Source organism: Bradyrhizobium jicamae, assembly GCF_018130215.1.
GTDB classification, from domain to species: domain Bacteria; phylum Pseudomonadota; class Alphaproteobacteria; order Rhizobiales; family Xanthobacteraceae; genus Bradyrhizobium; species Bradyrhizobium jicamae_A.
Genome location: NZ_JAFCKQ010000049.1, coordinates 1 through 56,007, shown reverse-complemented (window position 1 = coordinate 56,007; position 56,007 = coordinate 1). Strand labels below are relative to the sequence as shown.

General features: G+C 60.5%; 59 protein-coding genes and 1 pseudogene (1 of these 60 only partly in view). 28 read left to right on the top strand and 32 right to left on the bottom strand.

The window, feature by feature from the left end:
* On the bottom strand, positions 1-697 hold the 5' portion of the coding sequence (locus JQ586_RS33445) for an ABC transporter substrate-binding protein (RefSeq protein ID WP_212398890.1). The gene continues 530 nt to the left of window position 1, outside the view; only the first 697 of its 1,227 coding nucleotides appear in the window; its start codon is at positions 695-697; its stop codon lies off the left edge, out of view.
* Positions 698-1,502: 805 nt separating this feature from the next.
* A complete protein-coding gene (locus tag JQ586_RS33440; protein ID WP_249148510.1) occupies positions 1,503-2,429 on the bottom strand; it encodes a DUF808 domain-containing protein in 927 nt (308 codons plus the stop codon).
* Between the two features lie 103 nt (positions 2,430-2,532).
* On the opposite strand from JQ586_RS33440, the gene JQ586_RS33435 reads away from it, so the two are divergent.
* On the top strand, positions 2,533-2,712 hold the full coding sequence (locus JQ586_RS33435; protein ID WP_212398888.1) for a hypothetical protein: 180 nt from the start codon (positions 2,533-2,535) through the stop codon (positions 2,710-2,712).
* 248 nt (positions 2,713-2,960) lie between these two features.
* Here JQ586_RS33435 and JQ586_RS33430 read toward each other — a convergent pair whose 3' ends face one another.
* The 6 genes and pseudogenes from JQ586_RS33430 to JQ586_RS33410 all read right to left on the bottom strand — a co-directional run bounded on the left by JQ586_RS33430 (position 2,961) and on the right by JQ586_RS33410 (position 7,128).
* Positions 2,961-3,728: a crotonase/enoyl-CoA hydratase family protein gene (locus JQ586_RS33430; protein WP_212398887.1), complete on the bottom strand. Its 768-nt coding sequence runs from the start codon at positions 3,726-3,728 to the stop codon at positions 2,961-2,963.
* Positions 3,729-3,759: 31 nt separating this feature from the next.
* Positions 3,760-4,542, bottom strand: a complete 783-nt coding sequence (locus tag JQ586_RS33425; RefSeq protein ID WP_212398886.1) for an SDR family NAD(P)-dependent oxidoreductase — start codon at positions 4,540-4,542, stop codon at positions 3,760-3,762.
* A gap of 19 nt (positions 4,543-4,561) precedes the next feature.
* Positions 4,562-5,812 carry an acetyl-CoA C-acetyltransferase gene (locus JQ586_RS33420; RefSeq protein ID WP_212398903.1) on the bottom strand — a complete coding sequence of 417 codons (1,251 nt, stop codon included), beginning with the start codon at positions 5,810-5,812 and terminating at the stop codon, positions 4,562-4,564.
* A 114-nt stretch (positions 5,813-5,926) separates the two neighbouring features.
* Complete coding sequence (locus JQ586_RS33415) at positions 5,927-6,307, bottom strand: helix-turn-helix domain-containing protein (RefSeq protein ID WP_212398885.1); 381 nt, start codon at positions 6,305-6,307, stop codon at positions 5,927-5,929.
* Positions 6,308-6,658: 351 nt separating this feature from the next.
* Positions 6,659-6,828 (bottom strand): annotated as a pseudogene (locus tag JQ586_RS40805) (carotenoid oxygenase); the annotation flags it as partial.
* Positions 6,829-6,900: 72 nt separating this feature from the next.
* Positions 6,901-7,128, bottom strand: coding sequence for a hypothetical protein (locus JQ586_RS33410; RefSeq protein ID WP_212398884.1), 228 nt, complete (start codon positions 7,126-7,128; stop codon positions 6,901-6,903).
* Between the two features lie 406 nt (positions 7,129-7,534).
* Here JQ586_RS33410 and JQ586_RS41650 point away from each other — a divergent pair, with 406 nt between their 5' ends.
* The 8 genes from JQ586_RS41650 (at position 7,535) to JQ586_RS33370 (ending at position 16,704) form a co-directional block, all read left to right on the top strand.
* A complete protein-coding gene (locus JQ586_RS41650) occupies positions 7,535-7,735 on the top strand; it encodes a hypothetical protein (RefSeq protein WP_409411035.1) in 201 nt (66 codons plus the stop codon).
* 247 nt (positions 7,736-7,982) lie between these two features.
* A complete protein-coding gene (locus tag JQ586_RS33400) occupies positions 7,983-8,831 on the top strand; it encodes an AraC family transcriptional regulator (RefSeq protein ID WP_212398902.1) in 849 nt (282 codons plus the stop codon).
* Positions 8,832-8,936: 105 nt separating this feature from the next.
* Positions 8,937-11,930, top strand: a complete 2,994-nt coding sequence (locus tag JQ586_RS33395; protein ID WP_249148509.1) for a xanthine dehydrogenase family protein molybdopterin-binding subunit — start codon at positions 8,937-8,939, stop codon at positions 11,928-11,930.
* Positions 11,927-12,742: a xanthine dehydrogenase family protein subunit M gene (locus tag JQ586_RS33390; RefSeq protein ID WP_212398883.1), complete on the top strand. Its 816-nt coding sequence runs from the start codon at positions 11,927-11,929 to the stop codon at positions 12,740-12,742. Before JQ586_RS33395 ends, JQ586_RS33390 begins: the two co-directional genes overlap by 4 nt.
* A complete protein-coding gene (locus tag JQ586_RS33385) occupies positions 12,739-13,260 on the top strand; it encodes a (2Fe-2S)-binding protein (RefSeq protein ID WP_212398882.1) in 522 nt (173 codons plus the stop codon). The genes JQ586_RS33390 and JQ586_RS33385 overlap by 4 nt, the downstream gene beginning before the upstream one ends.
* The gene (locus JQ586_RS33380; RefSeq protein WP_212398881.1) at positions 13,253-14,800 is read left to right on the top strand and encodes an AMP-binding protein; all 1,548 of its coding nucleotides are present in this window, start codon (positions 13,253-13,255) and stop codon (positions 14,798-14,800) included. The genes JQ586_RS33385 and JQ586_RS33380 overlap by 8 nt, the downstream gene beginning before the upstream one ends.
* 25 nt (positions 14,801-14,825) lie before the next feature.
* Positions 14,826-15,629 carry an enoyl-CoA hydratase/isomerase family protein gene (locus JQ586_RS33375; protein ID WP_212398880.1) on the top strand — a complete coding sequence of 268 codons (804 nt, stop codon included), beginning with the start codon at positions 14,826-14,828 and terminating at the stop codon, positions 15,627-15,629.
* Between the two features lie 211 nt (positions 15,630-15,840).
* Entirely contained in the window at positions 15,841-16,704 is an 864-nt protein-coding gene (locus tag JQ586_RS33370) for a helix-turn-helix domain-containing protein (protein WP_249148508.1), read from the top strand.
* A gap of 61 nt (positions 16,705-16,765) precedes the next feature.
* Here the strand turns inward: JQ586_RS33370 and JQ586_RS33365 are convergent, their stop codons facing one another.
* The 12 genes from JQ586_RS33365 to JQ586_RS33310 form a co-directional block, all read right to left on the bottom strand.
* Positions 16,766-17,998, bottom strand: coding sequence for an ABC transporter substrate-binding protein (locus JQ586_RS33365; RefSeq protein ID WP_212398879.1), 1,233 nt, complete (start codon positions 17,996-17,998; stop codon positions 16,766-16,768).
* 164 nt (positions 17,999-18,162) lie between these two features.
* Positions 18,163-20,034, bottom strand: a complete 1,872-nt coding sequence (locus tag JQ586_RS33360; protein WP_212398899.1) for a long-chain fatty acid--CoA ligase — start codon at positions 20,032-20,034, stop codon at positions 18,163-18,165.
* Between the two features lies 1 nt (position 20,035).
* Positions 20,036-20,815 (bottom strand): enoyl-CoA hydratase/isomerase family protein, encoded by a 780-nt coding sequence (locus tag JQ586_RS33355; protein ID WP_212398878.1) that lies wholly within the window; start codon positions 20,813-20,815, stop codon positions 20,036-20,038.
* Positions 20,816-20,846: 31 nt separating this feature from the next.
* The gene (locus tag JQ586_RS33350; RefSeq protein ID WP_212398877.1) at positions 20,847-21,977 is read right to left on the bottom strand and encodes an LLM class flavin-dependent oxidoreductase; all 1,131 of its coding nucleotides are present in this window, start codon (positions 21,975-21,977) and stop codon (positions 20,847-20,849) included.
* A gap of 196 nt (positions 21,978-22,173) precedes the next feature.
* Positions 22,174-22,941, bottom strand: a complete 768-nt coding sequence (locus JQ586_RS33345; RefSeq protein ID WP_212398876.1) for a creatininase family protein — start codon at positions 22,939-22,941, stop codon at positions 22,174-22,176.
* Entirely contained in the window at positions 22,942-23,709 is a 768-nt protein-coding gene (locus JQ586_RS33340) for an enoyl-CoA hydratase/isomerase family protein (RefSeq protein ID WP_212398875.1), read from the bottom strand.
* Positions 23,710-23,913: 204 nt separating this feature from the next.
* Positions 23,914-24,633 (bottom strand): ABC transporter ATP-binding protein, encoded by a 720-nt coding sequence (locus tag JQ586_RS33335; protein ID WP_212398874.1) that lies wholly within the window; start codon positions 24,631-24,633, stop codon positions 23,914-23,916.
* Entirely contained in the window at positions 24,626-25,351 is a 726-nt protein-coding gene (locus tag JQ586_RS33330) for an ABC transporter ATP-binding protein (protein ID WP_212398873.1), read from the bottom strand. Before JQ586_RS33330 ends, JQ586_RS33335 begins: the two co-directional genes overlap by 8 nt.
* Complete coding sequence (locus JQ586_RS33325) at positions 25,348-26,379, bottom strand: branched-chain amino acid ABC transporter permease (RefSeq protein WP_312017050.1); 1,032 nt, start codon at positions 26,377-26,379, stop codon at positions 25,348-25,350. Before JQ586_RS33325 ends, JQ586_RS33330 begins: the two co-directional genes overlap by 4 nt.
* Positions 26,363-27,232 (bottom strand): branched-chain amino acid ABC transporter permease, encoded by an 870-nt coding sequence (locus JQ586_RS33320; protein ID WP_212398872.1) that lies wholly within the window; start codon positions 27,230-27,232, stop codon positions 26,363-26,365. Before JQ586_RS33320 ends, JQ586_RS33325 begins: the two co-directional genes overlap by 17 nt.
* Before the next feature lie 29 nt (positions 27,233-27,261).
* Positions 27,262-27,768, bottom strand: coding sequence for a flavin reductase family protein (locus JQ586_RS33315; RefSeq protein ID WP_249148507.1), 507 nt, complete (start codon positions 27,766-27,768; stop codon positions 27,262-27,264).
* A 79-nt stretch (positions 27,769-27,847) separates the two neighbouring features.
* The gene (locus tag JQ586_RS33310) at positions 27,848-28,198 is read right to left on the bottom strand and encodes a VOC family protein (RefSeq protein ID WP_212398871.1); all 351 of its coding nucleotides are present in this window, start codon (positions 28,196-28,198) and stop codon (positions 27,848-27,850) included.
* A gap of 396 nt (positions 28,199-28,594) precedes the next feature.
* Here JQ586_RS33310 and JQ586_RS33305 point away from each other — a divergent pair, with 396 nt between their 5' ends.
* Positions 28,595-29,218 carry an Lrp/AsnC family transcriptional regulator gene (locus tag JQ586_RS33305; protein ID WP_212398870.1) on the top strand — a complete coding sequence of 208 codons (624 nt, stop codon included), beginning with the start codon at positions 28,595-28,597 and terminating at the stop codon, positions 29,216-29,218.
* A 209-nt stretch (positions 29,219-29,427) separates the two neighbouring features.
* Here JQ586_RS33305 and JQ586_RS33300 read toward each other — a convergent pair whose 3' ends face one another.
* Positions 29,428-30,222 carry an enoyl-CoA hydratase/isomerase family protein gene (locus JQ586_RS33300; protein ID WP_212398869.1) on the bottom strand — a complete coding sequence of 265 codons (795 nt, stop codon included), beginning with the start codon at positions 30,220-30,222 and terminating at the stop codon, positions 29,428-29,430.
* Between the two features lie 189 nt (positions 30,223-30,411).
* Between JQ586_RS33300 and JQ586_RS40800 the strand changes: the two genes are divergently transcribed.
* The gene (locus JQ586_RS40800) at positions 30,412-30,660 is read left to right on the top strand and encodes a hypothetical protein (protein ID WP_249148506.1); all 249 of its coding nucleotides are present in this window, start codon (positions 30,412-30,414) and stop codon (positions 30,658-30,660) included.
* The gene (locus tag JQ586_RS33290) at positions 30,626-31,000 is read left to right on the top strand and encodes a nuclear transport factor 2 family protein (RefSeq protein ID WP_212398868.1); all 375 of its coding nucleotides are present in this window, start codon (positions 30,626-30,628) and stop codon (positions 30,998-31,000) included. The genes JQ586_RS40800 and JQ586_RS33290 overlap by 35 nt, the downstream gene beginning before the upstream one ends.
* A gap of 114 nt (positions 31,001-31,114) precedes the next feature.
* On the opposite strand, the gene JQ586_RS33285 is transcribed toward JQ586_RS33290, so the two are convergent.
* From JQ586_RS33285 to JQ586_RS33275, 3 genes are all read right to left on the bottom strand, one after another.
* The gene (locus JQ586_RS33285) at positions 31,115-32,305 is read right to left on the bottom strand and encodes an ABC transporter substrate-binding protein (protein ID WP_212398867.1); all 1,191 of its coding nucleotides are present in this window, start codon (positions 32,303-32,305) and stop codon (positions 31,115-31,117) included.
* A 268-nt stretch (positions 32,306-32,573) separates the two neighbouring features.
* Positions 32,574-32,756, bottom strand: a complete 183-nt coding sequence (locus JQ586_RS33280; protein ID WP_212398866.1) for a hypothetical protein — start codon at positions 32,754-32,756, stop codon at positions 32,574-32,576.
* Complete coding sequence (locus tag JQ586_RS33275) at positions 32,756-33,649, bottom strand: LysR substrate-binding domain-containing protein (protein ID WP_212398896.1); 894 nt, start codon at positions 33,647-33,649, stop codon at positions 32,756-32,758. Before JQ586_RS33275 ends, JQ586_RS33280 begins: the two co-directional genes overlap by 1 nt.
* Before the next feature lie 108 nt (positions 33,650-33,757).
* On the opposite strand from JQ586_RS33275, the gene JQ586_RS33270 reads away from it, so the two are divergent.
* From JQ586_RS33270 to JQ586_RS33210, 13 genes are all read left to right on the top strand, one after another.
* Positions 33,758-34,507, top strand: coding sequence for an SDR family NAD(P)-dependent oxidoreductase (locus JQ586_RS33270; protein WP_212398865.1), 750 nt, complete (start codon positions 33,758-33,760; stop codon positions 34,505-34,507).
* A gap of 20 nt (positions 34,508-34,527) precedes the next feature.
* Complete coding sequence (locus JQ586_RS33265; protein WP_212398864.1) at positions 34,528-35,376, top strand: transketolase; 849 nt, start codon at positions 34,528-34,530, stop codon at positions 35,374-35,376.
* Positions 35,373-36,392, top strand: a complete 1,020-nt coding sequence (locus JQ586_RS33260; RefSeq protein ID WP_212398863.1) for a transketolase family protein — start codon at positions 35,373-35,375, stop codon at positions 36,390-36,392. Before JQ586_RS33265 ends, JQ586_RS33260 begins: the two co-directional genes overlap by 4 nt.
* 50 nt (positions 36,393-36,442) lie before the next feature.
* Entirely contained in the window at positions 36,443-37,468 is a 1,026-nt protein-coding gene (locus JQ586_RS33255) for a TRAP transporter substrate-binding protein (protein ID WP_212398862.1), read from the top strand.
* On the top strand, positions 37,465-39,330 hold the full coding sequence (locus tag JQ586_RS33250; RefSeq protein WP_212398861.1) for a TRAP transporter large permease subunit: 1,866 nt from the start codon (positions 37,465-37,467) through the stop codon (positions 39,328-39,330). Before JQ586_RS33255 ends, JQ586_RS33250 begins: the two co-directional genes overlap by 4 nt.
* An 86-nt stretch (positions 39,331-39,416) precedes the next feature.
* Positions 39,417-41,414 (top strand): transketolase, encoded by a 1,998-nt coding sequence (gene tkt / locus JQ586_RS33245; protein WP_312017049.1) that lies wholly within the window; start codon positions 39,417-39,419, stop codon positions 41,412-41,414.
* 43 nt (positions 41,415-41,457) lie between these two features.
* Entirely contained in the window at positions 41,458-42,438 is a 981-nt protein-coding gene (locus JQ586_RS33240) for a D-2-hydroxyacid dehydrogenase (protein WP_212398859.1), read from the top strand.
* Between the two features lie 192 nt (positions 42,439-42,630).
* On the top strand, positions 42,631-43,338 hold the full coding sequence (locus tag JQ586_RS33235; RefSeq protein WP_212398858.1) for a L,D-transpeptidase: 708 nt from the start codon (positions 42,631-42,633) through the stop codon (positions 43,336-43,338).
* 450 nt (positions 43,339-43,788) lie between these two features.
* Positions 43,789-43,986 (top strand): hypothetical protein, encoded by a 198-nt coding sequence (locus JQ586_RS33230; protein WP_212398857.1) that lies wholly within the window; start codon positions 43,789-43,791, stop codon positions 43,984-43,986.
* Positions 43,967-44,182, top strand: a complete 216-nt coding sequence (locus JQ586_RS33225) for a hypothetical protein (protein WP_212398856.1) — start codon at positions 43,967-43,969, stop codon at positions 44,180-44,182. The genes JQ586_RS33230 and JQ586_RS33225 overlap by 20 nt, the downstream gene beginning before the upstream one ends.
* A 356-nt stretch (positions 44,183-44,538) precedes the next feature.
* Positions 44,539-44,706 (top strand): hypothetical protein, encoded by a 168-nt coding sequence (locus JQ586_RS33220; RefSeq protein ID WP_212398855.1) that lies wholly within the window; start codon positions 44,539-44,541, stop codon positions 44,704-44,706.
* Between the two features lie 38 nt (positions 44,707-44,744).
* Positions 44,745-45,068, top strand: coding sequence for a hypothetical protein (locus tag JQ586_RS33215; RefSeq protein WP_212398854.1), 324 nt, complete (start codon positions 44,745-44,747; stop codon positions 45,066-45,068).
* A 183-nt stretch (positions 45,069-45,251) separates the two neighbouring features.
* Positions 45,252-45,449: a hypothetical protein gene (locus JQ586_RS33210; RefSeq protein WP_312017048.1), complete on the top strand. Its 198-nt coding sequence runs from the start codon at positions 45,252-45,254 to the stop codon at positions 45,447-45,449.
* Positions 45,450-46,289: 840 nt separating this feature from the next.
* Here JQ586_RS33210 and JQ586_RS33205 read toward each other — a convergent pair.
* Positions 46,290-46,532, bottom strand: coding sequence for a DUF6471 domain-containing protein (locus JQ586_RS33205; protein WP_249148505.1), 243 nt, complete (start codon positions 46,530-46,532; stop codon positions 46,290-46,292).
* A 105-nt stretch (positions 46,533-46,637) separates the two neighbouring features.
* On the opposite strand from JQ586_RS33205, the gene JQ586_RS40795 reads away from it, so the two are divergent.
* Positions 46,638-47,231 (top strand): transposase, encoded by a 594-nt coding sequence (locus JQ586_RS40795; RefSeq protein WP_249148504.1) that lies wholly within the window; start codon positions 46,638-46,640, stop codon positions 47,229-47,231.
* Positions 47,231-47,443, top strand: a complete 213-nt coding sequence (locus JQ586_RS33195; RefSeq protein ID WP_212398853.1) for a hypothetical protein — start codon at positions 47,231-47,233, stop codon at positions 47,441-47,443. Before JQ586_RS40795 ends, JQ586_RS33195 begins: the two co-directional genes overlap by 1 nt.
* A gap of 979 nt (positions 47,444-48,422) precedes the next feature.
* Here the strand turns inward: JQ586_RS33195 and JQ586_RS33190 are convergent.
* The 7 genes from JQ586_RS33190 to JQ586_RS33160 all read right to left on the bottom strand — a co-directional run bounded on the left by JQ586_RS33190 (position 48,423) and on the right by JQ586_RS33160 (position 54,389).
* The gene (locus JQ586_RS33190) at positions 48,423-48,821 is read right to left on the bottom strand and encodes an Hsp20/alpha crystallin family protein (protein ID WP_212398852.1); all 399 of its coding nucleotides are present in this window, start codon (positions 48,819-48,821) and stop codon (positions 48,423-48,425) included.
* 12 nt (positions 48,822-48,833) lie between these two features.
* On the bottom strand, positions 48,834-49,256 hold the full coding sequence (locus JQ586_RS33185) for an Hsp20/alpha crystallin family protein (protein WP_212398851.1): 423 nt from the start codon (positions 49,254-49,256) through the stop codon (positions 48,834-48,836).
* A 1,465-nt stretch (positions 49,257-50,721) separates the two neighbouring features.
* The gene (locus JQ586_RS41370) at positions 50,722-51,159 is read right to left on the bottom strand and encodes a hypothetical protein (RefSeq protein ID WP_212398850.1); all 438 of its coding nucleotides are present in this window, start codon (positions 51,157-51,159) and stop codon (positions 50,722-50,724) included.
* Between the two features lie 1,892 nt (positions 51,160-53,051).
* Entirely contained in the window at positions 53,052-53,225 is a 174-nt protein-coding gene (locus tag JQ586_RS33175; RefSeq protein ID WP_212398849.1) for a hypothetical protein, read from the bottom strand.
* On the bottom strand, positions 53,218-53,541 hold the full coding sequence (locus JQ586_RS33170) for a hypothetical protein (RefSeq protein ID WP_409334577.1): 324 nt from the start codon (positions 53,539-53,541) through the stop codon (positions 53,218-53,220). The genes JQ586_RS33175 and JQ586_RS33170 overlap by 8 nt, the downstream gene beginning before the upstream one ends.
* 9 nt (positions 53,542-53,550) lie before the next feature.
* A complete protein-coding gene (locus JQ586_RS33165) occupies positions 53,551-53,871 on the bottom strand; it encodes a hypothetical protein (RefSeq protein ID WP_212398848.1) in 321 nt (106 codons plus the stop codon).
* A gap of 68 nt (positions 53,872-53,939) precedes the next feature.
* Entirely contained in the window at positions 53,940-54,389 is a 450-nt protein-coding gene (locus JQ586_RS33160; RefSeq protein ID WP_212398893.1) for an Hsp20 family protein, read from the bottom strand.
* Positions 54,390-54,604: 215 nt separating this feature from the next.
* On the opposite strand from JQ586_RS33160, the gene JQ586_RS33155 reads away from it, so the two are divergent.
* Positions 54,605-54,799 carry a hypothetical protein gene (locus JQ586_RS33155; RefSeq protein WP_212398847.1) on the top strand — a complete coding sequence of 65 codons (195 nt, stop codon included), beginning with the start codon at positions 54,605-54,607 and terminating at the stop codon, positions 54,797-54,799.
* Positions 54,800-56,007 lie beyond the last annotated feature (1,208 nt).

The following is a 56,007-nucleotide window of genomic DNA, read 5'->3' as shown; positions in this document are numbered from 1 at the left end:
CGGCGCCGGCCGCTTTCAGGTTGACGATATGCGACTCGATAGTCGGTTCGGTCGTTTCGTAGCTCTCTTCCTTTACGATCATGGAGACCTTGGAGCCAAGTCCGTCCTTCAGACCCTTGAGGTAATCCTTGCCGTAGTCGTCGTTCTGATAGAGCACGCCGATCTTGGCGTTCGGATAATTCTTCAGGATGTATTTGGCATAGATCTGCGTCTCGCTCTGGTAGCTGGGCTGCCAGCCCATGGTCCACGGGAAGTCCTTGGGATCGTTCCACTTGGTGGCGCCGGTGGCGACGAACAGCTGCGGCACCTTCTTCAGGTTCATGTATTTCTGGATCGCCGAGTTTGGCGGCGTGCCGAGCGAGTTAAAGATCAGCAGCACCTCGTCGCTCTCGACGAGTTTGCGTGCCTGTTCGACCGTCTTCGGTGGCGAGTAGCCGTCGTCATAGGAGATGAAGTTGATCTTGCGGCCATTGATGCCGCCTTCGGCGTTGATCTTGTTGAAATAGGCGGCCTCGGTCTTGCCGATCACGCTATAGGAGGACGCGGGTCCGCTGTAGGGCATGATGTTGCCGATCTTGATCTCGGTGTCGGTCGCACCGATGTCGTATTGGCCTTTTTGCGCAAAGGCGGAGGTCGAGGCGAGGGCGATTGTCAGGGCAGCCGAAAGCAGCCCCAATCGCATGCGGATAGCAGGCATTTCTGTCTCCCTTGGTTGATGTGTCCCTTTGTTGGAGTGGAAGCACTTCGCGGCCCCTACACTCATCCAATTCCCTTCTTCTCATCACCGCAACGAAAAGCGCTCCTACGGCAGAAATAATGGGTCATCACTTAGTCGAAACAGGAGGCCACTACTTTCGTTTAGTTGAGCCATCACTTCTTGAGCTGATGATTCGACCAACAAGCCAGATCGACGTTCTGGAATTTGAACGGCCCAGACAACGTGTTGAGTTCGGGGTGTTGAACGTCGCCGCAGCAACGTTGATTTCTAACCTGCGCTTCAAACTCTCTGCGACTCTCGTCCTATTGTGTTGTCCGATGCCTGCGCTAGAGTATCGACGATGCACACAGGCATTGTGCGTCTTCAAGACCGTTTACTTTACCCCGCTTATGGTCGAACCCATGCAGCGGGGTTTTTACATCTAGAGCCGTCGTGAGTTATTTCCTGTGTGGGAAGGTATGCAGCGCTCATTTTTCCGACGGACCGACGGACAAATGGCAAGTAGGTCACGATTACTTACAGAGTTCGCCGCCGGAAGCGTTCAGTGCGTTCGAGAGCTCCGCCAAGCTTCGAACGCGCAATGAAAAGAGGGCGTTGCCGAATGGTCGTGCCGAGCGATCACATGAGCCAAGCAGCTTTGCAGGCTGTTGCGTCATTCCTTTAGCAGGCGGACGCGACTTCATCGCGTTGTGTTTCTCCATGAAAATCGCATCCGCCCAAAGCCAATCCGTTGAGGATCGCGTGCTGCAAGGACGCGCCACGGCCGCGGACAATTCCAGCCAATTCATCCAATTGCCGAGATTGATATTGCCCCGATGCATAATCCAACCAACCCGGACAAAAACGCGGTGATGAGCCATCTCATCAGCCCGGCAGCGAATGGAAGGATTTGAGCTGCCGCATCGGCAGTTGAGCTGATGGCTTGACCAGCGAAGTGCACCCCATACGCTTCGAGACCGTGCAAGATGATGCCGCCCCCAACCCAAACCAGTGCGGCGGTTCCAGTTGCGGCGAGAATTTTGAGAAAGCCTGGCATCCCGAGAACGAGAGAGCGTCCAACTGCACTGCCAATACGACCGACGATCGAGCCGTCGTTGTTGGCTACAAGAGCTAAGCCAACGTCGTCGGTCCTTACTATCAGCGCAACTACGCCGTAGACCGCAGCTGTGATCGCAATCCCCACGGAAGCCAACACAAACGCCTGCATGAAAATGCTCTCGTTGGAAACAGTCGCGAGCGTAATCGCCATAATCTCCGCCGACAGAATGAAATCGGTTCGGATGGCCCCGGCAACCTTCTCTTCCTCCAGCTCACGCATGTTTAAGGGCGTTGAGACGGACTGGCTCTCGCGCGCATGGGCCTGATGCGGGACAACGGCTTCAAAAATCTTCTCCGTTCCTTCGTAGCAGAGATAGACGCCGCCAAATATGAGAAGCGGTGTAATCACCCAAGGCAAGAAGTAGCTGAGAGCTAGGGTGGCGGGGAGCAGAAGGAGTAGCTTGTTGCGAAGCGATCCCAAGGCGATTTTACCCACAATCGGCAGTTCGCGCTTGGCATCGAAACCGACCACATAGCCTGGAGTAATCGCAGCATCGTCGATGACTACGCCTGCCGCCTTGACGCCTGCCTTTGCGGCCAGGGCCGCAGCATCGTCAACGGAAGCCGCGGCCAGCTTTGCGATCGCCGCCACATCGTCCAAAAGAGCGATCAAACCGCTACTCACATGAGAACCCCATCCGTGGCGGCCAACGCATCACGCCCATGCGCAACCTGTTGGTGACAAACAGAATAGAACTCGATACGAGCAGTCGGCAATGACCATTCGACACGATGAGCAAACGCAAACCGCTTTGCAGTATTTGACTTGGGCGCTCGAAGCGATCGAAACGGTGGGCGATCAACGAGCAGCCCATCATGCCCGCCTGGCATTGGAAGCGCTGCGCGAGAGTTTGTACCGGGCTGGTGACGAAGACGCGACGAGCCCGACTTGCTGAGTGCGGGCGCCAGGCGGCTCTTCACAGCGAGCGTCGGTTAGCTGATCAACTCCGGTCGAATTCGAAAGCGGACAACGGAATATGCCCGAAAGCGCAAAGCAAGTGGGCGGTGATTGCTGCGGGCCAATCACCACGCTAGCCAGCCGCACGCTCCACCAAAGCGCGAAACGGCCTGCGTGTAGGGGCATTCACACAAAAGACGGAGCGTCGGTTCTGACTCACTGACGCTCCGTCATCGAAGCAGCCGTTTACTTGCCCTTCCAACTCGGAGCGCGCTTTTCCGCAAAGGCAGCCGCGCCCTCGCGGGCGTCCTCGGATACGAAGACAGGACCGACGATCTCCTGCTGCCTTTTCCACATCTGGTCTTCCGGCCAGAGCCGGGATTCGACGATCACCTGCTTGGATGCCTTCACGGCGAGCGGGCCGTTGGCGCCGATCGCTGCTGCAAGCTCAAGCGCGGCGTCAAGGGCCAGGCCATCGGTCACGCGATTGATGATGCCTAGTTCGTAGGCCCGCTCTGCGCCGAAGAACTCACCCGTCAATGCGAACTCCATCGCCACACGGAACGGCATCTGGCGCGGCATGCGGATCAGCCCGCCGGCCGCTGCCGCCAGCCCGCGCTTCACCTCGGGAATCCCGAACTTGGCGTTGCGGTTCGCAACGATCATGTCGCACGACAGCGCGATCTCCATCCCGCCGGCGAGCGCGTAGCCGTCGACGGCCGCGATCAGCGGCTTCTTCGGCGGCGCCTCGGTGAGGCCGGCGAAGCCGCGGCCGGGGATCGACGGCCGCTCGCCCTTCAGGAACCCCTTGAGATCCATGCCCGAGCAGAATGTGCCGCCGGCGCCGGTGATGATGCCGACGCTCAGCGCATCGTCGGCGTCGAGCCGGTCGATCGCTGCGGCCACGCCTTTGGAGAGCGCGAGGTTGGCCGCATTCTTGGCTTCCGGCCGGTTCAGGGTGATGATCAGGATAGGACCGCGGACTTCAGTGAGGACCGGAGTTTCTTCGGACATTGCTTTCGTCTCCTGTTGTCCTACGCGATCGCTAACGCGGGGCCATGCGGATGGCGCCATCGAGGCGGACGTCTTCACCGTTGAAGTAGCCATTGATGATCATAGTCATCGCCAGATGCGCATACTCCTCCGGCATGCCGAGACGCTTCGGGAACGGCACCGACGCGCTGAGCGCGGCCTTGACGTTCTCAGGCGCCCCTTGCAGCAGCGGCGTGTTGAAGATGCCCGGCAAGATGGTGTTGACGCGGATGCCCTCGGCCATCAGATCGCGCGCGATCGGCAGGGTCATGCCGACGACGCCGGCCTTCGAGGCCGAGTAGGCCGCCTGCCCCATCTGGCCGTCCTCTGCCGCAACCGAAGCTGTATTGACGACCGCTCCACGCTCGCCGTCCTCCAGCGGAGCCAGCGACAGCATGCCCTGCGCCGACTTCGCAATGCAGCGGAACGTGCCGACGAGGTTGATCTGGATGATGCGGTTGAAGGCGTCGATCGGGAAGTGAGTGGGCACGCCGGTCTTCTTGTCTCGGCCGGCGGTCTTCACTGCGTTGCCGGTCCCTGCGCAGTTCACCAGGATGCGCTCCTGGCCGTGCGCCGCACGGGCCTTGGCGAAGCCCGCATCGACCTGTTCGTCGGAGGTGACATCGACCTTGCAGAACACACCGCCGATTTCCTTGGCGATGGCTTCGCCCTTTTCTTCGTTGAAGTCGAAGATCGCGACCTTGACGCCTTGGGCAGCGAGCGCACGCGAGGTGGCTGCGCCGAGGCCAGAAGCGCCGCCTGTGACGACGGCGGCGATCGATGAATCGAGTTTCATGCCGGTATCCTTTCGAGATTTAGATGCGTTCGATGATGATCGCCGGCGCCATTCCGCCAGCAGCACACATGGTGACGAGACCGTAGCGTCCGCCGCTCCGCTCCAGTTCGTCGAGCGCGGTGCCGATCAGGATCGATCCGGTCGCACCGATCGGGTGGCCGAGCGCGATCGACCCGCCATTGATGTTGACCTTCTCGCGATCCAGTTCGAGGTCGCGGATGAACTTCTCGGCGACGACCGCGAAAGCCTCGTTGATCTCCCAGACGTCGATGTCGTCCTTGGTCAGACCGGCCTTGGCGAGAACCTTCTTCGCCGCCGGAGCCGGCGCGTTGAGCATCAAGGTCGGGTCGTCACCCTGGTTGGCATAGGCCACAATGCGGCCGCGCGGCTTGAGGCCATGCTTCTCGGCATATTCCTTCGAGGTGATCAGCACCGCGGCGGCCCCGTCCACCACGCCCGAGCTGTTGCCGGCATGATGCACGCCCTTCCATTCGAGGCCCGGATAGCGGCGCTGGATCTGCTTCTTGAACGTCACTCCGTTGCCGAGATCAAAATTGGCTAGCTGTTCGAAGCTCGGCTTCAGCAAAGCAAGTCCTTCGGCAGTGGTCTCGGGACGAGGGAATTCCTCACGATTGAGGGCGACACTGCCGTCGTCGTTCAAGACGGGAACCGTCGACTTGGCGAAGCGGCCTTCGTCGATTGCCCTCTTGGCCCGCTGCTGGCTAACCAATGCCAGAGCATCGCAGGCCTCCCGGCTGATCCCTTCGTTGGAGGCGATTGCATCTCCGCAGACGCCCTGGTGAGACTGCGGGTGGATGGCATCGAGCGCCGCGTTGCCTGAACCCATCATGCGCGCGGGTTGGCCGGCCTGCGACCGCTCGGCTGCCAAGGTCTGTTGATAGCTCATCATCTCGGTTCCGCCCGCGATGACGCAATCCTCCATCCCCGACATCACCGAAGCGGCCGCCAGGTTCACTGACGTGATGCCACCGCCGCAGAAGCGATCCAGCGTCGTGCCGCTGGCGTTGATGTCATACCCGGCGGCGAGCGCCGACATGCGTCCAAGATCGCCGCCCTGCTTGCCTTCCTGGGTCGACGTCGACCAGATGATATCGTCCACCGTAGTCGTATCGAGCTTGTTGCGTTCTTTGAGCGCTTTGAGCACCGTCGCGGCCAGGTGCTGCGGGTGCAGGTGCGACAGCGCCCCCTTGCCCGGCTTGCCGATGCCCCGCGGCGTGCGAACGGCGTCGATGATGTATGCCTCAGACATGCCTTTTCCTTCGTTTCGCATTGAACTAGTGACTATGATGCTGATCGCGCACGCCACGCCGGGAATGTCGTTGAAGCCGGCCCGACGGATGCGTCGCGCTGATCATCCAAGTACTCAGAGCGCGAGCCCATCTCCCACAACATCGATGCGCGGGCTCCTATGGAGTTGTTGCTCGCCGGCTAGGGGCGCCTGATCGCAGCTCTCCGCAAGTCGCGGAGTGCCGAGCGCGATGGCATGGGGCCCGAGAGCATATTTCTGCTCTTGCGGCAGATAGGCCAGTTGGCCGATCTGGGTCAGCGTCATCACAAGACGAGAGACCGTTGATCGAGGAAGGCGACAGCGGTCGGCAATTTCCCGATTGCCCAGGCTAACGCCTGGACCCTCGAAGCAGCGCAAGATGTCGAATGCGCGAGATACGACCCGTATCACGCCTAAGTTGTCGACGCCGCCCTCATGCCTCTCTAGCGCGATCAGTTTCTCCGCTCGACGTCCCATCGCTTGCGCTCCCCGATCTGCATCCTGCGCGGAAAGAGCGCCGGCTACGCGCGCGCTTCCCTTGGACTTGTCTAGACTTAATTAAGTGATTAATTAGTTAGCCGGGTGATTAAGATGACCGAGGCTCGGTGTCAACCGTATTTGGTTGCAGCGCGCTGTCCGGCGGACGCCCCGCCTGAGATGCCCTTCTTCTACCTACCGGGCCCGTGGTCGCGGGCTTGGCGTTGGTAGCCGAACGCCCCCTCACGCGGGTTTTCTCCGACTAGAGCAGAGTCAGGCAGACTTCCGCCGGTGTCTTGCCGCCGGCTTTTTCGCCGCCGTCTCCTTAGCCGGCTTCTTGCCAGGTATGGGTTCGCTACAGTTTTCCCGCGCGCGCCACACCACCGCGAGCAACCAACCGTAGCCTTCGGAGGCAGCCGAGCCGCGCTCGACAAATACAGGCTCCGAAAACGGCGGTCGTCGATGCGCGGAAATTCGCCGAAGAGATCGTCAAGATAGGTCTGCGTAAAGCAGTCGGTGTTGGTTCATGGCAATCAGGGCCGATCGGTATGCTCCGGTACGCGACGACCGGCTGACGCGCGGCGAGTAGTGTCTCAGTTTGAATTATCGGACTCCGTGTAGCCCGGCGGTTCCGTTGCGCCGGCCGCAATCATTTCACGGAACATCTTGCAAGCGCGCCGTCTCGCGCGCTCGGAGAGTTCGGCAGCTCGCTCTGCTGTTCCGCTCTTGATCTCCCGTTGCACCAACGTGTTCAGATGGTTGATGCGAAGGCAAGTTTCTGCCCATTCGGTCAACTGTTTCTGGCCTATATCGGTCAGCACGACCGCCACTCCCTTGCGTAGCTAAGCGTCCGGTACTCTGTTAATACTGTCCCAATTTGGACACACTTCCGAACGAATTCGAACACTGACTAAGTAAGTCATTTCGGGAACCGGAGACTCACACTACACTTCGAGCACTGGGCGCGTTTTTTCATTTCCTAATTTTATGGCCCAGCGGTTTTTAAAGGCTAGGCGGATCGGAAAGCGCGGCCCCAGCTAGTGACCTCCAGCTGGGGCCGTTTCCCTTGCCCAGAGGGCCAAAAAGGCGAGAAGCGCCCCGGTGCCGTGCAAAACAAAAGCGCCGCGCCCGAGATGTCTGGCGCGGCGCTTTTGTTTGAATGGGAAGACTAGTTGTGGATCAGCTTGCCATTGTGGTGATGCGTAGGGCGAACCGACGAACATCATCATGGGCGCTTTTGCAGGCCATTACGACATCAAACAAGTCGTTGTGGTCGACACCGACGTCGATATCGACGATTCCGATGAAATCGAATGGGCGGTGGCCACGAGGTTCCAGGCCGACCGCAACCTATTGATCCTCCCGCGAGCCCAGGGATCGAAACTCGACCCATCGTCCGATGACGGAATTGGCGCTAAGATGGTCTGAATGCACGAAGCCCGTCATCACCGGCCCCTTGGAATTCAAACGCATCCACGTGAAGGGCACCGAGACCGTTGACCTGACGACTGCGCTGCAAAAGGATCCGCAAGCCGCGTTGTCGCGGATCATCGCAGGTTAAGCGACTGGCCGAAGGCCAGCGAACTGGGACGGAAACGACTACGGTTGTGTGCGCACGACCGTCGCTCTGTGGCGGTCCGACCGCGAGCCGGACGCGTCGCTGATGGAGGTGACGATGTCGAAGGCATTGTGCATCGCGCACGGAGCATTTGGACGGGTCGCGCTTCTCGACATGGACTGCTCGCTGGTGCGTCACGCGCATCCGCACTGTCACGTCCTGCTTAAGGTCGAGGGCGCCGACACGCAGTTCCAGGTCGATGATGCGATGTATCCGCTGACCGATCGGGCTGCCGTTCTCGTCAACGGCTGGCAGCCGCACAGTTATGTCCACGTGCCCGATCGCCCGCGAACGCTGATCCTCGCGCTTTACATCGAGCCCGAGTGGTTGCAGAATTTTCGGCCAGGTTGGGTGGCGAGCGGTAGCCCGGGCTTCTTCAACCAACCCGCCGGCGAACTTTCGCCGCGCATTCGCAGCCTTGCCATCAATCTGGCGACTGACATGATGGTGCGCCCCGACTGCCGCATCGCACACGAGAAGACGTTGTCGGATTTGATGATCTCCGTCATCGAACGCTTTGCGCCATGGCGCAGCTTCCCGGCTTCGCTTCGCGAATTGCGCAGGGCATCGGAGACGGCAGACTGGCGTATCCGCCGCGTGATCACGACGATGCGTCGGGCGATCAATCAACCCGAGAACATCGACGGATGGGCGAAGCAAGCCGGCCTGTCGCGCGCGCATTTTTTCCGGCTGTTCGAGTCCACGATTGGCGTTCCGCCAAAAGTCTACATGAACGTGTTGAAGCTGGAGCGCGCAGTCAGCCTCGTGCTTAATCGCCCGTACTCACTCTGCGAGATCAGCTCGGAGCTGGGCTTTGCCGAGCCTGCGCATTTCACCCGGTTTTTTCGCAATCATGCGGGCGTCGGCCCGCGTGAGTTCCGCAACGTCTCCCGTCTCGCCCATTGAGCTGCATCAGCCCAAAATGAGACGCGTTGGTAAGTTTTGAGACGGACCGGCATGGCAAGCGCGTCCGGCTCCTGAATAGGTTTCTCCCCAAGTGCGGAAAGCACGATGAGGGAGGTCTCCGGGATGGATGCCAACGCCGCAGCGGGCGCACCAGCGGCCAGATCCTGGATCGGGCAATCGATCCCTCGCGTCGAGGACAAGGCGCTGCTTTCGGGCCGAGGAAGGTTCATTGACGACCTCGGTGTGCGGCCGGGAACACTGCATGCCGCTATCCTCCGCTCGCCTCACGCCCATGCGAACATTGTTTCGACCGATGTCGACGCGGCAAAGCTGGCGCGCGGTGTCATTGCCGTCCTGACCGGCCAGGATATCAAGGCACTGACTGCCAGCCTCGTCGTCGGCGTCAAGGCGCCAGTCGAGTGCTGGCCGATCGCAGTCGGCCGGGTTCGGTATGCCGGCGAGCCCGTCGCCGTCGTCGTCGCGGAAAGCCGTTACCTCGCCGAGGACGCGATCGATCTGATCGAGGTCGAATATGAAGCGTTACCCCCGGTCATCGATCCCATCCGCGCCATGGATGCGGACTCCGCACTGCTGCATGACGGATTTCCGAACAACATCGCGAGCGACCGCTCGTTCAAATATGGCGAACCGGATCAAATCTTCGCCGAGGCTGAACGCATCATTGGGATTTCGATCCGCTATCCCCGCAACTCCTGTACCCCGATCGAAACCTACGGTGTCGTCGCCGAATACGATCCTGGGGAGCAGGCCTTCGACGTACTCGCCAATTTTCAGGGGCCGTTCAGTATTCACGCGGTGCTTTCGCGTGCCTTGAAAGTGCCCGGCAACCGGCTACGGTTACGAACGCCGCCGGACTCCGGCGGAAGCTTTGGTGTCAAGCAGGGGGTCTTTCCCTATATCGTTCTGATTGCGGCGGCCGCGCGCGCAACGGGGCGTCCCGTGAAATGGATCGAGGATCGGCTCGAGCATTTGACGGCATCAGTATCGGCGACCAATCGCGCAACTACGCTACGCGCGGCCGTTACCGATGACGGCAGGATTCTCGCGCTGGATTGGGACCAGGTCGAGGACTGCGGCGCGCATCTGCGAGCACCAGAGCCGGCGACACTTTATCGCATGCACGGCAACCTCACCGGGGCTTACGACATTGCCCATGTCGCCGTGCGCAACCGTGTCGTCGTCACCAACAAGACACCGACCGGGCTGAACCGCGGCTTCGGCGGCCCGCAGGTGTATTTTGCGCTGGAACGCCTGGTACACCGCATCGCCGTCGAGTTGAAGCGTGACCCCGTCGACGTGATATCATGCAACCTTGTCCCTGCCGGTGCTTTTCCCTATCGAACCGCGACCGGCGCCTTGCTCGATTCTGGCGACTACCCAACGGCGGTCGCCCGCGCCGTCAGTGAAGGCGGATTGGCCGAACTGAAAGCACGGCGCGAGAAGGTGCGAGCTGAGGGGGGCATCTATGGGATCGGCTACACGGCCGTGGTCGAGCCCAGCGTTTCCAACATGGGTTACATCACGACTGTGATGACGCCAGCGGAACGACGAAAGGCCGGCCCCAAAAGTGGCGCGCAGGCCACCGCGACCGTCTCAATCGATCCGGTTGGCAGCGTCTCCGTGCAAGTCGCTTCCATCCCGCAAGGCCAGGGCCATCGCACCGTGCTCGCCCAGGTCGTCGCTGACGTTTTGGGACTGACGCCCACCGACATCAGGGTGAATGCAGAGATCGATACCGCCAAGGACGCCTGGTCGATCGCGTCGGGCAACTATGCCAGCCGCTTCGCGCCGGCCGTGGCCGGCACCACCAAGATCGCGGCCGAACGGCTGGCAGGAAAGCTCGCGCGCGTCGCCGCGGCAGGTCTCAATACCGAGAGCGACGATATCGTCTTTGCCGGCGGCTTCGTACTGTCGAAGCGCAATCCGGATAACAAGGCGCCGTTTTCTCGGATCGCGGCGCTCAGCCATTGGTCGCCGGGCGCGCTGGCCGACGACGTTGGTCAGACCATCCGCGAGACCGCGTTCTGGACGCCGTCGGAGCTGTCGCCGCCAGACGACCATGACCACATCAATTCGTCGCTCTGCTACGGATTCATCTTCGACTTCTGCGGCATCGAGGTCGACCGCGTCACGTTGCAGCCGCGCATCGATTGTTACGTGACCATGCATGATTGCGGCACGATCCTGCATCCGGCCATGGTCGACGGCCAGGTTCGCGGCGGGTTCGCGCAGGCGGTAGGCGCGGCGCTCTACGAGGAATATGCCTACGCGCCCGACGGCTCCTTCCTCGCCGGAACGTTCGCAGACTATCTCTTGCCGACCGTTGCCGAGGTGCCGGAGCCGTTGATCCTGCACATGCAGAGCGCCTCGCCCTTTACGCCGCTTGGCTCCAAAGGCGTGGGCGAAGGCAACTGCATGTCGACGCCGGTCTGCATCGCGAACGCCGTCGCGGACGCGCTCGGTATCGCGGATGTCGAATTGCCGCTCGTACCCGCACGTCTTGCCGAAGTATTGCGGGGTGCCGAAGCGGCGGCTCCATCGAGCCGGAGTGCAACACGGCCGGGGGAGCGGAAACTGTCCGGCGAAGGCAGTGCAATGGTTGCGGCCACGCCGCAGCAAGTCTGGTCGATGCTGCTCGATGCGACGACGCTGTCTGCAGTGATCCCCGGCTGCAACGCCGTGAAGAAGATTTCCGACACGGATTTCAAGGCCGACGTCACGGTCAGGGTCGGACCGGTCAAGAGCAATTATCGCGCGCGGGTTACGCTGATCGACCTCGACCATCCGAACGGCGTGACGTTGATAGGCACTGCCGATGGTGCGTTGGGATTTGGCGCCGGCAAGGGCCGGATCACCCTTGCTCCGGTCGCGGGCGAAGGAACCAGCGTCCACTATCGCTATGAAGCCGAAATCGGTGGCAAGATCGCCAGCATCGGCGGGCGCCTGCTAGACGGCGCTGCGCGCGTCATCATCGGCCAGTTCTTCATCGCACTCGCACGGCAGACCGCTCGCAGCGCGACGGGTGGCGATCGTTCGATCTGGACCAAGCTGCGCGGATGGCTGGGAGGCCGGCGATGAAACCCGCCGCCTTCGATTATGTCCGCGCGGAAAGCCTCGACGAGGCGCTGGAGGTGCTCCGTCACGAAGGCAGCGACGCCCGCGTTATCGCCGGCGGGCAGTCGTTGATGCCGATGTTGAACATGCGGCTCTCCAAACCGCGTGTGCTGGTCGATATCATGCGGCTCGAGGAATTGCGCAAGGTCGAGCCCCGTCAAGGCAGAATCGTCATCGGCGCCGCCGTCCGCCAAGCGGAACTCCTGGAATGGCCCTCGCTCGCTCGCGAACTGACGCTCTTGTCACTTGCGCTGCCCTGGACTGGTCATGTGCAGACGCGAAGCCGCGGTACCATCTGCGGTTCAGTTGCACATGCCGACCCCAGCGCCGAACTGCCACTAACGCTATTGGCACTCGACGGTGAGATCATCCTGCGCAGCGCAAGGAGGCAGCGGCGCGTGGCAGCCCGCGATTTTTTTCGCGGCGTCATGGCGACTGACCGCAACGACGACGAACTCATCGAAATGGTAGAGTTACCAACCACCAACGGAAAACGCTGTGCCTTCCGTGAAGTCGCGCGACGGCACGGCGACTTTGCTATCGTCGCCTGTGCCGCGGTCGAGACCGACCGTGGCGCGAGGCTGGCCATCGGTGGCGTCGCGGACACGCCTGTCGCGCGCGAGTTCGACAGGCTCGGAGGCAGCGCGCTCGACGACGCGCTTAATGCGCTCGCCTGGGACCTGGACGCTCGCGACGATTTCCATGCCACCGCGCGCTATCGACGCGACCTCGTGAGGATGATCGGCCGCGACTTGATTGCGGAGGTAACGAGATGACGCGAATGAGCGCCGAGCAACGTCACCGCGTCCGCTTCATCCTCAACGGCGAGCCGGTCGATCGCATGTGCGAACCGCGGGTGCTCCTGACGGACTTCATTCGCCACGAGATTGGCGCGACCGGTACCCATGTGGGCTGCGAGCACGGCGTTTGCGGCGCCTGTACCGTCGAGATCGACGGGTGGCCCGCGCGCGCCTGCCTCACTCTCGCCCTACAGATCGATGGCTGCAAGGTCAGAACGGTCGAGGGCCTTACCGGCAAGCAAGGACGGCTTGGCGTGCTCCAGTCGGCCTTTCGACGCAACCACGCGCTGCAATGCGGTTTCTGCACCGCAGGCATCCTGATATCGCTCGATATACTGCTTGCCCGCGATCCGCGGGCTGATGAAGCCGAAATCCGCGAAGTGCTGACGGGCCATTTGTGCCGCTGCACCGGTTACGCCCCGATCGTCAAAGCTGCGCTGGAAGCGGCGGCGGCGTTGAGGGGAGACACCAATCGTGAGGCAATCGATGCTTGACCTCGGAACCAGCTTCCTCGCCAGCGTCGCGCGCGATCCCCAGGCATTAGCCTTGGTCGATGGTGAGGTACGCTTCACCTATGCACAATGGCTAGATAAGATATCAGCGTTGGTTGCGGCCTTCGATCGGCTGGGTCTGAAACCCGGCGATCACCTTCTGACGGCCCTGCAAAACGGGTGGCAATCCGCGACCGTACACTGGGCCTGTCAGTTGGCAGGTTTGATCATCACGCCGATCAATTGGCGGGTGAATGCCGACGAACTCGATTTCTGCATCGAGAATTCGGAAGGCCGAGCCCTCGTCTATCAGGATGTCTCTGAGCCCTCGGTTCGCGCGTCGATACTTGCGGGTGAACTCGTCATCCTGCGTGCCGGATCAACAACGAGGCCCGGTGAATTCTCGCTCGACGCGTTCTGCAACGAGAAAGCGCCCGAAGCCGTCGCCCGCATCTCCGCCGAGGCGTGGTCGGTCATGCTCTATACGTCAGGGACGACGTCGCGCCCGAAGGGCGTACCGCGTCGTCACCGGGCGGAACGCGCGGCCGGCATCGCCCATGTCGCGCAGAACCTCTATCACCGCGGCGAGCGAACGCTCGGCGTGATGCCGCTCTACCACACCATGGGCGTGCGCTCCCTGATCGCAATGTCACTGATCGGCGGCACCTTTGTTTGCTTGCCGCGCTTTGACGCGAAGCGCGCACTCGACCTGATCGCGTCCGAAGGCATCACCAATCTGTATCTGGTGCCGACGCTCTATCACGATCTCGTCTATTGCGACGACTTCGCACGATCGGACGTTTCCAGCGTCCGAAAGCTTGGCTTTGCGGGTGCGTCAATGACGGACGGGCTGTTGCAGAAGCTCGCGGAAGCATTCCGCCCGGAGCTTTTTGTCAATCACTATGGCAGCTCGGAAATCTACACCTTCACCATCGACCAGAATGCGCCGGCGAAGCCGGGCTCAGCTGGCAAGGCCGGCATCAACCAGCTGGTCAAGACGGTCAAGCTCAACGCGGCCTCGGTCAACGACGTTGCCTCCGCCGGCGAGGAAGGCGAGATCGTGGCGTTGCTGGGAAGTGACGAATCGTTCGAGGGTTATTGGCGGCGGCCCGACGCCGATGCGCGTGCGCTGCGCGACGGTTGGTATTTTACCGGCGACACTGGTTATGTCGACGCCGCCGGCGATCTCTTCGTCACCGGCCGTGTCGACGATATGATCATCACCGGCGGCGAGAACGTCTCGCCGGTCGAGATCGAGAGCTGTCTATCGCTGCATCCGGCCGTACTTGAAGTCGCCGTGGTCGGTCTTCCCGATGAACGCTGGGGCAAGGTCATTGCCGCCTTCATCAAACGATCGCGACGAGTGAGCGAGGAGGAGCTCGACAAGTTTTGCCGCGAGTCCGGGCTGGCCGCCTTCAAGCGCCCTCGCTGCTTCGTGTTCGTGGACACCATCCCGAAATCTCCGGTCGGCAAGCTGCTGCGGCGGCTTCTGGTCGCTGGCGAATATCAAGTCGAACTAATGCCGCCGTCGAATGCGGTGTGACTCTCTCACAAACCAGGAAGAAGACATGACCGGTTACGAATTCGTCGATCACCGCCTCTCCAAGCTAGACGGTTTCCAGGTTGAGATCGATCCGGCGCATGAACGGGCCGATATCATCCTCAATCGCCCACCTTTCAACATCGTGTCGATGCCGCAGCGCGACCAATTGCGGCTGGCATTCGAAACACTCGAGCACGACCAGCGCGTCCGTGTCATTGTCGTGCGCGCGATCGGCGAGCATTTCTCAAGCGGCGGCAATATCGCCGGCTTCATGGAAGCGACGCCGGAAACCGTGTCCAAGCTCGCCTGGAACATCGCCTCGCCGGCACGCTGCTCGAAGCCTGTCATTGTCGCCAATCGCGGCTATTGCTTCGGCGTCGGATTCGAGTTGTCGCTCGCCTGCGATTTCCGTATCGCTTCCGACACTGCGCAATTCGCCCTGCCCGAGCAGAAGCTCGGCCAGATCCCGGGTTCCGGCGGTTCGGCGCGGCTGCAGAAGATGATCGGCATTACCCGGACCAAAGATATCGTGATGCGCTCCAGACGTATTCCGGCGCGACAGGCCCTCGAATGGGGCATCATCACCGAATGTGTCGCCGACAAAGACCTCGAGGCGGCCACCGACAAGTTGGTCGACGAATTACGTACGTTCGCGCCGCTAGCACAGCGTACGGCCAAGAAACTGCTCAATGACACCGAAGACTCGACCCTGACGATCGCAATCGAACTCGAGGGCCATTGCTACAGCCGGTTGCGCCAGTCAGACGACTTCAAGGAAGGCGTCGAAGCCTTTGATGCAAAGCGACCGCCAAAGTTCGTCGGCCGCTGACCTGATTTTAAAGCAGTACAGGGAATTTCGAGAGAAAGCTGCACGTCAGCATGCCCCTGCTTGGAGGTGTGGCGCCGCTCCTCGCCCGGTTCCGTACTCGACTTTTCCGTGACGAACATCGCTCCGCGAACTATCATCAGCGATGGGAGGCGACGCGAGGCCTATCGCCCGCCCGGAAAATTTGAACTGGAACCACTCACGAGCGAGTTCGATGAACACGTTCCCCATTTCCGACGTCGACCACGGCCTGGCCAGAATGGTTCTGCCGGATCTTCGGATCAACTACGATCCGGTCGATCCGGACCAATTCGACCGGCCAATCGTCTCCTTTTGCATCGAGACGGGTGAGGATAACGACGAGCTTCCGCTGCACTCGCACAAGAAGGGGCAGCTGGTGGTCGCCTCTCATGGATCGGTCATGTGTCGATCGCCGAACGGATTGTGGATCGTGCCTCCCCAAGGCGCCGTGTGGATCCCCGCCGGCGTCATGCACAGCAATTGTGTCTCGGACAACGGAAAGGTCTATGTTGTCTTTATCGACCCGCAGGCGAGCATGCTTCCCAACACCTGCTGCACTTTCACGATCTCGTCGCTGGTCCGCGAGTTGATCCATCGGCTCGCCGTGTTTCCACCGCTATACCCGGTTGACGGCCCCACCAGCCGGCTGGGGCGCGTCCTGCTCGACGAATTGGTGCAGATGTCCACCGAGCAGATGTACCTGCCGATCTCCACCGACAGCCGGCTGCAGCATCTCGCGACGTCGCTGCTCAACGATCCCGGCGACCGCAGCACGATCGAGGAATTGGCCGCCCGATATGCGATGAGCGTGCGCACCTTCGCCCGCCTCGTGTTCAAGGAAACCGGAATGACGTTTGGACGCTGGCGACAGCGCCTTCACATCTTGGTTGCGCTCCAGCGACTATCGACCGGGTCCTCGGTCCAGGCCGTCTCGCTCGATCTCGGCTATGAAACGCCGAGCGCCTTCATCACGATGTTCAAGAAGACAATGGGCAAGAGTCCTCGCCGTTTCCTCTCCGAGCGTTCCGGCTTTGTCGCTCGCGAGCCGTCCGCATAGAGGCCTTGCCCGGAAGATTGCGGCCCCAGCGCTATCCGCCGAGGCCGCAGCCCGCGCTGCCTTACCTTGAATTGAACGGAGCCAGCGGGTATTGGAACCCGGCTTCGGCCACTGCTTGCGGCGCGATGGCCCGAGGCCTGCCGTTCTGCCCTTGCAGGATAGTGACGTCGCCTCCCATGTTCTGTCCATTGGCATCGAACTTGATTCTACCGCTGGACATCAGGATCGGCGTCATGTCGGTAGCCTTGAGCGCGGCATGGACGGCGGCAGATTCGGCAGACCCCGCGCGGCTCACGGCATCCGCAACGATTTGCACCGCCTCGAACGCGCATCCGGAATTTGCATCAAGCCAATCGTTTGGATAGTCGGATGCAAACTGCCTGAGTATCGCCGCAGCGTCGGGAGCCTTCGGATTGTACCAGAACGTCGAAAGGATCGCGCCGTCACCGTATTTGCCCAGCGCGTCGTAATACGCCTTGTCCTGTACGCCATTTGAGTTGGGGGAGAAGATCATTTTCGGATTCCACCCCTGCTTGACGCATTCACGGACGATCATGATGGCGTCGTTGACGCGCGTCACCGATACCAGCGCGTCGGCTCCCGAGGCTTTCGCCTTGGCGACTTCGACCGACAGATCCTTGGCCTTCTCGTCGTATGGAATGTACTGGCTGATCTTCAAGCCGACATCGACCTCCTTCCAGGCCTGATCGATGCTTGCCGCGGTAGATTGCCCCATCGTATTGTTGAGATGCATGATGGCCACACTCGTCGGCGCATCCTTGATCGACGACAACAGCGCCTTCAGCTCAAGCAGGGACTTCCTGACGACCGTCAGCGACGTAGGATAGTAGCGAAACACCTGGGTGAAGCCCTGCGACGTGATCTGGGTCGCGCTCGCGATATGCACCACCATCGGAACCTTTGCCGCTTCCGCGGCCTGCAGCGCAGATATGGTCGCGCCCGAGTCCCAGGCCCCGATGAGGACCGTGCAGCCCTGCCGGATCAGGTTCTCGGCGACAATTCGCCCGTTCTCCGGTCTACTTTGAGTGTCCGCGTGAATGATTTCCATGTCGATCCCGAACTTCCCCCTTGCGAACTTGGCGCCAAGGTCGATGCCGCGTACGCACGCCTGGCCCGGAAACGCCAGAACGCCGCTGCTCGGATTGATCGCACCGACCCGCACCCTGCCGGGAACGGCTGCCGTTACCGGCCGCGATACGAGCCCGACGGCGGCGCCAACGCTACTGCCGAGCAGTGCGCGGCGCGTTAGGCCAGTTCCATTGCGATTCCTCATCTGACGTTCCCCTCGGGTTGGCTACACACAATTTGCTGGCGAGCCGTTGGAAAGCTCGGCAGTGATGGCACACACGACGGTGCGGCGAGCACGGGTTCACACCCGCGGGCCCCCGCGACGCGGCGGTCGCGCGTGCGCCTTGCAGTCGACCGCGGCCGTCCAACTCACGTCTTCATTTCAGCTTTGACGAGCTTGTCTTCACTCTCGTCATAAAGCGTATCGATCAACGACCGATACCTCTCCATGATCTGCTTCCGGCGCTTCTTCCGGGTCGGCGTCATCACGCCGTTCTCGGGGGTCAGTTCTTCCGGCAGTATCCGGAATGCCTTGATCTGCTCGGCTCTGGCCAGCTTGCTGTTCGCCTTGCTGATCTCCCCTTCAATCATCCGGACGACGATTTCGGAGTTCGCCAGATCGGAGTACTGCGCAATCCGAAGGTCGCGCGATCTCGCCCACTCCATCGTCGCGATCGCATTAACTTCGATCAACGCAGTGAGGTACTTCTTCCCTTCCCCGATCACCGCAGCCTCGGAGATGAACGGACTGTGCCGGATCTCGTTTTCGATCTGCGTCGGGCTGATGGATTTTCCATTGGAGGTGTTGATGATCTCCTTTTTCCGATCGACCAGCTTGAAGAGGCCCGTCGGGCCGACGTCCACGATGTCTCCAGTGTAGAGCCAACCGTCGCGTAGCGCAGATTTGGTCTCTTCCGGCTTGTTCCAGTACCCGACAAAGAGCCCCGGTCCCCGGACGATCATTTCGCCGTCTTCGAGAACCGCCGTCTCCCAGGCGGCATCACGCACGGGCACGCCGACCGTGCCGGCCTCCGGCCATTCCGCCATCTGGACCAGGTTGGCTCCGACCAGTTCCGTCTGGCCGTAGCACTCCTTCAACTGCAGCCCCCATAGCTGCCATAACGACATAAGTTCTGACGGCATCGCAGCCGACGACGTATAGCAGACCGTGAGATCCTCAAAGCCGACTTCGGCAAGCAGAGGATGGAAGATCTGGTCCTGGCACACGGCAAAGAGAGCCGATATCAGGGGATCCGGCGTGCCGCCGGCCTGGCGGTCATCCAGCGCCTTGCGGGCGATCGTCATCGCAAACTGGTAGTCCTGCTTCTGTTTCGCCGATCCGGCGTGGACCCTGCTGAGGATTTGCGTGGCAAATCGCTGATAGAAGCGCGGCGGCGCCGTGAAGTAGGTCGGCCTCACCTCCTTGATCGTCTGGGCGAACTCCGCGCTGGTCTCGCCGAAATGCGGCACCATCCGGGCGAGCAGAGGCAACGTCGTTGCTTGTGCGCGCGCGACCGTATGCGACATCGGCAGGTGCACGACGAGGCGATGCGTGTCGGAACGCATCCTCGGGGTGAATGTCGTCACGCTGTGCGCGCCGGCGAGCAACGACAGGTGGGTCAGCATCGCGCCCTTCGGAAAGCCCGTGGTGCCGGATGTGTATCCGATGCTGACCAGATCGCCCGCCTTTGCCTTTGCAACCTGCGTTCGAAGGAATACATCGGCGTCGACCGACGTCTTCCCGCAAAAGGTCTTGAGAGAGACGACGTTGCCGGCCGCACCGGTTCCGCTCAACTCCGGATCGAGCACGATGATCTTGCGCAAGCCATCGGCCTGGCCGGACGCCAGGACGATGTCGAGTTGAAGCTTACTGCCGACGAAGATGAACGATGCGCCGGAATCCCTGAGGTAATAGCCGACTTCTTCCGGCGAGGACGTAAAGTACACGCCGACCATGACCCCGCCGGCGCAGATCGTCGCCATGTCGGCGAGAAGCCATTCCTGGGACACGTCCCCCATGATGGCCGCACGATCACCGCGCTTGAATCCCGCGTTGCGCAGGGCGACCGCCAGATTGGCCGCTTGATCCGAGTACTGCCGCCAAGTCGTGGCGATCCATTCGCCGCGGCGCTTTTGCTTGTATGCGACCATCTCGGGCCGCTCGGCTCTTCGCGCGCTCAGGAGTTGCGGAATGGTCACGTCGACGAGTTGGGCTCCCGACGTCAAGGATTCGACGTCCATCTTACCGCTCCGCGAAGCGCTTCCGCTTCTCAGCGAAGGCGGCGACAGCCTCGCGGCGCTCGGGCAACGCGAAGGTAAGCATCTCCAGCGCGGCCGAGGTATCGAGCACCAGATGCGCGTACTGCTTGATGATCTTGTTGACGCTGTACTTCGTCCAGATGATCGATTCCCGGGGACCGTCTGCCAGCAACTCGGCGTATTCGATCGCGGCATCCTTGACGTCCCTGTTGGAGACGACCTCATTGATCATGCCCATGGCGGCCGCCTTCTCCGCGGATATGAACTCTCCCGTCATGAGGTAGTGCTTCGCACGAACCGGCCCCATCAGCAGAGGCCAGATCACGGCGCCGCCGTCGCCCGCGACCACGCCCGCCGTCACATGCGTATCGGCAAATCGCGCGGTCGGATTTGCGAAGATGACATCGCAAAACAGCGCAAGCGTCGCCCCGAGCCCGACGGCAACGCCGTTGACGGCAGCAACGACGGGCACCTCTACCTCGAGCATGTTGCGGATCAGGTGACGTCCACTCCGCGTCGGCGACGGCAGCGGGCCCTTGTCGAGCGACTTCTGATCGCCGCCCGAGCAGAAGCCGCGCCCCGCGCCGGTCAGCACGATCGCGCGGACGTCCTTGTCGTGATCCAGGTCGACGAAAACCCGCTCAAGCTCCTCGTGCATGTCCCAATTGATGGCATTGAGACTTTCGGGCCGGTTCATCGTAACGACGGCGACGCCGCTCGCTCGCCTTTCGACGAGCAGATATTTGTAGCCTTGCTGTGGCATTGGATTCTCCGTTTCCTGTATTTCCATGCGTTCACTTCTGCGGCCGCATGGCGCGGATTTGCGCCAGAATGTCGTCCGTCGGTCGCACGACGTTGTTCCTGTCGTTGAAGTGCGGAATGATGTAGCGACCACACATTTCGATCGCTTCCATGATCTTCTCGTGGTTCACCGAGTCGAGATGGAGCAACACCTCGTCAATTCCGAGCGCCTGGAACTTCTCGATCTGGCGAATGACGGTGTCGGGACTCCCGCAAACGGTCGTCGCCGAGTGGTTAAGCAGGTAGTCCCAGTCTCTTCCCGCGCGCTCCATCGCCGGCACGCTTTCGTTCATGTACGCGTAGTCATCGGCAAGCTTCGCCAGGCGGGGATAGGCGTCGGTGGAGATCCTCGCGTAGTGCATCAGCGCTTCGGCATAGTCATCCTTCGCTTTCTGATCTGTCGGGCCGATGCCGAAGAACAGCGGAAGGCCGACGCGGGGCCGCGTGAGTGGCCCCTGCTCGTCACGCTTCCAGGCGCGACGATACGTATTGAGAAGCCTGTCCTGGACTTCCCACCCCTGGTAGATCGAATTGCTCATCACGGCGAGGCCTTCGGATCCGGCCCAGCCGTGACTGCGCTCGCTGGTAGCGGCGATGCCAATGACCGGGTGCGGCTTCTGCAAGGGTTTCGGCACGAGCATCCGCGGCGGGATCTGGTAGTACTTGCCTTCAAACGTGAAGATGTCTTCGCGCATCGACTTCTTCAGCAGCGCGATGCCCTCTTCCATCTGGGCAAGCGTCTCGTTGGGATCGACGTTGAAGGCACGCATCGCGATGGTCGTGTTGGCGCGGCCGGCATAAAACTCCATGCGGCCATGCGACAGGATATCGGTCACGGCCAGCCGCTCCGCGGAGCGCAATGCATGATTGATCTTCTGCGGCATCAGGGTGACCGCTGATCGCAGCTTCACGCGCGACGTCACCGCGGCAAGATAGCCGTACACCACTTCGGGAGCGGAACTCGAGATGCCGCCGAGCGCCACGTGTTGCTCCGAAAGCGCGACGCAGTCGAACCCCATCTTCTCCGCGAGGCGCACCTCGTCAACCAGTTCATGAAGCCGGCGCGCGTAGCTCTGCCCGACCTGGGTTTCCTGCTCCGACCAGAAACCGAACGAAAGTGCCATCTTCTAAGTCCTCTGGGAAATTCGAGATGGCCGAGCGTCTCACAGGAGCGGCAACATTTTCGTCCGAATGCTGGGCATGCCCGCACGACTTTCCACATTTTGTGCTGTCGGCGGGCGCATCACATCCGGTCGCTGACCAGCGCGCGCTTGCAGCTTCGCGCACCTGACGGGACGGAGGAGATGAAACCGGGTCGCTTTATTTGCCGAACGAGGCGGCCAGAAGGTCCGCTACTGCCGCGAGGCACCGCTCGCCGATCTCTGCGGTCGATCCATGCGGATCACCAATAATGCCGTTGCGCGTGACGGACTGGATCCCGCGCTTCCACATCAACTCAAGCTGCTCTTCGGATAGAGCGCCCAAGTGCCCGACTTCAAACCGATCCAGCCGCACGCTTTCGGGGCGGAGTCGCATCATCAGGGACGTCTCGGCAATGTCGGCATGGCCACCGACCGCATTGGGGTCGCCCCCGGCATCTCTGACGGCATTTCGCCACCTGTCGATCCAGGTAATTGAATCGCAGAACGCGTCGATCTCAACCTCCGGCGAAACTCCGTGCCTCAGCCGAGGAAGCATGTCGCGCAAGACGGGGAAGTTTCCGATATGACCGGAGAACAGCAGAATCCGCCTGAAGCCATGCCGCGCGAGACTCGTGCAGTAGTCGAGACAGATTGCTTCAAAAGTCTCCGGTCGAAGGGAGATCGTGCCTGACAGGGCAAGATGGTGGGCGGAACAGCCGACCCTGATCGTGGGAGCGATTAGGGTCCTGCCGAGATGCCGCGCCACTTTTGCCGCGAGCGCATCCGCGTGATCGGCATCCATACAGAGCGGAAGATGCGGTCCATGCTGCTCGATTGCCCCGCACGGTATCAGTACCGTCAAATATCCCTGCGCCAAGGCGGTCGACACTTCCTCGAAGCTCATGAGTTCCAGGCGAACTTCTTCAGGGGATGCCGACTCGGCCATTCATGTCTTCCTTGAATTCTTCGACAGGAAGCGGGCACGGGCGTCCGCCGAACTACTCTCGGTCAAATAGGCACCGAGATCCTCTATCGTCACCGCTTCGAGGGAAGCGTCATCCATCTGTCCCGTCAAGTTCAACGAGCGCTTGATCGCCACGAACAGCTTTTGGTCCTTGCCACGAAGATGCCTGCATACCTCCACGGCACGGGACATTACATCCGCACCAGCCGCGATCTCGTTGATCGCGCCGATTTCGAGCGCCTTCCGGGCGTCGCACAACTCTCCCCAATAGAGCAGGGCCTGCGCTTCCCGAAGTCCGAGCTTCCGGACTGCCTGCCGCATTCCCTTGGCCGCAGGCAGGAGGCCGTGGTTTATTTCCGGAAACCCGACCATGCACGCGCGATCCGCGACGACATAATCGGCGTGAAGGAGAAATTCCAACGCGCCTCCGACCGCGTACCCGCGGACCGCGCACACGAGCGGGCCCGGATATCGGTCCATCTCGCACAAAAGCCCATGGAAATCTCGCATGCGGGGCCTCGATATCTCGAGGCCGGCCACTTCCTTGATATCGCCACCCGCGCTGAAGAAGCGATCGCCACCGCCGGTCAAGACGACGCCTGGTGGCGATGCTTGCGCGGAGAGTGCACGAATGGCGTCCAGCAAACGCCTGACCAGCCCGTTGTTCAGGGCATTTGCCGGCGGCCTGTTCATGGTCATCGTGACTATGTCGAGGTCGCGCTCGACCAGAAGGCTATCGTCGTTGTCCATAGCAAGAGCCTATGCGACGCGCCTCGGAATTGGTTGCCATACAGCGCTTCCCTTTCCGCCCGCGGCGACACAAATTGCCGCCGGAGCGCGATATCGCAGCATTCCGTGCTCGAGAGCTCCGGTGCCCGTCACCCCCAAAGCAGATCAGCTGGGCGAAGCAGAACCTCCCTCACCCGCAGACCGCCGCGATAACGGCAAAGGCCGTTACATTCCGAGATATGCGCGCTGAACCTCGGGGTTGCTCAGCAATTCACCGCTTGATCCATGGAGAACGATTGAGCCGTTCTCCAGGACATAGCCACGATTGCTCAACGCGAGGGATTTCGCGACATTCTGCTCAACCAGCAGCACCGTGATCCCCTCCTCGTGCAAGCGCTTCACCACGCCGAACATCACATCCGTCAGGGCGGGCGACAACCCGATGGACGGCTCGTCGAACATGACGATTTCGGGCTTCGACATGATGGCGCGTCCGATGGCCACCATCTGCTGCTCGCCGCCGGACAAGGTCCCGGCAAGCTGCCGCCGGCGCTCTCGAAGCCTCGCAAATAGCCGATAGACGAATTCGAGGGTTTCGAGCTGGCCGGCCTTCGCGCGCTTGAGCGATCCCCCCAGCAGCAGATTGTCCTCGACGGAAAGGCCTCCAAAAATCTGTCGGCCTTCGGCGACCTGCGCAATACCGCGCTCGCAGATCTCCCACGGCGGCATGCCCGTAATATCGACGCCGTTCATCTTCACAACACCACTCGAAGACGGAACTATGCCCGAGATCGACCGGATCAGCGAGGTCTTTCCGGCGCCATTGGCACCCACGACACAGATCAGCTCGCCCCTGTGGATCTGCAGGGAGACGCCGTTCAGGGCATTCGACCCGTCGTAGGCAACACAGAGCCCGTCGATCGACAACAGCGCCGCGTCAAGCATGGAAGCCCGTCCCCAGATAGCTTTCGAGGACCTTGGGGTCAGCGACCACCTCGGCCGGGCTCCCTTCTGCGATTTTCGCGCCATGGTGGAGCACCACGACGCGCGAGGCGACCTCCATCACGATCCGCATGACGTGCTCGACGAGAAGGATCGTCAGGCCAGTTTCGGCAAGCCTCCGAAGCACCCGAACGACGCTTGCGGCTTCGGTGGGCCGGAGGCCCGCCATCACCTCGTCGAGCAGCAGCAGTTTGGGTCGGGTGGAGAGTGCTTTGGCGGTCTCCAGCATTTTCCGATCGGACAACGTCAGCTGGTCGGTGCTCGCATTGGCCTTGCCGGCCAGCCCGACGCTTTCAAGCGACTCATACGCCTTCGATCTGGCTTCTCCCACGCTGCTGGTCCAACTGAACGCGCCGACCATCGCGTTCTCGAGCACGGACATATCGCGCATCGGCCGCACGATCTGGAATGTCCGCGCGATACCCATCCTGCAGACGGCTTCAGGCGGCGTATTCTCGATCCGGCGTGCCTCGAAGAACACCTGCCCGCTGGTCGGCCGCATTGCGCCTGCCACGAGATTGAAGCACGTTGTCTTCCCCGCCCCGTTCGGCCCGATCAGCGCGGTGATTTGGCCAGCTCCCAGTGCGAAGCTGACATTGTTCACTGCGACCAGGCCGCCGAACGATCGGGAGAGATTCCTGACTTCGAGCAGGCTCGTCATTCTTCGGCCTTTCTCGGTTGCGGCAGCCACACCCGCCACGGCACCTGGATTGCCTTGCAAAGCCGCACGATCGCCGGCCAGATGCCGTCGGGCAGGAACCAGACGACCAGGATCAACACGACGCCGTATGCGATGTTGTTCAGCCCCGGGATCCGAAGACTATCGCCGAGAGCACTCATCGCATGGTTCAGAGGAATAACCGTGAGCGATCCGACCAGTGGACCGAACGTCGTGCCCAGACCACCAACCACGGGCCCGACCAGCACATCGACCGAGAGGCCCATGCCCATGATCGAATCCGGAAAGATCGATCCCTGCACGAGCGCCAGAACTCCGCCACCGACGGCCGCCGCCGCCGCCGATATCGCGATCACGAGGATCTTGTGCCGGAATGTGCGGACGCCGAGCGCGCGTGCAGCCTGCTCGTCATCCCTCATCGCTCGCCAGACATATCCGAGGTACGATCGCGAGATGAGTTCGGTTCCCGCGATCCCCAGCGCAGCCAGGGCAAGCGCGACAAAATAGTAGAAGCGCGCATCTCCCCGGAGCATTGCCATGTCCATCGCGTTCGTCGGTGCGGGAAAGAACAGCCCCTGCATGGCGCCGACGAACTCCCAGCCGCTAAACATGATTCTGGCGAACTCCGCGGCAGCGATCGTCAGCAATGCGAAATAGATTCCACGCACCTCGAACCGGAAGCTCAGCCACGCCAGCACCGCGCCGACGGATCCGGCGACGAACATTCCCAGCAGGAGGCCTATCCACGGCGAAATGCCGAACTTGACGTCGAGGACGCCGACCGAATAAGCCCCGAGGCCGACAAAAAGGGCATGACCGATCGATAGTTGGCCACCGATGCCGAGCATCAAATTCCAGGATTGGCCAAGGAACGTGAACAGCAATACGATCGTCATCAACGAGACGAGGTACGGATTTGACAGAGCGCCGACCAGAGCAAGAATGACGAACACCAGTGCTCCGGCAAGCCGCCGGTTCAGCTCAGTTGCACTCTCAACTCTCGTTTGCACCGAAAAAACCCCTTGGACGGAAAATCAGGATGATGATCAGGAGCGCATAGGGAAGCGCCGTCTTCATCGAGGGTGTGAACATCAAGGCTGCAACTGCCTCGGCCACACCAATCACCAGGCCACCCAGGAGCGCCCCGCTGAAGCTGCCGAGACCGCCGACGATGACCGTCACGAAGGCCAGCAGGGTGAAATCGACGGCCAGATATGGCTGGGCGTCGAACAGAGGAGAGATCAGCGCGCCGGCGACGCCCGCACAGGCCGCGCCGATGCCGAAGGCCACCGCATAGACTCGCGGAATGTTCAATCCGATGATCAGGCCGCCCAACCGGTTGTCTGCGGCCGCTCGCAGCGACCGGCCGAATGACGAGAATCTCAGATACGCTCCCAGCAGGGTGATCAGCAGGCCTGAGGCTACCGCCGCCTGAAGTCTCGCCAAATCCAGCGTCACGAGACCGAGCGATACGGTGTGAAACGCCAGCTGGGACGCAGCGGGGCGCGGATCCGGTCCGAACGCCACCAGCAGCGCGCCGCTGAAAAGCAGCGACAGGCCGATGAATACGATGAATTGATAGTGATGGGGCCGGCCGACGAATCGCCTTACGATCAAGGTCTCCAGAAGATATCCGAAAATGAACATCGCAACTGCCGCGATTGCTGCCGCGGCAATGATCGGAACGTCCCAGAGGCGAACGGCCCAATAACCGATGTAGACGCCGAAGACGACCATTTCGCCATGCGCAAAGTTGACGACGCGCATGACGCCAAAAATGATCGTCAGACCGAGCGCCACGAGCCCGTAGACGAGGCCGAGCAGAACGCCGCTTGCGAGAACATTGAGCCAGAGTGACAGCATTGGTGGATACTGATGATAGGGGTGAAGCACTACCGCCTGGGCACCGTGAATTCGCCCCTCACATAGACGAGAGGTTCGCGATCACCGTTCGTCGCCTGTGCGACCACCGCGCCGACGAAGATCGTATGGCTGCCGGCATCGTATGAATCGGATAGGTGGCAATCGAAGCTGCAAACAGCCTCGACGAGACTCGGCGATCCCGTCGCGAGCTCGCGCCACAGAGCTTCGCTGAACCGTATGTCGCCCTTGCTCCCGTCCTTTCCTGCGAATTTCTGTGCCAGCGCAGCGTGATCCGCCGCGAGGATGTTCCAGCAGAACGAACCGCTCTGCTTTATCGTATCGTGGGCGCCGGCCGACTTGTTGACGCAGACAAGCACGCTCGACGGTTCGGTCGACAATGAACAACCGGCCGTCAACGTCAGACCGTGCCGGCCCGGTCGCGTGCCCGTCGTGACGATCGAAACGGCGCCCGGTACGTTGCGCATTGCGGTGCGGAATTCCACGCTGCTGAACACCGACATTTCCTGGCTGGACATGGGCTGCACTCGAAAGTTCATGGCGATGGATGCCCCTGACACATGGAACCGAAGTGATCGAGATCGTTGGTTTGCGAACCTACCCGGCCGCGACCTGAAACAGCTGGATCGTATTGTGTTGCGGATCCCTGAAATGGGCCACGCGACCGTGCGTGCCCATATCCCTGATTTCACCGAGCACCTCGGCACCATGCACCCGCGCGCGCTCCAGAGACGTTTCCAGATTGTCCACTTCCAATACCAGGACTGCATTCAGAGATGGCGTGGACACGGATTCGACCGGACTTGCGATGCAAAGGGCAACCTTCTCACCGACGAATTGAATCCACTTGCCTCGATCAGCGAAGCGGATCTCCAGGCCAAGAGCTTCGTAGAAGCCCGCGAGCGCTTCAGGTTCCGCGGCAGTGAGATAGACCTGCTTGAGCTTCAATTGTCACTCCGATCCCCGACGAGCCGTCGAATTCCGCAACTTCCGTGGACTTCTGTCGTCCTGCGATAGTCGCACCGGGTCCTCGGCATTAATGCTCAAAGACCGTGTCGCCCGCACGATCGATCGGCATTTTATGCTGCAGCATGCAGCCATTCGGCATCGGGCCTCACCGGCCCAGGCCGAGGCCGGAGGTGGCCCCGCGCGTCCCGCCACAAGTCGCATCGCGCCGATGGGCCGCTCAGCAGATTGACCGTTTTTCGATATAACTCGTCGTTTTGTCGAAATTCTACAGCCGCGAGTGCGGTTAGCATTCGTGTCATCGGGATGTCACCTCGCGGGATAACGCGCGGGGACCGGGCCTCGAGACAGCTACGCTTGCCCATGGGAGACAACGATATGACGACGACCGTTCTCGACAGGATCGACATCAAGATATTGAACGAACTGCAGCAGAACGCCGGTTTGACCAATGTCGAGCTTGCCTCCCGCGTACACCTCTCGCCGTCGCCTTGTCTTGCTCGCGTTCGTACGCTGGAAAAGCTCGGCGTGATCGATCGGCGGATTGCCATATTGGACCCTGCGGTGCTCGGCATCGGCGTGACCGCCTTCATACAGATCAAGCTTGAAAAGCAGGTTCAGCTGTCGCTCGAAAACTTCACGCGCTCGATCGATCGCTTGAGTCATGTGATGGAATGTTACCTGATGACGGGAGACAGCGACTACCTCCTCCGCGTCATGGTGCCCGACATCGACGCCCTTGAAGACCTCATCGTAAGCAAGATTTCGCGCATACCGGGTGTTCTGAGCATTCGTTCGAACCTGGCCTTGAAGCGAATTTCGCACAAGACGGTGCTTCCAATCGACTCGAACCAGCCGGTTCGGATCAAGCCGTGCCACCCGAATTCCGGGCGCGCCGAGCGCCCCGCCAGGTCGCACTACGACGCGCCCCAGGGGAAGTTTGACGGCGGCATGGGCATTGATGCTTCGCGCACTCCTGATCACAACGCGGCCGGTTTCTAGCGAGCGAGCCCCACGCAGTGCCATGACTGGAGCAGCCACCGACCACGGTATCAATTGCTGCGTGAAGAAGCTCGACAGGCCGGCACCCCGACCACGAACAAGCATCGCAACGTCGTCCAGGGTCAGGTTGAGCTGGGTAGCCGGGCGACGGGCGCCGGCGCGGCTCGTCGTCCGCAGGCTCGGCGTTGGCCCACCTCAACGATGTGACGTTAGAGCTTCTGGATTTCGGCCGGCGGCCGACCGGCCCGCAGGCCTTCCCGAGCCGAAGCTGTCCTCATCAGGGTGGAAAAGCTTTTGCGCTCGTCAGCAAGGCCTTCGGCCAACGGACGGTCGAGAGCTGACCGGGTAAGACGCTTGGCAAAGGCAAGGCCCTCAGCACCTCGGCTCGATAGCTCAGCGCCGATCTCAAGGGAGCGGACGAGCGGATCGACGACAACCTCATGTACAATTCCGATTTCATGCGCACGCAGTCCCGTCACTGTCAGGCCACAGAGGATCATCTCGAGCGCCCTCGCCTCTCCGACGATCCTGGGCAAACGCTGTGTACCGCCACCACCAGGGAAGATGCCGATGCGCGTTTCCGGAAGTCCGATCGCCGTGACAGCGCTCCCGGCGATGCGCAGGTCGCATGCCAGCGAAAGCTCGAAGCCTCCCCCCATGCACAGGCCATTGATAGCCGCAATGACCGGCTTGTCGACGGCTGCAATCGCATCCGTCAGCGCGTGGAAACCAGGTGGTCGAGGACCAGACGACGGCGGGGCGCGAGGCGCTCCGCGCTCAATGGCATCTGCGGCCTCAGAGAGTTCTTCAACGTCGTAGTGACGGATGAAGATGCCGGGTAGGCCACCTGTAATGACAATGACCCGCACAGATGGGGCCATCCCTGCAGCGGCGACCGCATCGAACATCTCAGCCGCCCCGGCGGCCGTCATTGTGCCGAACGGGGCGTTGGCATAGGTGATGACACGGACCGCGCCGCGATCCTCGGTGGAAACAAGGGGCATGGCCTACCCTCAAGGCAACCGCTCACTGGACAATCAGGCGTTGGCGGCGCATCGCCCAGAATGCGCTCGGGCCCCGGACCGATCAAGACTTGCGCGCTAATATTGCCATTGCAGCCGAGCGGATCGGCCCTAAACTCCTGCTTCCCCAGCATGCGTTTCCGACGGACGTGTAACAGCGGAGTGGGAGCTATGCCCAAGCCGGAAAGCCTCCCAATCGAGAAGATCTCAGTTCCCGTGAAAAGGAAGATGGAAATCAAGCCTCAAGTCGTCGAGGAGATCGCTGGAAGCATTCTGGAAATCGGACAACAAACCCACATTCGCGATCGGCCATCCAACCAGTCCCACCATTTTTTTCGCGACCGCTTCGATCCTGCCAAGAGCATTAGACCAGAGGGAGCCGTAGATGACAAAGCAGATGACGCTCGAGCGAGCCACTGAATTCGGCGCGGCCTGGAACAGCCTTGATCCCGATCTCGTGGCGAGCTTTTTCACCGAGGACGGCGTTTACCATGCCTCCGTCGGCCCTGACCGGCTCGGCAAGACCTATACCGGCAGGGCCGAAATCCGAAACGGCGTGAAGGCATTTTTCGACCGCTTTCCGGGTGGCAAATTCGAGAATCTGAAAGTCGTTGTTACCGGCGACATCGGCTCGTTCGAGTGGGACTTTGTTGCGATCGGCCCCGATGGGAAATCAACGACAATCGCCGGATGCGACCTCCTGAAATTCCGTGGCGACCACGTCGCTATCAAGAACGCCTTTCGCAAGGCCAAGGGCTGATGACGGGGATGACGACCTCGTGTCAAACGTTCCCGATGGTCTAACGCTTGCACTTCCTGGAATGAGGCCCACGATGGCCGCGAGCGGTGCGCGCGGCCATCCTTCATGTTCCCCTTACTTCACTTCATCCCAACTTGTGCCGTTGAATTTCTGCAGTACGACGTATGTCACGACTCGATAGTCCGTCGGGCTGGTGTTGATCAGGCTGCCGGGCAGCAGCAAGCCAAGGCGGAAGTTCTTCAAGTTCGCGGCCTGCTTCATGATGTTCTCCCGGGTCAGGTCGTCGCCGCACTGGCGCAATACCTGCTCCAATGTTTGCGCTACGGCATAGCCGGCCACGGTCAAACTGTCGTTGGTATCGGTGCCAGGCATGTTCTCCTTCATCCAGGCCCTCCACGCGACAATATCAGGATCATTGGCCCAACGGGGATCGGTGGCATCCTTGATAAAACCCGCCGTCATGATGCCCACCGACTTCTCGAGCCCCGCGGGCTTGAAGGTCGCTCCGATCGAGGCGGCTCCGAGATGCAGGAAAGTCTCCGGCTTCCACTTCAGATCCCACATCTTGCCGATCGCCTGCGCCGCCTGCTTCGCGTACGTGAAGAGAAACAAGGCATCGGTGCCGGCGTTCTGCAGGATCACCATTTGACTGTCGATGGTCGGATCGGTCGGCTGAAAACTCTGGGCGCTGACAATCATCTTGTCGGCGTCCGGTCCAAGCCCGTCCTTGAGGCCGGCGATCAGGTCCTTGCCGAAATCATCGTTCTGATAAAGGATTCCGATTTTCGGATGCGGATTGTGGGCTAGCAGGCTCCTGGCATAGAATTTCGCCTCGTCGTGGAGATTGGGCTGCCATCCCATCGTCCAGTGAAAATGCTCGGGGTCGTTGAGCGCAGACGAGCCTGCAGCCGGAAACAGTTGCGGCACGCCCTGCTTGTTGAGATAGGGACGGATCGCCATGTTCAGCGGCGTGCCGAGGACCCCGAAGATCAGAGCGACCTCGTCGCCCTCGACCAGGCTCCGGACGTTCTCGACCGCTTTCGGCGGTGAATAGCCGTCGTCCCTGCTAATGAACGTGATCTTGCGGCCGTTGATACCTCCCTTGGCGTCATTCAACCATTTGAAGTAGGCCGCTTCGGTCTTACCGAGCACCCCGTAGGCTGAAGCTGGCCCACTGTAGGCGATCGTCTGCCCGACCTTGATTTCGCTATCGCTGACACCGGGACCATACTTTTTCTCAGCTAGAGCCTGCTGAGCAATCAGAACGAGCGCCGCGCCGATCAGCGCGGAGACGCGAATGGACATTGGCTTCCTCCGATATTTCTTTGTTCTTGCGCGGCAATTTTGATCGAACCCCGCCGGGTTGGCAATGACCGCGCCAGGACTACGACGCCCGGCTCAGGGTTTCGACCCCGCCGGCCGATCTCTCATGGTCGAGAAGGAAGCGTCCGGATATGATGAAAGCAGACCGCCAGCAGCGTAAGACGTTTTTTTTTGCGCATCGCAGCTACGTCATGAATCTTGTCGGCTTGATGCGGCTCACGAGCCAGCAGGCAAGGTTCGCGGCCCTGCCTTAACAAAACGCATCGAAGGCTTTGTTGAAGGCCGATGCTGTCTCTCGCACCGAAACCGAATTCATCGGCGTCGCCTCATTGAAGATCTGAGCCGCCTTCAGATGCAGAATGCGCACCAGATCCTTTTGGATCGCAGCGCTAGCTTCAGCGATTTCAGGCCGTGGTCGGAAGCCGCGAGCCATCAGGGTTTTCGACCATTTTCAGTCAAGCCCATTTCCCTTGTGATCCACCTCGTAAAGGTACGGACCGAGCGCCTGTGCTTGGCCTGCGGCGGACAGACGAGATAGTGCTCGACATAGGACGGATCGTTCGCACGGCCTGCCAGAGGAGCGACCAACCTGCCACTTGCGAGCTCGCGTTCGGCGAACCGCGTTGATTCCAGGGTTACGCCCAGACCGTCAACGGCGGCGGCAATCGCCATGAAGCTGCGATCGAACCGAAACCCGCCTGGGCTCGGCGCTGTGAGATCGTTGGTCGCGAACCATGCGTTCCAGCGAACGCGTTTTTGCTCGCTTTCGATCAGCGGGAGTTTTAGCAAGTCAGCCGGGTCGCGGATCGCACCGGCAAGCGAGGGTGCGCACATGGGGCGTATGATTTCCTCGCCAAGCGGCAACACAACCATACCCTCCTGGCGCGGCGGTCCGTAGCAAATGTCGATGTCGAACTCATCGTTGCGGAAATGGGGATAGTCGGTTCCTGCAGCCAACCGCACTTCCAACTCGGGATGTTTCTCGATGAGTCCCCGCAGTCGCGGCATCAACCATTGCGCCGCCAGGCTCGGCGCACAATGAATTCGCAACAGGTTGGACGAGCGTGCGCTGGCAACCTCGAGGCCATTCCTCAGCTCGTCAAAGGCACCGGAAACCCGCCGCAGCAGTTCTTCACCGGCCTGATTGATCAGCATTCTGCGTCCGTCGCGTTCGAACAGCGTCGTCCCGATGTGCTCTTCAAAGTCTCGGATCGCGTGGCTCACCGCACTCGGCGTAAGCCCAAGTTCGCCCGCGGCGGCGCGGAATGATCCGGTGCGCGCGGCCGCCTCGAAAACCCTGAGAGCGCGAAGGGGGAGTGGGGCCATGCGATAGGTGAGCACAATTCAACTATTAGTGCAAATTTCGCGTATATTCGTAGTGCTTTCCCTCACCCATAGTTCGCTCCAATCGAAACAAGGTTTCTCGGAGGGAATATGCTGCTGGCGGGCAAAACTGCTGTTATTTCGGGCGCGGCTGGTGCGCGAGGCATCGGCTTCGCAACTGCAAAAACGTTTGCGGCCCAGGGCGCGCGCGTTGCGATCCTCGATCTCGACGGCGCCGGGGCGGCCAAGGCCGCCGCCGAGCTCGGCAAGGAGCATCTCGGCGTCGCCTGCAACGTCACGGACAAGGCCGACTGCGAGCGCGCAGTGTCTGAGGTGCTCAAATCCTTCGGCCAGGTCGACATTCTCATCAACAATGCCGGCATCACCCAGCCCGTGAAGGTCTGGGACATCAGTCCGCAAGACTGGGACCGCATCCAAGACGTGAATCTGCGCGGCGTGCTTTATCTCTCGCAGGCGCTCATGCCGCACATGCAGGCGCGCAAGGCAGGCTCGATCGCCTGCATGTCCTCGGTCTCCGCGCAACGCGGCGGCGGCATTCTCGGTGGAGCGCACTATTCGGCCGCCAAGGCCGGCGTGCTTGGCCTTGCCAAGGCAATGGCGCGCGAACTCGGCCCCGACGGTATTCGGGTTAACTGTGTCACGCCCGGCCTGATCGTCACCGACATCAACATCGGCAAGATCGCTCCCGAGAAGGAGAAGGAGATCCTCGCAGGCATTCCGCTCAACCGGCTCGGCCGGCCGCAGGATGTAGCGAACATCTTCCTGTTCCTGGCGTCAGATCTGTCGGCCTACACGACCGGGGCCGTGATCGACGTGAACGGCGGCATGCACATCCATTGATGACAGGCAAGGGACAAGCCATGACTCGAGCCGAACTGCGAACCAATGAACCCACAATCGCGGACCGCGCCTACCGCATCCGCCGCAATGCCCTTCGAATGGGTGAAGTTCAAGGCCAGGGCTACATTGCCCAGGCGCTCGACATCGCCGACGTGCTGGCTGTCGCTTACTTTCACGCCATGCGCTATCGGCCGGAAGATCCGGCTTGGGAAGAGCGCGACCGCTTCCTTCTCTCCAATGGACATTATGCCATCGCGCTCTATGCCGCGTTGATTGAGGCAGGGATTGTTCCGGAAGCGGAGCTCGAGACCTACGGATCGGACGAGAGCCGGCTTCCGATGTCCGGAATGGCTTCCTACACCCCCGGGATGGAGATGTCCGGAGGTTCGCTGGGCCTTGGCCTGAGCATCGCCGTTGGCATGTGCCTTGGCCTGAAGCGCAAAGGCTCCGACAGCCGCGTGTTTACGCTGTTCTCAGATGGTGAGCTTGATGAGGGCTCCAAATGGGAAGCCATGATGTCGGCGGCGCATTACGGGCTCGATAACCTCGTTGCGATTGTCGACGTCAACAATCAGCAAGCCGATGGTCCCTCCAAGCAGATGATGGGCTTCGAGCCGCTCGCGGACAAAATTCGAGCCTTCGGCTGGTTTGTGCAGCGTATCGACGGAAACGATCTCGATGCCGTCGTGGCCGCCTTCGATGCCGCCAAGAACCACGAGGGTGCCCGACCGCGCATGATCATCGCAGACACACTCATGGGCAAAGGCGTGCCGTTCCTCGAGAGGCGGGAGCGCAATCATTTCATGCGCGTCGACCAGCACGAGTGGCAGTTGGCGTTGCAAGCTCTGGAACACGGGAGGCGCGCATGAAGACGGCCAACAACACGATGACGACGGGATCCGCCGAAAAGCCTCGCCTCACCACCTCGGCGATGATTGCCTCGATCGCCGCCGAAGGACAGCGGACGAAGCCGGCACCGTTCGGCAATGCGCTCGTCGAGCTTGCACGCGAGCGACATGACATCGTCGGCATGACCGCCGATCTCGGCAAGTATACCGACCTGCATGTGTTTGCGAAGGAATTTCCGGACCGATATTATCAAATGGGGATGGCCGAGCAGTTGTTGTTCGGTGCCGCATCGGGCATCGCGGCGGAAGGTTTCACCCCATTCGTCACGACCTATGCCGTCTTCGCGGCTCGACGTGCGTACGATTTCATCCACCAAACGATCGCGGAAGAGGACCGCAACGTCAAGATTGCATGCGCCCTGCCCGGGCTCACGTCAGGCTATGGGCCTAGTCATCAGGCAGCGGAAGATCTCGCACTTTTCCGCGCCATGCCGAACATGACCGTGATCGACCCGTGCGACGCCCTCGAAATCGAGCAGGCGGTACCGGCGATGGCAAGCCATCAGGGTCCGGTCTACATGCGGCTCTTGCGCGGGCAAGTGCCGCTCGTGCTCGACGAGTACGGCTACAAGTTCGAACTCGGCAAAGCCAAGCTGCTGCGCGACGGCGCTGACGTGCTGTTTGTTTCCTCGGGGCTGCTGACAATGCGCGCATTGGAGGCAGCCAGGCAGCTCGAGGCCGACAAGATCCGGGCGGCAGTTCTGCACGTCCCGACCATAAAACCGCTCGATACGGAAGCGATCGTCGAGGCATGCCGCAAGCCCGGACGCCTCGTCGTCGTCGCTGAAAACCACACCGTGATCGGCGGGCTGGGTGAAGCAGTGGCTTCTGCGCTGATGCGCGCACGCGTGCATCCTGCATTCCAACACATCGGGCTGCCCGACGAGTTCCTGGCCGCAGGAGCGCTACCGACATTGCACGATCGCTACGGCATCTCGACCGAGGCGATATGCACCGCCGTCAAGAGTTGGCGGTGAAGGAACCGCCTGCCAAAGAGCTACGCTAATAACAATACAGGGAGAACGAAATGACCAAGGAATCCAAAGCGCGCCTGAGCCGTCGCGCCCTGCTGGCCGCCGGCGCATCCATCCCGCTCGTATCGATCCTCTCGCGACGTGCCCGCGCAGCCGATTTCACTCTCAAATTCGCTACGGGCCAGGACCCGTCGCATCCCGTCAACAAGCGGGCGCGCGAGGCAATCGATCGCATCAAAGAGGCAACTGGCGGGCGTGTCGAGATCAACCTGTTCCCGGCCAACCAACTCGGCTCCGACACCGATCTCCTGGGTCAAATCCGCAACGGCGCTGTCGACTACCTCAATATCGCAGCTTCAGTTCTCGCGACGCTGGTGCCAACTGCCGGGATCGTCAATACCGGCTTCGCGTTCGACTCCTACGATGCCGTCTGGAAGGCGATGGACGGTGACCTCGGCAAGTTTGTCAAAGGCGAAATCGAGAAAGTGGGCATCCTCCAGATAGGCAAGTCCTGGGACAACGGCTTCCGGCAGCTCACCTCGTCAACCCGCGAGATCAAGACGCCGGACGATCTCAAGGGCTTCAAGATGCGCGTGCCGGCCGCCCCTATCCTCACGAGCTTATTCCAAGCCCTTGGCGCGGGCCCGACGCCGATCAATTTCAACGAGGTTTATTCCGCGCTTCAAACCAAAGTCGTGGAAGGTCAGGAAAACCCACTTGCGATCATTGCGACTGCAAAACTTTACGAAGTGCAGAAATACTGCAGCCTGACCAGCCACGTCTGGGATGCCTACCTTATCCTCGGCAATCGACGTTCCTTCTCTCGCCTTCCGGCGGACGCTCAGGAGATCGTGACGCGCGAGCTTAACAAGGCGGCTGACGACGAGCGAAAGGATATCGCGGCACTTTCCAAGTCTTTGCGCGAGGACTTGGCGAGCAAAGGCCTCAATTTTGTTGAAGTCGACAAAGCGGCGTTCCGAGGCACGCTCGGCAAGACAAGCTTCTACAAGGATTGGCGCAAGACTTTCGGTGACAAGGGCTGGGCACTGCTCGAGCAAGCTGTGGGTACGCTCACATGAGGACCGCGTCGCTGTCTGAAGAGCTGACGGCGCCGGTATCCAACATCGCCGCCCCGCTCGACACGCTGCTGGCGCTCGTCACAGAACCTCTAGCAGCAATTGTCGTCGTCGCTGAAGTCCTGGTCCTGCTCATAGGCGTGATCTCGCGATTTGTCTTCAACCATCCACTGACCTGGTCGGATGAACTGGCATCCATCATGTTCCTGTGGCTGGCGATGCTTGGATCCGCGATCGCGCAACGGCGCGGGCAGCACATGCGCATGACAGCGCTTGTTGGCAAATGCTCGGCCAGGACACGCGGCCTGCTTGAGTCCATCGGCGCGGCAGCACCGGCAGTGTTCCTTCTGTTGATCCTTGGCCCGGCTTACAATTTCACTGAGGACCAGACCTTCGTCCATACGCCGGCGCTTGGTCTTAACGACGCCTTTCGCGCTGCCGCATTGCCGGTTGGCGTTGTGCTCATGCTCCTGGCGAGCCTCGTCCGTAGCGTCGATCGCGGCTGGCGGGATCTGGTATCGGCAATCATCGTCATCGCAGTCGTGGCTTGCGTCCTCTATGCACTGGGACCGTGGATCAGGGCCATCGGCAACTGGAATCTCGTCGTTTTCTTTGCAGTTCTGCTCGCGCTCAGCGTGCTCGCCGGCGTGCCGATCGCCTTCGCTTTCGGGCTGTCAACGGTCTCCTACCTCCTGTTGACCACGACGACACCGCTCGAGGTGCTCCCGGGTCGCATCGATGAAGGCGTCAGTTCGCTGATCCTGCTGGCCGTGCCGCTCTTCATCCTGCTCGGTTACCTGATCGTGATGACCCGCATGTCGACAGCCATGGTCAACTTTCTGGCTGCGCTGGTCGGCCATGTTGAGGGCGGGCTCGCTTATGTTCTCTTGGGCGCAATGCTGCTTGTGTCCGGAATTTCCGGCGCCAAGACTGCTGACATGGCGGCCGTGGCTCCGGTCCTTTTTCCAGACATGAAGAAGCGCGGGATCCACGAGGGTGAACTCGTGTCACTGCTCGCGGCCTCCGGCGCAATGGCGGAAACGATCCCGCCATCCATCGTGCTCATTATCATCGGCTCTGTGACCGGTGTATCGATTGCGGCACTGTTTACTGGCGGTCTCTTGCCAGGCGTCGTGCTGGCGCTGGCGCTCGCCATTATCGCGCGTCGTCGCATGGCGGAGGGCGCCGAGGTGGAACGCGGCGTAACATCCGGCCGCGAGATCGGCCGCACGTTTGTTGTCGCTGCACCGGCCCTGATGCTGCCAATCATCATCCGCCTTGCGGTGATGGAAGGCGTGGCCACGGCAACGGAGGTCGCCACGATCGGCATCGCCTACGCGATCATGGTTGGCATCCTTGTCTACCGTTCGTTCAACTGGCGCGAGCTCTATTCGGCGCTCGTCGGAACGGCAGCGCTCGCGGGGACCATTCTGTTCATCATCGGCGCAGCGACTTGCATGTCGTGGGCTTTGACACAATCAAACTTCTCGCATGCGCTCGCCGCCGCCCTCGCGCAGGCCCCCGGCGGCAAGTATGGCTTCCTCATTGGCTCCATCGTGCTGTTCATCGTGCTCGGTAGCGTGCTCGAGGGCATTCCCGCGATGGTTCTGTTCGGCCCGCTGCTCTTTCCTGTCGCAAAGCAGCTCGGCGTGCATGAAGTGCACTATGCGATGGTCGTTATCCTCGCCATGGGCATAGGCCTCTTCGCTCCGCCCTTCGGCCTCGGTTACTACGCGGCATGCTCGATCGGTCAGGTCGACCCGAACGCCGGCCTGAAGCGGATATGGAGCTATCTCGCCGCGCTGGTTGTCGGACTGCTCGTCGTGGCCTTCGTTCCCTGGATCTCCACCGGCTTCCTCCCGTGACGCGCCGGACGCGCGTCTGATCGCTGCAACGCGGCTCTAACCGCACCGCATGAAGATGGTACCTGCCTATGTCAGCTAATGCCTCCGTGTCCTCCGTCTCGTCGCTTTCATCGGCAGAGATTGCTAGACGTCAGGCCGACGCGATCCGTTTTCTTGCTGTTGACGCGATCCTGAAGGCCGGCGAGGGCCATCAAGGGGTTCCGCTTGGCATGGCGGAGATCGCGACCGCGCTGTTCACCCGCCACCTGAAATTCAATCCGAACGACCCGCTCTGGCCCGATCGCGACCGCTTCGTTGTCTCGAACGGCCATGGCTCGATGCTGCTCTATGCGTTGCTCCATTTGACCGGTTACGAGAAGATTTCCCTTTCTCAGGTGATGTCGTTCCGCGAACTGGGCTCGCACTGTGCCGGACACCCCGAATACGATCCTGCAGCCGGCATCGAAACAACCACGGGGCCGCTCGGCCAAGGCATTGCCAACGCGCTAGGCATGGCTATCGCGGAAGCACAGTTGCGGGCCCGTTTCGGGTCCGAAATCGTCGACCATATGACCTACGCGTTCGTCGGCGACGGCTGTCTCCAGGAGGGCGTCGGTCAGGAGGTCATTTCGCTGGCCGGGCATCTTCGACTCGGTCATCTCGTCTTTGTCTGGGACGACAACAGGATTACCGACGACGGCGCGACCTCCCTGAGTATCTCCGAGGACGTGGCTGAGCGCTTTCGCGTTGCTGGCTGGCATGTCGCGGAGGTCGACGGACACGATATCGAGGCGGTGAGCGATGCGCTCGCGAAGGCAAGGAAGGACGATCGTCCATCGTTGATCGCCTGCCGCACCACCATCGCCAAAGGCGTTCGGCGGCTTGAAGGCCAGCGTGGCGGTCACAGCGGCAAACTGTTCGATACGGACCGCCAGGAGATGTCCGACAGGCTGGGCTGGCCCGCAACACGTTTCACGGTTCCAAACGAGGTCGCCGCAGCCTGGCGCGATGCCGGGACCCGCTCGCGCGACGAATACGACTCATGGCGGCGCCGCGTCGCGACGCTGGATGATGCGACCCGCACATTATTTGGACGTACCGTTGAGGGCCGTCTTCCTGAAGGATGGCGAGACGTCACCTCAACCTACAGGGCGCAAGCAATTGCCCGAAAAAAACCAGCGTACTCGATCGAAACCTCGGGCGAGGTTGCTAGTGCGTTGTACGATCTCATGCCCGATATAATGACATGCTGCGCAGATCTCGAAGCGCCGACGAACCACAAGCGCCAGCTCGAAGCCTTTTCGGCAGCCAATCCTCGAGGCCGTTATGTTCATTGCGGGGTCCGCGAGCATGCAATGGGCTCGCTAGCCAACGGCATGGCCGCCCATGGCGGTGTCATTCCGCTCGCCGTAACTTACTTTGCGTTCGCCGATTACGAGCGACCAGCGATGCGCATGGCCGCGCTCATGGGGTTGCCGGTCAAGTTCATCTTCAGCCACGACTCGATAGGTATTGGCAAGAACGGTCCGACCCATCAACCGGTCGAGATTTTGGCCTCGCTGCGGGCGATGCCGAACATGCTGGTCCTGCGTCCGGCCGATGCCGCCGAGATGGCCGAATGCTGGGAAATCATGCTTGATCACACGACCGGCCCCGTCTCACTGGTATGCGCTCGCCAACAGCTGGATCAGCTCAGGTCTGATACATCGACGGATAACCAGTCTCGACGGGGAGCCTATGTCCTTGCCGAGGCAGATGGCGAGCGTCGTGTCACGCTGCTGGCCACTGGCTCGGAAGTCGCGCTGGCAAAGGAGGCCCGAGCGCTCCTGCAAGCGAGGGGCGTCCCCACGGCAGTCGTATCCATGCCCTGCTGGGAGTTGTTCGAGGCCCAGGATAAGGGCTATCGCTCATCTGTCTTGGGGGCGGGCACCGTCCGGGTCGGCGTCGAGGCGGCGATGAAATTCGGCTGGGAGCGCTGGCTCGGCCACGACGGCGCCTTCGTCGGGATGCCCGGATTTGGCGCATCGGGTCCGGCCGACGCATTGTACCGGCACTTCAATATCACCACCGAAGCGATCGTCGCCGCGGCATTGGCAAGCCTCTAACGCCGCTTCCACCCCTTCGCGAATTCTCTGGGAGAGCCAATCCATGAAGGCCGCTGAGCCCGCCCGCATCGTCTTTCTCGACCGTGACACCATGCCGGCCGATATCCGCCTTCGCCCATTCGCATTTCCGCATGAATTGGTTGAGTTCGGCAGCACCCGGCCCGATCAGGTGATTGAAAGGATTATTGGTACCGATATCGTCATTACCAATAAGGTGCCTCTGCGCAGTGCCGAACTGGCATCAGCGCCGACGCTGCGCCTGATCGCAATTGCGGCAACCGGCTCCGACGTCGTCGATATCAAGGCTTGCGCCGATCGTGGCGTCGCCGTCTCCAATATCCGTGGCTACGCAGTCAACACAGTGCCCGAGCATACGTTTGCGCTCATTCTCGCGCTGCGGCGAAGCCTGACCGCCTACCGTGACTCAGTACGTATGGGTCGTTGGGCCGAATCTGGGCAGTTCTGCTATTTTGATCACCCGATCAATGATCTCTCCGGAGCCACGCTCGGAATCATCGGCGACGGCGCGCTCGGCCGCGCGGTTGCCGATATCGGGCGAGCTTTCGGAATGCGGACGCTGTTCTCGTCTTACAAAGGTGTCTCCGGCATGGGTCCCCTCTACACGCCATTCGAGGATGTCCTGCGGCAGAGCGATATCATCACCTTGCATTCGCCCTTGATGCCGCAGACGCGCAACATGATTGCAGCCCCGGAATTTGCACTGATGGAGCGCAAGCCTCTTCTTATCAACACGGCGCGGGGTGGCCTTGTCGACGAGGTTGCCCTGGGCCAGGCGCTCCGCTCGGGTCAGATTGCAGGAGCAGGTTTCGACGTGGCCACCGTTGAGCCGCCGTCTGCCGACCATCCGCTGATGCGGCTCGTCGGGCTACCGAATTTCATCCTTACTCCTCACGTGGCATGGGCTAGTCGTGAAGCTGTCCAATCACTCGCGGATCAGCTCGTCGACAATGTCGAAGGATTTTGGAGCGGCATGCCGAGGAACATAGTGGCCCAGGTGGAATGAGGGCAGACTGGTGATTGCAGGTCAGCAGCATCAAGAAGAGAGTTCCCGCATTGTTCTCAGGCGACAATCAAAAGGCCCCCTGTTGGTCAAGGAAATTTCGAGCTCGAACGACGAAGAACTTTTTCTGCTCCCTCGTACTGTATGCCAAAGTCTTGCCCGGCCGTACAACGGGACAAGGGAAAATCCGAAATCATGATCATGGACCGTGGAATTGCCGACGCCGGCTCGATGGACGAGGGAGCTCTGCCTGGGCTTCGGTCGCGGCTTCTCAACCGCCGGGCGTTTCTGTTCGGCTCCGCTGCCGGTCTCGCCGCACTTGGCCTGGCCGGTTGCGCATCCGACTACATGAGCTTGGCCGAGGCGGAGAAAGTCTACGGGCCCGTGCCCGACGAGAAATTCCCGATCCCTGCGGTCGATGTCAGCAAGGTCAATCCGAAATATTTTCGCAAGACGGTGCGTTACGACAGTGATGAAGCGCCCGGTACGATTATCGTCGATCCCGGCAAATACTATGTTTACCGCATCGAAGGCGAGGGAAACGCGACCCGCTATGGCGCCAATGTCGGCCGCGATGGATTCCGGTGGAGCGGGGAGGCTTATGTCGGACGCAAAGCCGAATGGCCTACCTGGACGCCACCCAAGGAGATGATCGCGCGCCAGCCGGAGGCGGGCAAATATGCTCGCGGCATGCCAGGAGGTCTCGACAATCCACTTGGTGCCCGCGTGCTCTACCTCTATCAAAATGGGGTGTACACGCTTTACACGATCTATAGCACCAGCGACCCCGAAACGATCGGAAACGGCATTACGAGCGGCTGTACCGGCCTCCTCAGTCAGGACATGATCGACCTCTATTCGCGAACGCCCGTCAAAACGAAAGTGATCGTGCTGCCGGCTTAGCGTAACGGCATTGGCCGCCGGTCCTGGAGCCGTTGTCGATCGAATCGGTCTCTGCCGCATTGCTCCCCAAAACGGGAATTTTCTGAGATTGGGCTGGAGACTTCGGCAGTTTGGGCTCGAAAGCTCTAGATTGGGAGGCAGCGGAGACCGCCCTGCCCCGAAGCAGCCGGCCATTTCCGGCCTATTCTCGTGTCTTTTCAGGCACTTGGCTGATGCGCACTGCATGGCTGGGGCGGGAGGGATCGAACCTCCGTATGGCGGAATCAAAATCAGGCGGGATGTCGAGCAAGATCAACGCGCGTTCTGAATTTCAGGCTGTTTTCCGGTCTCGAAAGATCAATAGGTTAGAGTGCAGTTCAGAATGAAGAGGCGACAGAGCTGGATGACGCTGCTCGGACGCGGCCATCCGCCGGCTGCTCGAGATCGGGTTAAAGGTGAAGGTACGAACTCATGGACGACGATTTCAGGAAGCAGCACGCCAGGCTCGTGCGGGATTTGGCCAACCAGGCGGCCGACCCATTCATCAAGCGACGCCTCCAGGATCTGGCGTCAAGGTACGAGGTCAACAGGCGTACCACTCCCCTGACGCCGCTGGATCTTGAGATTGCTAATCCCGCCCGCAAACCGGATGGCGCTTCTGAGCGATGAGCGTGCGCAGGCTGGTCGAGATCGGGCTGAAGGCGAAAAAATGATCGCGAACGAAATGCTGGAGCTCGAGGAAATGGCGGTGAAGCTGGAAGTCGCCGCCAAGAAGCTTCCGCAGGGGCCGGACCGCGGCGAATTGCTTCGAGACATTGCGAGATTTCGTGCACATTTGATCGATCTGAAGGCGAAGGAAAAATAACGCCGGGGGACGAGACCATGAAGCCGCTACTCGGACTTATCGCGCTGCTCTTTACGACCAGTGCGTTTGCTCAAGCAGCCCCACCAAAGGCGGCGAAGAGGCCACCCGCTCAAGCTAGGCCGCACGCGCCAATGCCTTGCAAGCTTGTCGGCACTGTAAGGGGCATCAAGATCTGGGCCGGTGACTGCATTGGTGCAGAGCCCCCTGCGGCAGCTCCGCCATCAGCGCCCCCTCCCGCGCCGCCCAGTGGCGCGAGCGCTCCCGGAGAGAAGCAGTAGGATCACTTCCTTGACACACGGTTGGCGGCGACGTCGTTCGTATGATCCCCATCGACACTCGCGACTATGAAAAGCTGCATGGCGAGCATCCCTCGGGCCGGAGATACTGGGTCATTCCGTCTCGTGACCCTGAAGGGTCACGTCATCTTTCGGACCGCTAGTCCGGTCACCTATGTGATCGCCTGCGACGATGCCAGGAAGCGCGCCGAAGCCCTTGGTGCGGCGTCCATCATCGTTATCGCCTGAGGGTGGACGGCGGCTAAACAACCGGCGAAGAGCCGCGCATGGCTAGACGTGTGAGAAGTCAGGAAGCAGCTTACATTCTCAATGCGCGCGAGCGAAAAGCCCTCGGTAGGCTGACCGAGGGCATGGGCCGTGACTTCCTGATTAAGGGCCAGTTTGCGGGCATCGGCGACAAGACGCTCGCCACACTAGTCGAGCTAGGGCTAGCTGAGACCGGCCCATCGAAACGCTATTGCGGCGAGATCGGTTGGCGCATTACACCGCGCTCGCGCTGGTTCGTCACAATGCGGCGTCTGTTCTCAACGTGCCTTTCGGCGAGTTTTATCTGTTCATCCAAGGTAGGCATGGCCGGTAGCCTTGCGTAGCTTTACCGCTAAGCAATTAGCGTTTCGAGCTGGTTTCTGTTGATTTGGATCAAGCATGCCACGCCGGGACATCCGCTTTTGGGGCGCGAGCCCTCGCCTTGACCTAACTCTTGATTGCCCGAAGTGTCGTAGCCTCAACCGGTGGCGGCTTTCCGCCTCGCGCGCTTGGCGCGATCATCGGACATGGCAGGCCCCCAGAAGATCACCTTCGGCGACATGCGCTCGATGGGCGTGCGCGGCGTCCTGGTCTACTGCGCCGACTTCCAGTGCAGCCACTCACTTGCCGTCATGGCCGATCGGTGGCCGGACGATCTGAGGCTGTCCGACGTCGAGCCTCGCCTCGTCTGCTCGGCCTGCGGGCAAGCGAGGCGCAGACGTTAGACCGAACTTCAATTGGGACGCCAAGGGTCCGATCGGCGGCATGGGGTATCGGTGAAGCCAGATCTTTTCAATCGGTAAACCACCGATGTGGCAGGTGGGCTACAACCGCCAAAAGCAGGCCACCGAGCGCGAATATTGATGCACTATTACGGTATTATGGCGCAAACGCCACAAGCCCCTGCGCATCTCCCTTCATGGCTGCGGTTTCTGAAGACTGACGGCCTTCACGCTGCGTTCGGCGATCTAGCCAAATCAGGTATTCGGCGTGTCGCGCCCGCCTTTCGCAGGCCGCTATCTGTCTATGCGCTTCGTCCAAAAGCCGGTGGCTTTCGGCGATGGCCGCGTCGGCACAAGCTAACAACGCATCGAGGTCCGCATCCATGCTATCCAGCATACTGCCGGACGGCAGGAAACTCACGGGCTGGGTTTGAACCTTCCAATAAGATTCGGAGGGTCCCAAAGCTCAGCTAGGTCGGAGACGGCAAGAGCCTTCGCCTGTTCTATGGCCTGCTCTTTGGTCTCACAGCGCAGCTTTTGCACTGAGATAATCGAGCCCTCCCGCGTCAGCACGTATGCCCGATACTCTTTCATTTTCCAGTTCCGGGTTGGATCGGCATAACCGGCTAGATTTCTTTCAGCCCATCTAATTCGGTATCGGGCTTCCGCCCTCCCATACCCAAGCCTCTGTCGGCTTCCAAAAATGCACCTCTCCGCAATGAGGGCAACTGACCGGCACGGCGACGCTTGGCAACGACTCAAAGTGCACTGTCTCAGTATCCGAGCCGGTTTGCACGGGCTTTCCAGTGCGAGGACAGCGCATGAGAATATCGGGCATGTTGCCTAAATTTCTTCTAGCACTACTTGTTCCAATTCGAGCGCTGCAACGCACGCTAGGAAAAAGATCGCAGTAAACGATCCCCGCTTGAGCTTCATGGTGATCCCGGCCTCAGTCTCCTCCTTGAGGCCGTGCTTCTTCAACCGCTTGACCAACTCGGCATAGGTCACATCAGCTTTCTTCATTTCCGACTTCAGGAATGCACTGGCGCGCTGGCCCCATTCCTCTTCCGCCTTGGGTAGCACCATGGCATCTCCTATCGATTCCGTGAGCTAACAAATACGATAGACCCGGCTTGACTTCCAGCCAAACGGTTCATATTCGTTAGCTATCACATTCGATAGGATGCGGCAATGCGCGGCAGGCCCACGAAAGACCCTCACACCAGACCGGGCCATCACGACCGTCGCTTTACGAGGAACCAAAGCGGCAAGCGCAAGGTTGTAGTGATAGTTCGGGAGCGCGATGGCAATTCGGTCCCGGCTGTTTTCAACACAGAGAGCCAAGCAGCTTCGTTCATTCGCGCACGCATCGCGAAGGGCACGGTCGTGCATGCTGACGAAGCTGGCGCGTGGGATAATTTGCATGAGCGGTTCGAAGTTAAGCGCATTAATCATCAAGAGGCGTATTCGCTCGATGGCGCTTCGAAGAACTGGGCTGAAGAGTACTTCAGCCGCTTGCGCCGCGCTGAAATCGGCATCCATCGCCTGGAGGCCGGCAAGTCCAAGCTGGCAAAGCTGCTCGAGCGCCGGCCCGAGGGAACCTTCGTGGCGCCCTATGAGCGTGGCGAGATCGGCCCCGACCTCTTCCACGCGGCGTGCCAGATGAACCTCGAGGGTCTGGTCTCAAAGCACCTCGGGCGCCAATATCGACCCAAGACCTGCGACTGGGTGAAGGTGAAGAATCGCCATCACCCGGCATTCAGACGCGTGGTGGATCAGTTCTAATGGCTGGCATCGAAATCTACGCCAAGCGATACGACGACGAGCACGGTCACCCGCCCGCCGGTCGCCGCTTCTGGATTTTTCAACTGGTCTCGAAGCTCGGCCACGCGACCTTCCTGCTCACCGGCGAGGTTTTGGTCTACGAGAAGGCGCTCGAGGTCGCCATCCAGGCCGCGGAGAAGAACAAGAGCGTCCGCATCATCGTCGAGCCCTGACTGCACGCGAAAATGCCCACCCAAGGAGCCGTCAAACCCCTGGGTGGACAGTGCGCCCGCTTTAACGTGACGTCCCGCGGGCGAGGCTTCTCACCACAATACAACGCCAGCCGCCATAACGAATGTTAAGTGCGCGCAGACGAAAATGCCCACCCAAGGAAGAGGCTGATCATACCTGGGTGGGCACTCGCCCGCTTGAGGTTGTCGGCACCCGCGGGCCACGCTTCTCACCACAATACAAGCCCAGCCGCTATAAAGCATGTTAAGCGGGGTTCGGTTAGCGGTCTGCCCTCTCGAGAACCGTGATGCCGAGGTAAACGACGCCGATGCTCGCAAGAAGGATCACGAACGAAGTTTGCAAGCTTGTTGACGCCGATCCACTCACTCTGCAGGTCGCCGCCCCAGAAGGCATTGATTCCACGCGGCTCCCAGGTGCCATTTCTGAATAAAACAATAGGGCCGACCACCCCTGCCAGAAATCCGGTCAGCACAGTCAACCAGCCGATCGCTTTCATCGCTTCAGCCATTCGGTCTAGCGCGAAGCGCCCCTGCGCAGACGAAAATGCCCACCCAAGGAAGAGGCTATACCCTGGGTGGGCATTCGCCCGCTTGATGATCCGCAAGATCATCCCGCTGGCCAGGCTTCTCACCACGGTCCTAATCGAGGCGCCATAAAGAATGTGAATCGGCACCTCCAGCGATCCAATGCAATGGATCGCAGTTTCAGCGTCCCGCTGGCGCAAGCAGTATGGTCAATAGGTCGGCTAGGTCGACGATTGCTCACGGCAAATCGCGCGCCCTTCTTCAGGAGACGCCGGGCAAGGTCTCGCCAGCGGCAGCTATCGGGCTTTCCATTCCTGCAGCAATTGTAAAGTGGGTCCACGGCGTGACGCCAACCCCAGCGTCGGCAAGCGACGCCCATTGGTCAGGCATTGACCTGCCGAAACGTTTCGAGACTAGCGTCCCGGCCGAGGCCACACTAACTCACGTCAATTCTGCGGGGCTTGGCCTGCTCTGCTTTAGGCAGCACGATTGTGACCACGCCGTCTTTCATCTGAGCGCTGATTTTGCTCTGGTCGATCTTGTTGGAAATCTCGAAGCTGCGGGCGTAGTGGCCCACGATGTATTCTGTGTAGATCGGCTGCATCCCCTCATACTTCGCGAAGTCAATTCGACCTTCAATCGTCACGACGTCATCCTCAACACGGGCCTCGAGGCTGTTGCGATCGACGCCCGGCATTTCGAGCGCGACCGTCAGCGCCTCGGGGGTCTCGAAGATATCCGTCACCGGGACAAACACTCGCCCCGGCGCCGTGCCCTCGGTCTTCTTCTCGACTTCGCGCTTTTGCTGGACCTGCAGCTCCTGTGATTCTGACATGGCACTGGCTCCTTAGCTGATTTTGATCGAGCGCGGCTTGTCGACGTCCGCCCGCGGTATGAACAGCGCAAGTATGCCGTCACGATATTCGGCGATGCGATCAGGTTCGATTCGAATCGGGACTGATAGCGTTCGGTCAAACACACCGGAGACGCGCTCGCGACGATGGACGCTCGCCTGCTCTCCATAGGCGATTGTCTTCTTGCCCCTGATGCGAATGGTATTCTCCTTCGCCTCGATCTCCAGGCCGCTCTTGTCTATACCCGGAAGCTCGACAATGGCCACGAAGTCGTCGCCCTTCTGGAATATGTTGATCGGTGGAAAGCTGCCGCTCGCGGCAGTACCGCGTCCCATCCAATCGCTTGCGATTCGTGCGTCGAGAGCACGCTGCAGCGTCGATAACGCTTCAAAGGGGTCGCTGAATCTGACAAACATAGATTCCCTCCATACGTTGCAAGTTGCCTAGCACCGCTTGACCCGTTTTGCAGGACGCGCTTCGCGGTCGGCATGCGTCCGTCAACGTTGCCCAATCGTGAGGAGCTGCACGACGCCTCCCAGCTCTGCCGCGCTCCCGAGACATCAGCGTCTCAGCGACGCCGCTGGTCTAGGATCAATTCATCCTTCGAAAACCACCGGATCTCCTTGGTCACAGTCGCGCAACTGACGAAAATGCATGCATCTCCTCCTTGGCGGTCTAGCGATGTCATTTGATCGGAGCTGGTAACCAGCCCCGGCGGAAATCGACCTAGGAAAGGCAAAAAGCCGGTTCAAGAGGCCCAGCGAAAATTTTGGTACTGGCCGAAACAGGCCACTCGCCAAATCAAAACCGGCCACTCTCCGCAGAGCCATCAAGGAGTGAACCATAAGTGAGCGCTGTTCACTTTTGGCTAGCCCATGCCTACAACGAAGCCGCGCGCTGCGATGAGAACGGCCCGGTCGCACGGGTAGAAGGGCTGGGTTTGACAACCGGGCCGTCACAGCCGGTGCCGACCGGCCCAGTAGTCTACGAAATCTGATTCGGTCGGAACGATGGCGGCCTGTTCGCCGGTCCTAATGAGGACACTCAGTCTTCCGAATTAGGACATAGGCAGGCCACACCGATTAATGAGCGTTGCGGGCATCGAGGGCTCCGCTCGGAAGGGGACCGCGATATCGGAGGTGCGGCCCCGGCATGGCCCCGCCGGGGCCGTTTCGTTTTGGAGACATTGAAGCTTGGCCACGGGCGCATGCGATAGGAACGGCGGTGCGGCGCGCGTCTTGTTCTGGCGCGCTTCACCCCGAAGCGCGCGTGGGCCGCCTCATGGCCCACTCGCCCCAGACTTAGCCCCGGCCCGAAAAGGTCGGGGCCTTTCTTCGGTCATTCTCGCGAATGCGAAATAGGCGGCCACTTCAACACCTGCCAACTCGACAGGAACGATCCTGGCCAAGGGAGATTAAGCAAGCTCGGGGCGGAGGCAACGCCCAGAGTGCCAGATCAGCCTTCGCCTCTTTGTCAGCCCCAGCGCAAATCCTTCTCCCCGCAGGAACCGCTGGGGCTGATCTATGTTCGTCGCAAATGCGAAATAGGCGACCTTACTTATTTCCTGACTGGCGTTTTGGTTTCTCCGATACTGGCGCAGCGGTCGCAGACGAATACATGCCTCACTACCTGCTCAGCTGGGACCAGAATCGATTGCGACCAAGCCATCTCAACGTTGCACTCCGGACAGATCGGAGTGGACAGCTGCTCAATTGAGTCCCTAAGCGTTTTCATCTGAGGCTAACCGGTTCTCCAGACGTATTTCTCAACCGGCGGCAATGACGTAAGAGAAGTGAAGGAACGGAACTCTTTCCGTTCCGTCCTTCGATCCAGATCAAAGTTGTGTTGCTGGCGCCTCTTCGCGTCGCGCGATTGGCGCAATCATCCGCCATGGCCGGTCCCCAGAAGATCACCTTCGGCGACATGCGCTCGATCGGCGTTGGCGGCGTCCTGGTCTATTGCGCCGACTTCCAGTGCAGTCACTCTCTTGCCGTCATGGCCGATCGCTGGGCTGACGATGTGAGACTTGTCAGACGTCGAGCCCCGGCTCATCTGCTCGGCATGCGGTAAGCGCGGTGCCGACGTCCGACCGAACTTCAAGGCACATCCAGGGGCCTGCTGGGCATGTGGGGACCAACGCAGCCATTCGGCCATCCTCGCGCCGGCTTCTGCTTGCCCGGCCAGCTTGACTAGCGCTTCTCTCACGGCCCTTGAGATTACCGCTGCAGCTTTATCGCGCAACTCTTTGGCTCGCTCCAAGAGGCGCGCTTCCAGCGTCTTCACTTGAGCAACACGGCGTCTCCGCTTCTTCGATCCCATGACAATCACCCTCGTCCAAGTTCCCTGCCCGGAACGGAACTCTAAATCGTAAGGTGAGCATAAGGTTCCTGAGCGCAGGCACGAACAAGGCACGGTCACCACCACTCGTCCACGATTTGGCTGCTCGCCCTGGTCTGATTTCTCAATGGCGCAGCTATTGCGCGGCAGTGACCATCCACTCCAGCTGGTCGCATCGGAGCAGGCTTGTCGACGGGGTCGCAGCCCGGTCACGATTGAGGAGCTGGCGCGAACCCTCCCCACCACCGGTCGCTCTTTTTGGCCTGGTTCAACTGAACCGCTCAGCCAAGTCAGTCCGAAGCACAGGCCATCCCCGCTCTCCAGGCCGGCTTCTGGCGGTTTTCGCTTTTGACGCTTCCAGATGTAGCATCCGCGCGTTGGGGAGGTTTACGAAAAACGGAACCAGAGAACCATCAAGACGATCATTCCAACGGCGACCTGCCCGGTCACCAGAATGATCAAAAATCGTAGGTTCGATTCCATGTCCAGTACATGTGGCGTTAGCCGTCAACTTACCAGTACGGAACTCTGCGACAATCACGTGACCCATCAACGGCTCCGTATGACTCCGGTACCGGTTAGGGGACAACGGATTGCAGCTGAGCCAGGCTTTTACGCAGCCTGGACTTCGGCCCGCACTTATTCACGCGTAGGGACACAGCCTTCTTTTGGGATAGAGAATGTTGCATCGAAGCCGAGTACTGCTCGAAGGCCACTTCGCGCACAACCACGTGTTAGAAAAGGTCGGGTACGATAATAAATTCGCTGAGCGTTTCCGAGCTCCCCGGTTTGAAAGGGTTCCGACTGAGGCGGCCCTTACTCCGGCGGTGCAAGCGGTGTTTGGTTGAGAAGCTGCGAGATCGCCGTAACGATCTGCGCTGGCGCAAACGGCTTGCTGATGAGGACGCTATTGGGGACGCCCTGCGAGAGCCATTGATCAGCTGCCGCTCCCGTAGTGTAGACCACGCACATATCTGGATTGATCTCTCTCCGCTGATCGCGATCCATTGGCACAAATTGCATAGATCCGCACGCCATAATCCGGAGTGCCGGCCGGCTCTTCCATTTGGTGAGTCTTCAGCCGGCTGGGGCCGCTCGGCTTATCCCAGTCATGGGCGGCCCCACCTCTGCGCCTCCTTTAATCCTCAATGTGCACAGAGTGAGAACGCTTTGGCACACCACTGAAAACGAGCCAAAGATAGAACATCCGAACATCCACAGCCTACTCGCCGTACTTCCCACCGGGGTGTCAGGCTTAAGCCTTGGCTTGTGTTCCCCTAATCATAGGACCCTGCACAAAATTAAACAGACGCCCAAATCCGAATCTGCAAAAATTCGCTATTTCAAAACGGAAAAATTTCGGAGGGCGTGATGCCGGCCAGGTTATGGTCCCTAGAGGATGACCAGCGGCTGCTGCAGTTGGTTCGCGAAACGCATTTGACGCAGCGCGAGATCGCTCGAAAGATTGGCCGAACCGAAGCTGCGGTAAGCAACCGGCTGACGATCATCAGGAGGCGGGTCGCGGAGAGGCACTCCGAGTTGCCGTCGCGGTTGGTCAACGGCAAAGGATAAACTTTCGGCCGCGCCTCTCGCCGGGACGCTGAGGCCGTCTCTTTTAAGGGACGCTCTTCAAAACAATATAGACGCCTGAGCGGTGCCCCCCGTTTCGGCAGCGTCCCGGGCCGTGACGGCCAGCGACCAATCGTCGTTCGCGCGATCTATCTCGACATAAAGCTTACCTCGGTGAAATCCTGGATTTCCCGAGATCAGTTCGAGATCCTTCACGCAGATCATCGTTCTGAACACCAGGAAACTTCTGACCGGTGTCGGCCGCGCCCACAACGCGAGTGGACGGAACGTGTCCTACACCCCTCTCAGGCCGCCTGCTTTGCTTCCACTGTCAGCGCATCGAGCAGCCTCGCCTCCTCTTCAATTCTGCTTCGATATCGCTGCCGCTCTGCGTTTGAAGTCGCGGTTTCGAGCAGAAACTGGTAATGCCCGATAACTTTGTGGCTGCTTCGGATGAGAAATTCACGAATATCACCCATAACGATGCTCCTTCGTGGCCGCGCCGCATGTGGCTTGTTTGGGCGATATCGGAGGGGAGAACGCAATTCCGGCTTCAAGCAACTCGCCCAGCGACTTGCGCTCTTCCTCGAGGCGTTTCTCGATAAACCGGCGTTCCAGATCGGTGAGATCGGTCTCCAACAGACGGCGATACCTGCGGATGTTATTTCGATGAACACGAAGACGCGCCAGCTGCTCGTCGGCGCTTGAGGTCTTCCCGGAAGATTGATTGGCTCTGTTTGACCAGCGCCGTTCAATCGCGTCGATAATGTGCTTTGGCAGCGGGATTCTATCCATGGTCGCCTCCTACGCCACCAAAACTCGATCAGTGGCCTGCAATCGCTTCGGCTTGCTGCCGGGCGGTTGGCGCGGATCCTCTTCGTCGAGCGCAGAAAGTGCCCTGAGAATCTCGTCAAGCTGGATCGGCCACTTCGGCTCGAAGTGAGCCCGTAGAGAGGGCATGGACGTAACCGCGGATGCATCCGATGTCCAGGAAGCCAAACGCTTCGTTTTCTCTTCCTTTGTCAGCAAAAGATTAGACAGGACATCCGCCGGACGCGCGTATCTCATTCGAGATAGGATCCCGAGTTCGATGACATTTTTCATAGCAGCGGTCGTCGGCCGCATGATTGCCTCCATTTCTAAGACGAATTGCCCGGGCCGCGCGAGCAATCTCGCGCGGCTGGGGCGGCCGCTCAGGCGGCTCTGGCTTCGATTTGGCTGCTCGGCGCACCGGCGCCCTGGATCGCGATGCGTCGTGGCTTCATCGCCTCGGGAATTTCGCGCTGCAGGTCAACGACGAGCAAGCCGTTATTGAATCGAGCGCCCTTGACCTCGACGTGGTCGGCCAGCGTGAACTGCCGCTTGAAATTGCGCGCTGAAATGCCGCGATGCAGGAAGGTCTTCCCCGCTTTCTCGTTCTTTCGACCCTCAAGCGTCAGCACGTTCTGCTCGGCGGAAAGCACGACTTCATCCGGCGTGAAGCCGGCGAGCGCCACCGCAATCTCGAAACGGTTCTCGTCGAGCCGCTCAATATTATAGGGGGGATAGCTGTCTTCGGCGGTCCGCTGGGCCTCGTCGAGAACATCAAAAAGACGGTCGAAGCCGATGGTCGACCTCCACAGGGGAGTCCAATCATACCTCATAGCCAAATCCTCCTTAGAGCAAGATGGGTACGAGCCGGCACCGGACACCTGCCGGCGCCCGCCTTCCCAGGGCCCCGAAGGCGCCCTCACCGCTTGTGCGGCGACAACAGAATTTGTTAAACCGAAAAAAGTTTCAAGGGGTCTGCACATTTTTTTCGACCCAAAGATTATTAGGATTACGGAAACACTATTCCCCGCCCGATTGGAAACCAGAAGTGAGCACCAAACTAAACGCGCTTGCACTAGACGACGCCATCCGCCTCAAGTGGGTTCTTCGCGACATCCGGGCCCGGCGCTTCATTTTATGCCCCCCTGATCCGGCCGATCTGGAGACGCTCATCCGCATGGGCTTCGTCGAAATCAACGGCGATGAGCCGACGCTGACGCCGGCTGGTTTCGACCAAATCTGAGGGGAGGTTCGGGGCCCAGCGGGCCGCTTGCAGCAGTCTGGCGACGGTCGCGCTTCTCGGTTCACCGGCCGCAACCGTGTCCACCTTGCGCTTGATCAGATGGTCCGGCTTGTTTGATTTAGCCAAAACCCGCAAGCCACAAAACGCGGTTGGGCACGTCATGGGTCTCCATCAGAGAAGCGCTGCCATGGCTGAGATCCCTTCCCTCGCTCGACGATATGCACCGCGGGCCGGAGGGCATCTTCGTCAACCCGTTCGAGGCCGGCGCGATCGGGCCCGACCTCTTCCGGGCGGCCTGCGACATGGGGCTCGAAGGGATGGTGTCAAAGCGGTCCGATCGACCAAACCGCGGCAGCCGGTCGAAGCAGTTCGCGTCTGGTATTTTTCCGTCAATAAAGACGACCGCGGTCGGCGCCCTCACGCGACGAGCACATAGACAGCCACGTCACGAGACCGCCAGCCAGACCGGCGACAGGCGGAAATAGAGCCGATCGCGGTTCATGGCCGATGGCACGCCACAGGGCCGGTGTGGACCTTACAGCGCCCCCTCCAATTGAGGCGGTCTCGGTTGTCTGCAATCATCGCAAAAAAAGCCAAGCCACGCTGGCAATTAGGGCCAGAAACGACACTGCCGCAGCGCAGGCAAAGGCAATCTCCAGACCGTCGATATGATGATGGTCGGATTGCATCATGACCTCCCAATCTAGATGGGCACCCTAGGACCTCCGGACAGAAGCCACTCCGTCAAATGGGCGGCAGCGTCATTATCTCTGGCTCTCCTCAGGAGAAACTCCCGCTCTCGACAAGGGGGAAGTCCTCTAGCCCGCTCGCGTAATCGCTTGGCTTCGTTGGCAAGACGTTCTTCAAGGGAAAATATCTGCTTAACCCGGCGTCGCCGCTTCATGGCTCCTCTCTCCTTTCTCCAAAGCTGACGTTGCCTGCCCCAAAAACGAAAAAACCGCGCCGGACCCGGATTCCAAGACACCCTTCTGAAAACGAGAAAAGCCGCGCCTTCAGTAAACCTAGCAGGTTGGCATCGCCGGACTCGCCTGCTGAATTCGCCCGACAAGACGAGCCGTATGGCTCCGATGCTGTGCCTGAACATGACCCGCAGCGGCCTGGAAGTCTTGTCATTGGACATCCGTACCGCTTAGTTCGGAAGACACACGAATGCGGGATCATCCAACGCTCGCCCAAACGCTCCAACC

Bases quoted from the DNA above. Each gene is read 5' to 3' on its own strand.
- JQ586_RS33435 (WP_212398888.1), top strand. From the start codon at position 2,533: ATGACCATTCGACACGATGAGCAAACGCAAACCGCTTTGCAGTATTTG.
- JQ586_RS33430 (WP_212398887.1), bottom strand. From the start codon at position 3,728: ATGTCCGAAGAAACTCCGGTCCTCACTGAAGTCCGCGGTCCTATCCTG.
- JQ586_RS33425 (WP_212398886.1), bottom strand. From the start codon at position 4,542: ATGAAACTCGATTCATCGATCGCCGCCGTCGTCACAGGCGGCGCTTCT.
- JQ586_RS33420 (WP_212398903.1), bottom strand. From the start codon at position 5,812: ATGTCTGAGGCATACATCATCGACGCCGTTCGCACGCCGCGGGGCATC.
- JQ586_RS33415 (WP_212398885.1), bottom strand. From the start codon at position 6,307: ATGGGACGTCGAGCGGAGAAACTGATCGCGCTAGAGAGGCATGAGGGC.
- JQ586_RS41650 (WP_409411035.1), top strand. From the start codon at position 7,535: ATGGGCGCTTTTGCAGGCCATTACGACATCAAACAAGTCGTTGTGGTC.
- JQ586_RS33400 (WP_212398902.1), top strand. From the start codon at position 7,983: ATGTCGAAGGCATTGTGCATCGCGCACGGAGCATTTGGACGGGTCGCG.
- JQ586_RS33395 (WP_249148509.1), top strand. From the start codon at position 8,937: ATGAGGGAGGTCTCCGGGATGGATGCCAACGCCGCAGCGGGCGCACCA.
- JQ586_RS33390 (WP_212398883.1), top strand. From the start codon at position 11,927: ATGAAACCCGCCGCCTTCGATTATGTCCGCGCGGAAAGCCTCGACGAG.
- JQ586_RS33385 (WP_212398882.1), top strand. From the start codon at position 12,739: ATGACGCGAATGAGCGCCGAGCAACGTCACCGCGTCCGCTTCATCCTC.
- JQ586_RS33380 (WP_212398881.1), top strand. From the start codon at position 13,253: ATGCTTGACCTCGGAACCAGCTTCCTCGCCAGCGTCGCGCGCGATCCC.
- JQ586_RS33375 (WP_212398880.1), top strand. From the start codon at position 14,826: ATGACCGGTTACGAATTCGTCGATCACCGCCTCTCCAAGCTAGACGGT.
- JQ586_RS33370 (WP_249148508.1), top strand. From the start codon at position 15,841: ATGAACACGTTCCCCATTTCCGACGTCGACCACGGCCTGGCCAGAATG.
- JQ586_RS33365 (WP_212398879.1), bottom strand. From the start codon at position 17,998: ATGAGGAATCGCAATGGAACTGGCCTAACGCGCCGCGCACTGCTCGGC.
- JQ586_RS33360 (WP_212398899.1), bottom strand. From the start codon at position 20,034: ATGGACGTCGAATCCTTGACGTCGGGAGCCCAACTCGTCGACGTGACC.
- JQ586_RS33355 (WP_212398878.1), bottom strand. From the start codon at position 20,815: ATGCCACAGCAAGGCTACAAATATCTGCTCGTCGAAAGGCGAGCGAGC.
- JQ586_RS33350 (WP_212398877.1), bottom strand. From the start codon at position 21,977: ATGGCACTTTCGTTCGGTTTCTGGTCGGAGCAGGAAACCCAGGTCGGG.
- JQ586_RS33345 (WP_212398876.1), bottom strand. From the start codon at position 22,941: ATGGCCGAGTCGGCATCCCCTGAAGAAGTTCGCCTGGAACTCATGAGC.
- JQ586_RS33340 (WP_212398875.1), bottom strand. From the start codon at position 23,709: ATGGACAACGACGATAGCCTTCTGGTCGAGCGCGACCTCGACATAGTC.
- JQ586_RS33335 (WP_212398874.1), bottom strand. From the start codon at position 24,633: ATGCTTGACGCGGCGCTGTTGTCGATCGACGGGCTCTGTGTTGCCTAC.
- JQ586_RS33330 (WP_212398873.1), bottom strand. From the start codon at position 25,351: ATGACGAGCCTGCTCGAAGTCAGGAATCTCTCCCGATCGTTCGGCGGC.
- JQ586_RS33320 (WP_212398872.1), bottom strand. From the start codon at position 27,232: ATGCTGTCACTCTGGCTCAATGTTCTCGCAAGCGGCGTTCTGCTCGGC.
- JQ586_RS33315 (WP_249148507.1), bottom strand. From the start codon at position 27,768: ATGTCCAGCCAGGAAATGTCGGTGTTCAGCAGCGTGGAATTCCGCACC.
- JQ586_RS33305 (WP_212398870.1), top strand. From the start codon at position 28,595: ATGACGACGACCGTTCTCGACAGGATCGACATCAAGATATTGAACGAA.
- JQ586_RS33300 (WP_212398869.1), bottom strand. From the start codon at position 30,222: ATGCCCCTTGTTTCCACCGAGGATCGCGGCGCGGTCCGTGTCATCACC.
- JQ586_RS40800 (WP_249148506.1), top strand. From the start codon at position 30,412: ATGCCCAAGCCGGAAAGCCTCCCAATCGAGAAGATCTCAGTTCCCGTG.
- JQ586_RS33290 (WP_212398868.1), top strand. From the start codon at position 30,626: ATGACAAAGCAGATGACGCTCGAGCGAGCCACTGAATTCGGCGCGGCC.
- JQ586_RS33285 (WP_212398867.1), bottom strand. From the start codon at position 32,305: ATGTCCATTCGCGTCTCCGCGCTGATCGGCGCGGCGCTCGTTCTGATT.
- JQ586_RS33280 (WP_212398866.1), bottom strand. From the start codon at position 32,756: ATGGCTCGCGGCTTCCGACCACGGCCTGAAATCGCTGAAGCTAGCGCT.
- JQ586_RS33275 (WP_212398896.1), bottom strand. From the start codon at position 33,649: ATGGCCCCACTCCCCCTTCGCGCTCTCAGGGTTTTCGAGGCGGCCGCG.
- JQ586_RS33270 (WP_212398865.1), top strand. From the start codon at position 33,758: ATGCTGCTGGCGGGCAAAACTGCTGTTATTTCGGGCGCGGCTGGTGCG.
- JQ586_RS33265 (WP_212398864.1), top strand. From the start codon at position 34,528: ATGACTCGAGCCGAACTGCGAACCAATGAACCCACAATCGCGGACCGC.
- JQ586_RS33260 (WP_212398863.1), top strand. From the start codon at position 35,373: ATGAAGACGGCCAACAACACGATGACGACGGGATCCGCCGAAAAGCCT.
- JQ586_RS33255 (WP_212398862.1), top strand. From the start codon at position 36,443: ATGACCAAGGAATCCAAAGCGCGCCTGAGCCGTCGCGCCCTGCTGGCC.
- JQ586_RS33250 (WP_212398861.1), top strand. From the start codon at position 37,465: ATGAGGACCGCGTCGCTGTCTGAAGAGCTGACGGCGCCGGTATCCAAC.
- JQ586_RS33240 (WP_212398859.1), top strand. From the start codon at position 41,458: ATGAAGGCCGCTGAGCCCGCCCGCATCGTCTTTCTCGACCGTGACACC.
- JQ586_RS33235 (WP_212398858.1), top strand. From the start codon at position 42,631: ATGATCATGGACCGTGGAATTGCCGACGCCGGCTCGATGGACGAGGGA.
- JQ586_RS33230 (WP_212398857.1), top strand. From the start codon at position 43,789: ATGGACGACGATTTCAGGAAGCAGCACGCCAGGCTCGTGCGGGATTTG.
- JQ586_RS33225 (WP_212398856.1), top strand. From the start codon at position 43,967: ATGGCGCTTCTGAGCGATGAGCGTGCGCAGGCTGGTCGAGATCGGGCT.
- JQ586_RS33220 (WP_212398855.1), top strand. From the start codon at position 44,539: ATGGCGAGCATCCCTCGGGCCGGAGATACTGGGTCATTCCGTCTCGTG.
- JQ586_RS33215 (WP_212398854.1), top strand. From the start codon at position 44,745: ATGGCTAGACGTGTGAGAAGTCAGGAAGCAGCTTACATTCTCAATGCG.
- JQ586_RS33210 (WP_312017048.1), top strand. From the start codon at position 45,252: ATGGCAGGCCCCCAGAAGATCACCTTCGGCGACATGCGCTCGATGGGC.
- JQ586_RS33205 (WP_249148505.1), bottom strand. From the start codon at position 46,532: ATGGTGCTACCCAAGGCGGAAGAGGAATGGGGCCAGCGCGCCAGTGCA.
- JQ586_RS40795 (WP_249148504.1), top strand. From the start codon at position 46,638: ATGCGCGGCAGGCCCACGAAAGACCCTCACACCAGACCGGGCCATCAC.
- JQ586_RS33195 (WP_212398853.1), top strand. From the start codon at position 47,231: ATGGCTGGCATCGAAATCTACGCCAAGCGATACGACGACGAGCACGGT.
- JQ586_RS33190 (WP_212398852.1), bottom strand. From the start codon at position 48,821: ATGTCAGAATCACAGGAGCTGCAGGTCCAGCAAAAGCGCGAAGTCGAG.
- JQ586_RS33185 (WP_212398851.1), bottom strand. From the start codon at position 49,256: ATGTTTGTCAGATTCAGCGACCCCTTTGAAGCGTTATCGACGCTGCAG.
- JQ586_RS41370 (WP_212398850.1), bottom strand. From the start codon at position 51,159: ATGGGATCGAAGAAGCGGAGACGCCGTGTTGCTCAAGTGAAGACGCTG.
- JQ586_RS33175 (WP_212398849.1), bottom strand. From the start codon at position 53,225: ATGGGTGATATTCGTGAATTTCTCATCCGAAGCAGCCACAAAGTTATC.
- JQ586_RS33170 (WP_409334577.1), bottom strand. From the start codon at position 53,541: ATGGATAGAATCCCGCTGCCAAAGCACATTATCGACGCGATTGAACGG.
- JQ586_RS33165 (WP_212398848.1), bottom strand. From the start codon at position 53,871: ATGCGGCCGACGACCGCTGCTATGAAAAATGTCATCGAACTCGGGATC.
- JQ586_RS33160 (WP_212398893.1), bottom strand. From the start codon at position 54,389: ATGAGGTATGATTGGACTCCCCTGTGGAGGTCGACCATCGGCTTCGAC.